A 57671-nucleotide genomic window follows, 5' to 3' on the forward strand; every position below is an offset into this window, starting at 1 on the left:
ATGGAAAATGGAATTACAAGAAATTTAAAGGCACCAAATGGCAAAATGTAAATAGTCCAATAATGATTGAGTATTTAATAAATGCCTATCGGGTTTTACTTACAAGGGCACGACAAGGAATGGTTTTATTTATACCTCATGGTGACCCAGAAGATGAAACTAGAAATCCAGATTTATACGATTCTACATTTGAACTATTAAAAGAGATAGGATTTGAAGAGCTAGAATAATTCCTTAATCAAATTCTATCAAGGGCATTTCGCTAGAACTAGATTAGTATTATACTTTTTATCTCAATGAAGATTTATAAGATTAAAAGATGACAGGTTAACCTCAATTCAATGAAAACAAACTTTATCCCATATTTATTAATTCTACTGTTTGTATTTGGTTGTAATTCCAAAGCTGAACACCAAAGTATTAAAAACCAGATCTTACTCAATGAAGACCGGAATAACCAATCATTAGCGCTCCTGAGAAGGACTGTACATGAATCTGGTAATCGTAAAAGAGACCCTCAAACACTATCTAAAGCTGAAAGTATATTTGAATTACGTAGTGAATTGAAGATTGATAAACTCAATTTGGATTTTCACAAAAAAAATAATTTCGAAAATGTATCAATCTATCTAGACACTATCTCTTCGAAATTAAATGCTAAAAAACCTCATAATTTAGAGCAAATTGAATTGGCGAATAATCTTTTGAGGTCTTCCAAAAAAGAAGAACATCAATTTTACCATTTGATGCTCCAGATATCATATTTAGAAACCCTAAGCATCAAACAATACTCCCTATTTTGTATAGGGGATTTGAAATATGATTAAATTGGCCAAAGCATTAATCGCCTTCCTCACATTAAATAAATGACACCAATATTAATCCTCATAGGCCTTATCATTGCTCTCAACTGCGTTCCGCTTCTGACAAAAAGGAGGTTTCCAAAAGCGGAGAAAGCGGTAATGCGGATATTGGTGGCTACGACTATTTTGTTTTTGATTTTTACAGTGTTCAGGTTTTTTGGTTATAACCTAAAGGGGAATTACACCTTTCAAGCAATCTCCTGGTCATTTTTAGTTTCGGCAATCTTGTTTTTCACTCTCCTCAAAAACACTAAAAAGAAATTATTGACAGTCCTCTTTCTCATTCCTTTAGTTGCCTGGGGTGTTATAACTTTTACAACCGACCGGGTGGTATATGAAGATAAATTTGACGATCAAAGAAATATAGTTGTTACTACCGGTGGATTTCTGGCCTGCGGGGAAAATATACATATCACACAGACTAAATTTGGCATATTTGACAAGGAAGTCCTTCATATCGACCACCTTTGCTTAACTGGAATAGATAAAATTGAAATCTCTTCTGACTCAAAACACCTTGATTTTTTAATCTATCACGATGGAGAACTAGATTCTGAAAACCCTTATAATTACACTCTTGATAGAGAGAAATATTAGAAATAAGATTTTCTAAACATATATGAATAACCTTAAACACATTTTACTTTTAACACTCCTTCTCATAGCAGGGTATAATGCCAAATCTCAGCATGATAATCAACAAACAAATCCGGATATACCAGAAATAAAGTCTTATGTTAATGATTATGCTGATATCTTAACCGAGAAAGAAGAAGGTCAGTTAACCGTACTTCTGAGGTCTTTGGAAGACTCTATTGGTTCTCAACTTGTTATTTTGTCTATAGATTCATTAAGTGGGCATACAATTAAAGAGTTTTCACTTCAAATAGCCTCCATAGCCAAAATTGGAAGAGCTAATTATGACGATGGTATTCTAATAACATTTGCCAGGTATGACAGACAGGTTCGCATCGAAGTAGGATATGGTCTTGAACAAATTATCCGGGATGAAATAGCCAAAAAGATAATTGATAGCACCATGATTCCTGAATTCCGAAATGGTGATTTCTATGCAGGATTAAGAAAAGGATCTGAAGAAATAATCCATTTGATTTGTAGCAATCCCGAATTAGTTGGGAAAAGGTAGGAGTCGGGTAAATAATTGTCTGAATCAGGATTTACAGGATTAAAGGATGATAGGATGGTGTATAATCCTGTTAATGTTTTTTAAATCCGGATCAATCGTGGTTCACCACCTGACATTAGTTCATTGTGTTTTACTTTCCACCATAGTTGTTAATAAACGGTTTAAAAAGGGCCTAGATTAGCGTTAATGTTTGATTTTGAGCTTTTATACCCCCCAACTCAAATTAGACTATATTGAAAAGCATATAAAAGAGTTTTAATGGATAATATTATATCTAATTGCATATAATTTCAATCATATAGACACTATTATATCTAATTACATATAATTTATGTATATTTACCTGAATTATATTTAATTACATATAATGCAGAATTTAGCAAAGTTTGTTAAAGAACGAAGAAAGGAAGTAAACCTGACTCAGGAAGAATTTGCTGAGCGGGCAGGAGTCGCACTCACTGTTATACGTAAAATCGAACAGGGTAAAACCAATCTGAATTTGGATAAGGTAAACCTGGTACTTCAGATGTTTGGACATGAACTAGCACCTGTAAATAGTAAAAATCTAAATGAATGAGACAGGGCAAAGTATTTTATAAAGATTATTTAGCTGGTATCATTACAGAAACGGATGATGGTGAATATGTATTTCAGTATGATGAAGAGTACGTAAAAGATCATCCAGATGAATTCATCACCTTTACAATGCCGGTAACAACAAAACCTTATACCGAAAAAAGACTTTTTCCATTTTTTGAAGGATTGATTCCAGAAGGATGGTTATTAGAAATTGCTTCAGAAAACTGGAAAATTAATAAAAATGACCGTATGGGATTACTACTTGCTTGTTGTCAAAATTGTATTGGTGCAGTGAGTGTCAAACCTATTGAAGAGGAAGATGGAAAATAGATGTTTATATTGTTACGAACCTATTAAAGACGAACATGACTTTCATGAGAAATGTTCCATGGTATTCTTTGGAACACCAACTCCTCCGGAAATTGAATATTCCATTAATCAAATGGATGAACTTGCTAAAAAAGTAGTTGAACGAAGTGTAGCTGTTCCTGGTGTTCAGGCAAAACTGTCAATGTCCATCGTCAAAGAAACCAAAGGAAAATCTGACACAAGGTTAACTGTGGTTGGGGCATTGGATGGACAATATATATTTAAACCCCCTTCTGACAAATTTCCCGAAATGCCAGAAAACGTACATGTAACCATGCGAATTGCAGAATCTTTTGGAATCCGGGTAGTCCTATCATCATTGTGTCGATTAGCATCAGGAGAACTTTCATATATAACGAAACGAGTTGATCGAACAGATACTGGTTCTAAGATTCACATGCTCGATATGTTTCAAATCACAGAGGCATTTGATAAATACAAAAGTTCTATGGAGAAAGTTGGAAAAGCACTAGGTCAATATTCAAGCAACACGTTACTTGACAAAACTTTTTACTTTGATCTGGCTATTTTTTCTTTTTTAACCGGGAATAACGATATGCACCTGAAAAACTTCTCAATGATCGAAGGTCCTTCAGGACGGGTGTTATCCCCTGCTTATGATTTGTTAAATGTCGGTATAATCTTCCCGGAAGACACAGAAGAACTTGCGCTGACACTGGTTAGAAAGAAAAAAAAGCTTAAGAAGGAACACTTTGAAAAATTGGGGAATGAACTTGGATTGACTCCTAAACAGGTCAAAGGAAGCTTTAATAGAATGATAAAAAATAAATCAAAAGCATTCGAATGGATCAACCGATCATTCCTTTCAAAGGAAATGAAAACAGCCTATAAAGAATTACTAGAAAAAAGGTATACCCAATTGGGACTACAAGAATAGCAACGGTCAAAATATAGTTCACAAATCAATCCTCATCCCTCGTTGTTTGAAGTTTTCCGCAGGACAACTTCAAATTTTTTCATGAAATGCAGAGTCTGAAAATCGGTCATTCTAAAACAAAATAATATCAATAATATTTGTTCCACCAGCGCAAGTTTAAACTTGTGCTTTTTTGTCTGAATCAGGATTTGTGGATTAATAGGTGATTCTCTTCAACCAGCAGCAAAATCCGCAGCCAGTTTACCAGCTATCACTGCTCCTTCCATGAAGCCTCCACTCTGAGGAGCGGTTTCTGTACAAGCAAACATCAGCCTATCATCGAAATAGCTTTTTTGATATAATCCGTGACCATATAAGTGTTTCGATGGCATGAGCTGATCTCCCTGCACAGCCGAATACGGATCAGAACTCCAGTTTTTCTCATAATACGCAGCATAGTCTCCGGCTTCCGGACCGAAAAGACCTTCCAACTGCCGTATGATCAATTTTTCTCTTTCAGATTTTGACAGGCTCACATATTGTTTATCGGGACTCACAAAGCCCTGAAGGGCATATCCATCATCATTTATATCTGTGTGATCGTGTAATTCAGTCATTGGTCCATCCTGACTAAATGCCATACCCGAGAATCCTTTTTCCTTCCAGAAAGGCTGATCATAGACAATGGCACTTTTGATATAACTGCTCATCCAGGTATAGGTAGAATGCATCAGCTTTTGAAGGTCACCAGGTAGTTCAGGATCAAAAGAAATATTTTCAACAATCAGCCGAGGCGGAAGGGTGACAATTACTTTCTTCCCATAATATTCATTTCCTTCCCGGTCTTTAATTAAAAGTGCCCCATCCTGATTGGTGATTGATCTAACATAGGTAGATAACCGGAACTGATCTTCATTAAGATGCTTACTCAACTGATCGGTAAGCTTTTCGGTACCTCCTCCAATTCGGTAACTGGGAGCCTGACCTTCGGGAGGAATAAAGGACTGCACCTGCCCATGCATCTCATACCTTGCAATGCCTTTATTGTATTGAGGGAAGACCGGGATTTCAATTTCTTTTAAAAGTGTTAACAATTCAGTGTGGTCTGCATGCACCCAGGTAGGCCCTAGTTCTATTGGAAGATTATTATGATTGAATGTATCAATTCTTCCTCCCCACCTGTTTTGTGCTTCGAGAACTAAAAAATTATTTATTCCTTTTTGTTTAAGCCTGTATGCAGCAATCAACCCTGTCAATCCACCCCCAACAATTATAATATCTTTCATAACTTATGATTTCTATTTACAGTACTGCAAATACAATGATTAAGTTTAATGTGATCAAAAAAATTTCACTTAATAACCGCCTCATTAAATTGAAAATAAAGCAATTATAGTTTGATCATAGATCTTTAATTGGCACAGGTTACAATTGCCTATTTAGCAGTATAAATATTCGATTACATTGAGATAAAAACGCTAATCAGATTTTTTTAACTATTGATTTTCCAGCATCCAGATCAACAAGTATCCAATTAAGTATATCCTGACTTCATTTTTTAGAATTCAAACTAATTACATTTTTTTATGAATACTTCTCCATCAATTCAACCCCATCAAAAAATTAAATACTTCACACAAACCAATGGTGATGAGTCAGAAGGTTCTGGCGGAATTCAGGTGGTTTTAATGATGATTGGTATTGGGGCACTTTTCTTTTTCTTTTCTATGGTTGATGGCATTGAAGACATTAAAGAATATGGCTGGCAGCTACTGATTATTTTTGGTATGCTATTCAGTATCCTATACCGCATGTTTAAAAAGAATACGCACTCAACAAATGCTACTATTTATCTAAAAGAAGAAGGCATCTCGATTGCAGACATCGGATTGATTCCTTTCAAGGATTTACGTCTTGACCTTTATTATGCTAAAGGAAGTTTTTGTCGATACCATTTATACGACACCAAAGGACAAATCGCATTTTACTCTATACTGGAAGATGATCTGTCGAAAACCTTAGAAGCTGAAGGAAAAATTAAGGTACAAGACAGAAAAGAACGCAGTGTGAAGCTGAAAAATTCTACTATTTACTATGGTTTCAATGAGGAAGCCACACTGATTTATGATCTTGATAACGGGGAATATACTTTTAAGGGAAAGGATGTGGATACTAAGTCTGTAAAGCCTTCACTATATGCCATAGATCCAAAATATAAACTAGAAGAAGCCAGTATTCCGCTAGACGCAATTCCTGCTTAAAAAAACGTATCCTGAATTTTTTAAACTAACACAAATGAATTCTTACTATCTACGGTTTGTATTCGGTATTATCGTCCTTATCGGCTGGACTTTGTATTGTTTTATTGTGGGACCTACACAAGGCGAAATTGATGAGAAATATGAAATTATCCGAGGTAAGGTTAGCGGTCCTTATCATCTTCTACGGATCAAAGGGAATTTAAGGGTGATAACTGAGGGTAGTAGTTTTAGAAGTTATGATTTCTTCTCTTCAATTTATGATGAAGAAGAAAAAGAAAATTTTTCTAAGCTTTGGAGGCATTACTATAATGGCATCTTTATCCAAGACACCGTTGCAACTTATGATTCAGCCTATTGGATCAGCGAAGTCGAAAAGATAAAAGCCGATACCGAAGTTGGAGATACATTATTCAGGGGAAAGCCCATAAGATTCATTATTAGTGATAAACCTGAAGTAGAGCAGTTTGTCACCTTCAAAATAGAAGGTCAGGATGGTTTGTTTGATCTAAGAGATTATCTATTCGATGTGGACTATAATCCATATTTCAAAACATTCAGGGAGAGTCAACCATCTTACAACCAGTATGTCAGCAAGGTGAAGGAATTGATAGAAGACAACCCTCAAATGGGTATTAAAGTATTGCGTTCTTCTTTAGCTGATAGCTCAGACTATCTTCCCCATCGGGTATACAGCGCATTCGACCATAAAGATGAACTTTTGCTGGAAGACGTCCGTGGATATGAATCCCGGGAAACCAGGCTGATCAAAGAAGATGGTATGTACACCGAAGAAGATAATAATGAGTTCATTGTCTGGTACGACCAGTTCAATTTTAAATTGTATACCGGATTAATCTTAATATGGATATTTATATCATTTATTAAAAGTCGCAATAAAAATAGCAGGAAACCAGTTTTTGGACTTGATTTTCAATACCATCCTGATGGAAGGTTTAGCTGGGAAATAACAGACAGAAACGAAGCGAATGCGTATGAACTGCCAATTAATCAATTGCAGGTGCACGTTTACATGAATGAGGATAATAAAGCCGATATCCTGGGGCTTGCTATCGAAGATACTTCGAGTGAAAACTTCTGGCATTTTTACGGAAAAGATTATCTAATCAATGAGTCTTTATTACAAAAACTGAAGGGATTACCTGGTGAGACTATAAAAGTCCATACTGTAGAAAGAGTTTTTGAATCGATAATAGAGGAGCGAAGCTGGAAGCAGGTATATACCCTTGAAAGTGGGGAGGAACACTCCTACACCTCGCAATATGAGCGGTAATAATAAATTATTTCATTAAATTCGGAGCCTCTTTCGGCTTTTATCTGAATTAGAATGGGTGATAGAATAATTAATATCCTGATATCTTTTTAATCCATTTCAATCCTAATTCACCTCATATTGTTAGTTCTTTAAACATTCACGTCCATTTCTAATGGTTTGCGAACATTTTGTGATGGATTAATTAAATAAACAGTTTGAAAATTCTCTGGATACAACTATTTTCAGTATTCAGGCTAGGACATCTGTGACTATGACATCTTAGTTCCTGACAACCGTTGCTTTATAGTCGACATTTTGCTCTGTATTTGGTTCAAATACTTAATGATGTTGAAGATAAAATTATTGAGTAACTGTTATTTAATCGATATGCTCACCCAAAAAACATTGCTATGAGAGAAGATTTGAAAAATAGACTTCTACAAAAGGCTAAAACAAAAGCAAGTATACTTGGAGTTGAAATAACATCAGAACTTGAATCGGATTTGGTTTCATTTATCAGCCAGGGTGTTGATCGAATGTCTTCATCCGAATATGATTCGACAGATGACAGATTAACTGCTGAAAAAATATAGAAACTCTGGTTGAAAACATGTCTTTTAACGCCAGCTCAAGAAATTTAAATGAAAGTCTGGATTCAAGAAGTTTTTCAACTGCTAAATCCAATATTTGTCCACTTTGGCCATTTTGCTAATGAAACCGAACGAACAAAAAGCATTTGATTTTGCTGCTGATACTTCAAAACAGTTGATTACTTTATCAACTGCGATTATCACTCTGACAATTACATTTTCTAAAGACATTATCGGAGTCGCAAATATTTCAAACTCTTCATCAATTTTCTGGGCCTGGGGAATTTTTATCTTATCGGTAATATTTGGGATTTGGACTCTTATGGCATTAACTGGTAGTTTACAACCCATGAAAAATGTTAAGACCATTGAAGAATCGAATTCTTCAACTAATGATTCCAGCAATGAAGAGTCGATAACCATAAATGGGCTAAATGTAAAAATTCCAGCCGGACTTCAAATTTTAAGCTTTATTGCAGGTTTAATTTTAACTGTTAATTATGGAATAACATCTATAAACTCGCAAAAAGAAGAATCACAAATGGAAGCTTTCAGTAAAAAAAAATGTGTAGGAATAATTAAAAAATTAGAATGGTAAGCAACAAAGCCAATTTCTATAGATATAGATCCAAATAAGGCAGAAAAACAATAAGCACCTCACAATAACCAATTTAAATAATAGTGATTTTAAATAAAAAATTTATTTTCCCATTACTTGTCAGGGGCAATATTCTACCTTTTTATTTACTTTAATTATAGATGATTGGATAATATAAACCCCATCATCCTTTTCAATTCCAGTCAATCCTGGTTCACTGGCTTTATAAGAATTTACTTTTTCGTTCTATCCGTTAGTAAACGTTTACTTTCGACTAACTGAATACTATGCTGTGAAAAATTCATAAATCTGAATTAATTTAATAGTATGGAAATACTAATTATTGGCTCAGCAATTTTATTTAAAGTAACCATAGTCGCTTCCATTATTTACCTGATATGGAAACATGGCTTTAAAAAAGGAAAGCATTCAACGAATTATTAACAAATTACTTTTAACGTGAGACTTATCATTTTTCACGCCTAAAAACTTATTAATACTCATATTTAATGCTAAACAGCAATTAGCAATGCTTTATTGTACCTTCACTTCACCTCACTAATGAATTCCTATTAATCCCTCCTACCTTACTCACCCCGGTTTGCTGCATCACCAGTTTGAATTCTTCTTTTAGTATTTTGAGTACCATTTCTACTCCCGGCTGACCAAAAGCTGCCAGCCCCCATAAGTAAGGCCTGCCAATGCCCACAGCTGTGGTGCCTAGTGCAGAAGCCTTTTAAATATCTCCTCCTCTTCGAATACCCCGTCTAAAATAACAGGGGTCGTGTTTTTGGCCACTGCATTGACTTCGGGTAAGCATTCAATGGTTGCGCTGCCAACGCTGTCCGGATTTTAACTTCAAAATAACTCCGGGCTTTTAATGAAAAGCAGAGATTATATTACAGTCATTCAATAAAGTGATTGTATCTTATTTATAATTTAATATAAGTCTGAACTACGATTCACAAGATTAAAGGATGATAGAATGAATTAATAAATCCTGTTAATCATTGTTTTAATCCGTATCAATCATAGTTCATTAATTGACATTCTCAGCATACGCGTATTGCTTCGCTACGCGCGACAGTGGCGGGCGCCGTTAGCAAGATATATTCACTTATCACCCCATAATATTTACTTCTGCATAACCTTATAAAAAACTAATTCTTTTACTTTATTATGAAAAATGGTATCCTTCTCCTGGTTGTAAAAATCATAATATAGTTCCAGCTTGTGTTTGCCTTTTTTCAAATGTGAGATATCAACAATAGATAATAATCCATCCTGTCCTGTTTGAGACCTCCTTTGATATACAAAATCGTCTTCCAGCAGTTTACCATCTAATGCCACTCCGTAAAATTTTTCCAGGCAGTTCATTTTTAAAGAATCAGGATTGATATCAGGATTCTCTTTGAATTTTTCATAATCACACGCCGGGAAGATCCAGTTTTGCTCATATCTTGAAGTGTGGACTATAAATAGTTCAAGGTAATCTTCCTCGACGACATAATCTCCTATATGCATATACTTCGAATATACTCCATCATCCACTTCACTTCGATACTGATTTTCATCTAATCGGTACTTTTCATCAGTCGGAACCAGAGCAATAGCCCGACCCAATACAAAGCCTTTGGAATTCAATGATTGAACTGAAAAAAAGGCAGCTAGACTAAAGATTATTAAGATCAGGCTAATAACCCATTTTTTATGATTTGTAATTAATCCATAATATATATTTCTATAAAGAAAGGATAAGGTTAACCAACTGGCTACTAAATGGATCGGATAGTAAACTTTATTGGTATAAGGGATTTTTCTCAGGCCACCTAAACTAATAAAATCAATAAATACAATAATGAAAAAAGTGATTAATGTATAATTTAAGACGGAATAGTCATAATTACCCGGAAAGATGGTTTGAAAAATACCGATTCCCGATGCTATAATTAAGAAAAAGACACTCAGCCCAACCAGCCACATAAATACAAGAAAGCTGAAGGCGAAAATCACACTGCAAACCTTCTCCAGTGCAATTATTTGACGACGATAATCACCTGACTTCTCAACCAGACGCAGGTATTTATCCGGATAATTTAACTTTTGATATTTAATGCCAGACTTGTACACATAACTTAACCCCACAAATGCCGCCCATACAGACCGAAGTAAAATATGACTTAAAAAGCCGATTATTAGAATGATATTGGCAAATTTTAAAATAGAAGTGAACACCTCATTAACTGTCCCATTAGAGAACATTTTCGAAGAATTCATTTCAAGGAAGTAATTCAGATCACCTATAAGGGGGTAAATTTTAAATAGTCCAAAAAGTACAATCCCTGAAATCAATATTTCCGGCTCCCAACTGGCTTCCTGTATCCTTTTTAACCATGCCGGAACTTTAAACTCCTCTTCTTTCTGCATTATAAAAAAATTGGTTGATAAGATTTTAATAATAACTGTTTATCTATCGAAGTTCAAGCTAATCAACTATTTAATACCCGTTTTTCTCAGAAAACCTGGTCAGCATTTTAATTAAAACTGCCATTATCCATTCGGTGTATATCCCCTTAAAAGCCATTGAAAACAATATTTAAAGCTAATTAAATTAATCGAATTTTAGGTTTTTGGCATGGCTTTTGAAATATCCGGCAAAAACACTTAAATAAAATCTATCATGAAAAAACTAATAATCTTATCAATCATTACCTTATTAGGTTTATCATCAAAAATTAATGCCCAGGATGTCAGCTATGGACTGAAAACGGGTCTTAATATTGCTAACGTTATCGGTGGAGATGCTGATAGGAATAACTTATTTACTTTTCATGCAGGTGGATTTGTTGAATTTGGAGTAAATGAAAAGTTTTCCATTCAGCAAGAGATATTATTTTCCAGACAAGGCTCTGAAATAGACAATTCCCAGGAAGTAAGATTAGATTACCTGGCTTTTCCCATATTGGCAAAATATTATTTAACAGACTATATAAGTATTGAAGCAGGACCACAAATATCATTTCTAGTTGAAGATAAAGTGGTTTACAATGAAAATGGATATCCCCCATCCGAATTAGATGCAAACAGCTTTGATTTAGGGCTAAATATCGGATTTGGCTACAATATAAGCTCCAGGCTACTTGCGCAAATGCGATATAATTATGGCATCACAACGATAAGCGAAAACCCGGATTCTAACAATAGTGTATTTCAGATTTCGGTAGGATATAAATTCAAATAGCACCAAACTACTTCTACAACAAAAGCCCTTAGATATAGGGGCTTTTGTTTTTTACAGATAATTTATAAAAAGAAACTTTCTATTACCCTGTAGGAAGTTTAAACTTTTACGTTTATAAAAATCCTAAATGTATATTTGACTAAGAATACATTCTAAAGAAATAAAAAAGTATTTAATATTTAATTCAAGGATATACTAACTCTTCAACCATACGGATAGTAAAAAAACAACCATGAAATACCCTTTGATTCTATTTTTCCTTATTATTCATTTTCCAGTGGTTTCCCAAACCCAACTTCAATGGAAAGGCCGGATACTTGCTAAAAAAGATTCTACTCCTGTTTTTAATGCCCACATTTATATAAAAAATTCGAACATCAGCACCTCCACCAACGAGCAGGGATATTTTCAATTGAACTATTCTGAAACGAATTCCAATTCTCCGATATTGATATCCTGCATAGGATATAAGCCGGTTATCATTCAGAAAACAAAAAATACCAGAACGATTTACCTGGAGGAAAATACCTACACTCTTATGGAAATAGTGGTCAGAGCGATTGATCCTAAGAAAATATTAAAGACAGCCCAGGAGAATTTTACCAGAAATTATTATAAAGGCGACATCACGAAAAACATCTACTATTACGAAAATATTGTGTCGAATGATGAGCCATTGCGCAGACTGGAAATAATGACTAAAGTGGGCTCTAAGGGATTTCAAAACCACCATAAAAAACCTGATTTTTATGTCTATCAGAAAAGACCAGTTTTCAATAATGACCAAAGCTTTTATGGAGCAAATGGTATTGACGTTCTTTACTCCCTCGCCTGGACCCAAACATATCTGGATAAAAGTGTATTTAAAAAATTCAGGTTTTCGTTAAAAAGAAAATCAAATTTCCTCGGATTTGAGGCTTATCACCTCCTTTTAGAATCAAAACAAAGACCTGATCATAAGACGTCTATCTATATTACTGTCAAAGATAATGCTATAATTGCTATAAATGAGTCATTTCAAAATGATATAAAAAAGGAAGCAGAACCTGAACACTTTTACTTTCTGGAATCCATTCAATATGTGGATTTCATCAAATCAAAAAGTGGTAAATGGCATGTGAATTCTATCGATGATTACAGGGTTTCCATACGTAATCAACTAGTAAATAAAACCCGAAGATATATTAAGGTGCTTTCTACAAAAGAAGCTAAGATCGAAACTGATCTACCGAAAGTAAAAAGAGAAACAGATCTTTACGATTATGATGTCACTTACGATGAGGGATTCTGGAAAGATTTTAATGCACCTCCTTTAATAAAAGTTGAGTCTATGGAAGGGGTTAATTGAAAGTTAAAAGATTTTAAAAAATTAAATACAGTTTCCTGGTTTCTAAATACCTTCAAATTTCAAACATATTAGTTCTGCGAACCATTCAACAAACCAAAATACAATAACGTATCAATGAAAACCCTGATCAAAATTCTCAAAATCGTATTTATAAGCATTATTCTTATCAGTGCTTTTGTTGCCTTAATTTTCGGTCATTCCAGCATTCCTCTGGACGAACTAAAAGCGGAATACGCAAACGAAGAATCTGAATTTATGTCTATTGATGGTGCCAATGTCCACTATCGCGACGTAGGAAATCCCGGTGATTCGCTACCCATTATTCTAATTCACGGCACCGGCGCGAGTCTTCACACTTTTAATGACTGGACAAAAGAATTAAAGACAAACCACCGTGTTATAAGAATGGATCTTCCGGGCTACGGTCTTACCGGTCCTTTTGAAAACCGGGATTATTCAATCCATCACTACGTAAACTTCCTCAATACTTTCCTCGATTCGCTAAGTATAGATCAATGCGTAATGGGTGGAAATTCACTTGGAGGACACATCGCCTGGAGGTTTACCCTTAAGCATCCTGAAAAGGTAAACAAACTAATCCTCATCGATGCTTCTGGTTATCCTTTCAAATCAAAAAGTAGTCCGATAGCGTTTAAAATGGCTAAAGTACCAGTGGTGAAAAATGCTTTTACCTATATCACACCCCGATTTGTTGTCGAATCGAGTGTCGAAAATGTTTATGCTGATGATTCTAAAGTAACCGAAGAAGTGGTTGACCGATATTTCGAACTTACCTTAAGGAAAGGAAACAGACAGGCCTTTGTTGATCGCTTCTCAACGTCGAATAATCTTAAAGCCTACAAAAAATTGAATACCATCAAAACAGAAACGCTGATTCTTTGGGGAGAGCAAGACGATTTAATTCCCGTTGAAATTGCCTATCAATTTCATGAGGCACTTCCTAATGATACATTGGTTATTTTACCAAATGCAGGTCATATTCCCATGGAAGAAATACCTGAAAAAAGCCTGGATGTAGTATTTGATTTTTTAAATGACAAATAACCTGATAGACTTTATAAAAGTCTTTTCTTAAAACATTTTAATTCAAAAAAAAAGGTAGCCAGAAGAATCTACCAGCTACCTCTTTTCCGACTCTTTAATTCTTATTTCTTAACCCCTTCAAGTCCTTTTTCATCGGCAGGACTATCACAATATCCCCAGAACATGGTGAATGTAGAATAGTCCTTACTGAACTTAAGCTTTAAACTACCCCAGTGATTACGATCGTAAACATATGAGTCACATTCTTTTCGGGATCCATTTTCAACCCACTTACCCTCTATAGTGTAAGGGTCGGTTAGCTCTCCAACGATTTCTCCTCCATCGCTTTCATACCATCCTGCAATTTTATCACCATAGCGATAAATATGAAGATCCCCCCATTTACCGGCATCCCAGGTACCAACAACGCCTTTTCTCTCTTCATTTTCATTTGGGAATACGATAATCTCTACCCGGCGGTTTTTGCTTCTGCCTTCTTCAGTAGTATTATCAGCGACCGGATTTTTCTCACCAAAAGCATATACCTTTATTTTTCCCTCATCGATATTATGATTATTGATCAGATAGCTTCTTATTTCTTCTGCTCGTCTTTTAGACAGGTCGATATTACTTTCCTGGCTTCCTACATTATCTGTATATCCTTCTATAACAGTCAATCCATTTATTTCAGATACTTTTTCACCTATAGACTTTAATTCTGTCTTATCTTCTCCAAGGGTAGCCTTTCCAAAATCAAATAAAACTGAGCTGCTCAATTGAAAATTTATACTTGATCCGATCGCACCTATAGCATCGACATCTGCACCCGGCCAGCGGCCACTTTTGCCATCTTTAACATCGACGATCTTGACATATCTGAAAATATCCGATTCATTAACATACTCCGAAATATCAACTTCAGACAATCCTCCACCGGTTTTTCCCACATTGATCCAATCATTTCCGTTTTTAGAGATATGAACTTCGACAGGTTCTACATCAGGACCTATTTCGAAGATGTATAAATCAGGCCCCGGAATATCATAGAGAATATTATCAGTAAACTTTATGGTAAGCGAACCCCCATATCCAAGGGTTGTATATTTTTTCTCAAAATCCCCTGTGTAATCCGGAATCCCCAAGATGGGCTCAGGTATGCCATATCCTTCAATCGGTCCCGGATCGCCTACCTGGAACTCAACTACTTCATCAGCAAAAGAGATATCACCAAAAGGAAAAAATACCCTTCCTCCATGACCATCCGGATAGGTTCGCCCTATTTGAGCTGATAGTGAAAAAGAAATAAGCAATAGCTGAATTGTAATAAAAATTGGTTTCATAAAAATTGGTTAATAGATTTAAGTTATGAGGCACATAAACTATATAATAGATTTAGAAATCAAAAAAAATATTAATTCATCTAAAGCACTTTCGTCAAAACAGGTATAAAACTTATTTTTTCGGTTAACATGAATAAAAACTTAGTATTTGCATCAGGTATCTTAGGAGCAGCGTTTTTTATATTTTCAGCTTTTATCGGGGGATTCTCAATTGAAGATTACAGCCACATTTCCCAATATATAAGTGAGTCGTATGCATATGGTACTCCTTATGGTAAGTATCTACGATATTTTGGATATATACCGAGTGGATTTTTTCTGACTATCTTTGCTTTTTCAGCGCCCGCCTATTTCAAAAAGTCAGGTTTAGCTCGAATTGGATTCTGGGGAATAGGAATATTTTATGGCATTGCTACAATTATTACCAGCATCTTCCCCTGTGATGAAGGGTGTAACAAAGAAATGATAGATCCCTCCATTTCACAGATAATTCATAATGCAACTGGAGCATTTACCTATATCTTCGTTCCAATAAGTTTGCTTTTAATTGGCTTTGGACTGCGAAATGATCGAAGAACTTTATTTTTGTCGTATCTGAGCATTGGGGCAGGGTTATTTTCAATACTTTTTGTGCTGATTTTAATGTCAGACCCGGCATCAAACCATATTGGACTACTGCAAAGAATTATTGAAGCATCAATTCTTTTCTGGATAGTCATGTGTTCAATTTATATAAAAATTAAGTAGCTCTTATCAAGCAATAAATAATCAGTTGCTTTTAGATTTTATAACCATAATCGTACTTTGATAAGGAAAAAATAATTAATAGTTATGAAAGAATTAGTAGAAACATGGTTTACCAAATGGGAAAAAGGTGATTATCAAAATCTGCCCATTACAGAAAACTTTAAGCACTCCAGTCCATTTGGAACGATTGATGGTAAAAAAGCTTACCTGAATCTGGTTAAAGAAAATGAAGATAAGTTCCTCGGGCAAACCTTCGTAATCCACGATGTTATTTATGAAAAAGATAAAGCCTGTGTCCGATATACTGCCAGACAGGGAAAGGATTTTTCTTTAGATGTGAGTGAGTGGTATTATGTGAAAAACAACTTAATCGAAAAAATAGTCGCTTATTATCACATTGGAGAAATAAGGGAGGAACGAAGGCTTGATAAACCAGATTTAAATTGAACTCAGCCTACGCTACATTTCAATCATAGGTTATTTGATTTTAATAAGCTATTTTCGGATTTCAACCAGGATGGATTTTTGCAATTTTTTAATTGCAATTAAGCATAAACCTGGTATACCATTATATTTACAAATCAGAGTAAATGAACAAGTCAAGCAGAAGGAAATTTATAAAAGGAGGAATATTTGCTGCTATCGGCTTGACTTTTTTAGATTCATTATGGTTTGAAAAATATATAATCGATTGGAACTACTTTGACATATCCAAATCAGCAAAAAATAAAATCAAATTCATTCAAATTTCAGATTTGCATATTAATGAGTTAAAGTCCTTTCATGAATCCATTGCTGAAAAGATCAACTCAAAAAAACCAGATATAATTTTTATTACAGGAGACTCTGTTGATTCAACTGATAAGATCGAGTCTCTAAATAAATTCCTGGAATTAATTGATACGTCAATCCGAAAATATGCAATAACCGGAAACTGGGAATACTGGGGCAATGTTAACCTGGATAAACTAAAGGCTGTTTATTCTAACAACAATTGTGAATTATTGATCAATGAAAACAGGTCAGTTAAAATAAAGGATCGTGAAATATCGATAATCGGAATAGATGATCTGGTAGGTGGTGAGGCTGACTTTCCGAAAGCAGTTGAGAATCTTAAAAAGACAGATACAACGATAGTTTTATCGCATTGTCCGGTGCACCGGGACATAATCACAAAACAAAAAGGTGATTTAAAGATTGATCTGGTTCTCTCCGGTCATACCCATGGAGGACAAATTACTTTATTAGGAATGGTACCGTTCAAACCAAGGGGTAGTGGAAAATATTTAAAAGGATGGTATAAAAATTCTGATCTCAAAATGTATATCTCAAAAGGAATTGGCACAAGCATTTTACCAATTCGATTTGGTGCACGGGCAGAAATGGTCGAAATGGAGGTCTGATCGAAAATTGTGTGATAAGTTTTTATAGTTGCTTTATAGATGGTCAAATGAGGTGGATCCTTCCTTGTAATCAAAAAAATATCGCTCCATCTGAATGGAGCGATCATAAAGGCAGGTAAACTAAAACCTATTCAATCAAAATGATTCTTTTTCTGAGTCCGGTTGATAAGTATAATTAAATGTATAATGCTGACTGTCACTAGAAGTATCACTATCCTTGTAATAACTCAAAATCTCTACTTTTGCATAATTGTTGTCTGCAGTCCTGAATACCAGTACTCTTCCTGGTATCGCAGATACAATATTATTAGCCGGATTATAATTATACCAACCGTTACCCGACCCAGTAGGAATAGCGAGTCCGTTTTCTCCATCCTGCGAAAACTTTAATTCATCAATATTATTAACCTCACTGAAGGTTCCTTCCATTATGTATGCAGCAGCATTTCCAATTCTCTCTGGCTCTGAAGACAAACCAGTTGATGACCCTCCATTAACCAGAATAGTTGTTCCTCTAAAAGCAATATCCCAATCAGTTTGGTGGGTGGTAACAGCTCCAGATGAAAAATCAAACTTCACAAAATCGCCTGAAATAGTTGGAGGATTAGTAGTGTAATCTGAAGTCTGAGGAGCATGCAGATTTGCAATGGTTTCAGATTGCACAGCCTCAGTTTCAGGTGCCTGATCGTCTGTACATGAAAAAATTAGTAATTGAACTACTACAGCAAATGAAAATAATCTAAAGTTTATCATTTTTATATATTTAAAAGTTAACATTAATTGTTGAATACAAAATTCTTCCGGGGACATTGGTGATATTTTGAGGATCTGTAAAATTGAAAATATTGTCTGCTCCTAATCCAATTTTATATCGCTTCTTGATTTTTTTATTGATGGCAATATCTATTATGGAATAACCATTGACAAAATCATCGTAACGATCCAGGTAGGAATTGCCATTAGAATCCACAATACCATATTTACTTCGGTAGGTAGTTCTCAGGTTCACATCCACTTTCCACTCAGGTATTGTGTAAAACACCTTAAAATTGAACATGTGCCTGGAGCGATTTAATAATCCAAAATAATCGGAAACCTCTAATCGAAAAGTAGGAGAATCGGGCGATGTCCTTGCAAAAACCAACCCTTCATCAAACACATCGAGAGCATTCCTGTCAACAGCATATAAGAGCTGATATCCTCCCGTTAATTTAAGATCTTCACTATAATTGTATGAAAAATTAAACTCAACTCCCTGGGTAGTAACACGGTTGATATTGTAATAGCTAAAGACATTTTGTCCATTAGTTTTTCTGGCTACGACCCTCGTATCAATCAGATTATTTATATCATTCCTGAAAAGATTCAGACTCAAATCTATATTTGAAACCGGGTTAAACTCGAAGCCTAAATTATAACCTATAGAGCTCTCAGGCTTTAAATCGTTTTCAAAATCAGACAATGGTACTTCGATACTTACCAGCTGGCCTTCCGATTCAAGCTGGGGAATGCGGGTAGTTACTGCATTATAGCCCAAAACCGTATAACCGATGGTCGCATTAGAAAAATCGAAATATAGTTGCCTGAAATCCGGGGTTTTGAATCCGTAACCAACAGAGGCCTTAACTGCAAATTTATGGTTTAAAGAATAACGAATCGCCCCTTTGGGACTAAACTGGGACTTGTAAACACTGTGGCTATCAAACCTGGCACCTAATATCAGGTTTAAGTTTCTATTTATGGTCCCGTCATACTGTATATAAAAATAGGGTGAACTGAATTGGGGCGTTCCAAAAAAATCATCCCGTTCCAGTCGCTCATGGGTAAGCCCTGCACCGCCATAAAATGAATTATTTTTATTTACCTGGTAGTTTAACCGAATTTCGGGTCTTAAAAACAACTGATCAAACTCGCTGTGAGTAAACCTTTCTCCGCTAGCTTGATTTAAATATTCTTCAGACTGATAGTTAGTTGCATATAATTCCAAATATGCGTCAAGCTTATTATTAAATATATGATCTACCTTCAATAAGGTATTCCAATCCCTGGTCTGACTTTCGCCTCTTAAACTATCTGAAGCAACATTATCCTGGTTTTGATAGTAAAGCCTGCCTGATAATAAAAATTTGGTACGTTTATTAAAATCATAGGTTAGCTTGTTAGAAAGGGTATAATTATAAAACTCTTCTACCGTATTTACCAGGTCCCCCTCCTGAAGGTCATATCCATTGCTGCTGAATCGGTTAAAAAATGTACTTAGTCCAATTTTCTCTTTTTTAAAATTTAAATTGGTACTTAAATCATGACTATTAAATGTTGAATACCTATAGTTAACATCCCCATTAAAACCTTCTTGCGGACGTTCAGTGATGATATTAATTACTCCGCCTAAAGCCTCATTACCATATAAACTAGATGAAGCTCCTTTTATAATTTCAATTTGTTTAATATTTCCGACACTTATCCTGCTTAAATCCAGCGTCCCTGCCCTTCTTCCAATTAATGGAACCCCATCAATTAAAATCAGGGTATACTGACTGTCTAACCCTTGTAATTGAATTCCTTCCCCATTGCCAAAATCAGGGATTGTTATCAGCCCGGTTTGCTCATTTAAAATATCGGATAACCTTACAGAGTTAATCTTAGAAATTTCCTCTTTTGTTACAATGTCAACCGGCATAGGTAAAGATGTCAATTGCCTTTCTGTTCGAGTGGCAGTAATCACAATTTCGGGCAACTCCTTTATAGAAATAGAATCAATTACACCCTGATCTGCAGACTGAGAAAAAGCTGTCTGAATAGAAAAAAACCATATAAAAATTAACGCTCTATTATTTGTAATCATTCTAAATAACAATATATTTGTGTCAAATATATGTACTATTTATATTTAATCTAAATTAAAATAAAGAATTTTTAAAAAAATCTACACAGATGAAAAAACTAACTTTATTCTTATTATTAGGCGCTTTTTCACTTAGTATTTTGGCTCAGAGCAAAAAGCAAAAAGACCTGGAAGCCATTAAAAACATGTGCGGCTGCTACGAGGTCAGCTTCAATTTTGCCGAGACATTTAATTATTCAGAAGATTCAACATATAAAGGCTCTGAGGTCAAGCATTCTGGTGCAATCGAGTGGGTTCAGCTGGTAGAAGATTCTGATAATAAACTAGTATTACAACATTTATTAGTCGTTGGTAGTCCCGAATCTCAAAAGGTAATTAAACACTGGCGTCAGGACTGGTTGTATGAAAATCCTGATTTGTATATGTATCAGGCTTCAAATAAATGGAAATATGTAAAAAAAGCAGACGATGAAGTCAAAGGGCAATGGACTCAAAAAGTATATCAGGTAGACGACAGTCCTCGATACGAAGGTTCAGCTACCTGGGTCCACGTTGACGGTAAAAGTTATTGGGAAAATACCACAGACGCACCATTACCAAGGAGAGAATACACCAAGCGAGATGATTATAACTTAACCGTAAGAACCAACAGGCATCAGATTACGGAAACAGGTTGGATTCACGAACAGGATAATGATAAAGTAATTAGAACCGATGAAAAGGATTTCGTTCTGGCACAGGAAAAAGGATATAATTTTTATACCAGAGTCGACGATGAAAAATGCAAAAAAGCTAAAGACTGGTGGAAGAACAATCAGAATACCTGGAAATTAATTCGCAGTAATTGGGACGAAATTTTCGCAATGAAACAAGATGTGGAATTAAAAAATAAGGTAGAAGGGAAAAGGCTTTTTGAATATATTTTCGCATTAGATAAATCAGCAACTAATGAAGATATTAAAAATATACTCGAAAGCTTTATTAATTAATTCTATCATTTCTATATCAAATTTCCTTTCTTTTAAAGAATCTAATTATTGATGGTCCTGGGATTAACCAGGACCTTTTTTTATACCCATTTACCAAAAATCCTGGTAATTGTAACATAGGCTAAAATCTTTTAGTTACAATATGATCTTTACCTCTAATGATGTAATTATTAACACAGGTGTGATTCTTGCCGGTTTATTAGTTCACTGGTTAGATTCCAATAAACCTGACCTGATTATCGGTACCATCGTCTTTATAGTAGTTATACGTGGAGCGATAAGAATTTTAAAACTTGGTAAATAAAAAACTCTATCAGCCTCAGTTTACCCTTTAATTCTTAAATTTGGACCGCATTTTTTGATTGCTATTAAAACAGACATTTAAAACCTGACACTTTTTATGAATAAGATAAATTCATTAATCATATTTATTACCCTTTTTATTCTTCCAGGAGTAGTTAACGCGCAAATCGAAGATGATAAGCTGGGAGCCTGGTATATGTATTTTTTCAACACGACTTTCAAAGATGGACCGTGGGGATTTCAGGGTGATATCCAATACAGAAACTGGAACCTGGGGGAGATCTTGAACAACTACTTCTTCGCGGTGGAGTGACATATAAACCAAAAAAGACCAACGTAAAATTCACTCTCGGATACGGTAATATCACTACAGGCCAATACGGGAAAGAATTGACTGAAACCGTCAATGAAAGCAGAATTTACCAGGAAATATTATATCCTGTAGTTTTTGGTGAGAGAGTTTATACTAACCACCGCTTCAGATATGAGCAAAGATTTGTAGAGGATCAGGATTTCAGAACCCGTTATCGATACAACCTGTTTATAAATATTCCTTTAAATCAAAAAACGATCGATCCGGGTGGACTGTATCTGGCTTTATACAATGAAATTTTTATCAATGGTCAGCGAGATATCGGTGATGGTAATACCGTAGAGATTTTTGACAGAAACCGTTTTTATTCAGCTCTTGGATACGTGATTAAAAAAGGAATTAAAGTTCAGTGTGGAGTTATGAGACAGTCGACCAACAACTGGAACAAAAATCAGCTTCAATTTAGCCTGCATCATAAATTTTAATCTGATCTATTCACAGAATATTTTTTAATTCACCTTATAAATGAATCAAAAATTAATCGCATTAATTGCCTTGGTTTTAATCTTTCAAGGTTGTAATAAACAGGAAAAAGAAACTTCAAAAACAGTTGAAACACAGTTTAACTAGGAACTGGCTGACGAATTAGAAAGACTAGTAGAAATTGATCAAACAGCTGCAAATGTTCCAAAGGGTAAATTCAAAGAATATAGCATTGAAGAATTTAATAACTACAAAGACAGTGTTTTTACTTCCAATAAAAAAAGAGCTGAGGAAATTTTAGACCAATATGGATACCCCGGAATTAACCTTGTCGGTAAAGAAGGCTCCTCAAATTACTGGTTAATCGTTCAACATTGTGATTTCGATCCCGACTTTCAAAAAAGAGTTTTGAAAATGATGAAGAAAGAAATTGAAAAGGATAATGCTGATGGAAGAAATTACGCCTATTTAACTGATAGAGTTAGAAAAAATACCGGTAAAAAATTGCTGTATGGCACACAGGTGGTGTACAACAGCAAGGGACAGGCAGTTTCCAGGCCATTGGAAGATAGCGCAAATGTTAATATACGCAGATCTGAAGTTGGTCTCCAACCTCTGGAAGCCTATTTAAATCAAATGACTAAGTTACATTTTGAAGTAAACAAGGAATTGATGCTTAAAAAGGGCATTACTGAACCGATCCTATACGAAGTACCTAAGTAATAATTAAGGAAAGGCCACAACATTGGAATTCAAAACCCCTGAGCAACTAAAAAACATCGGGCATTTCGATAAAAATCAAAAATAGACCGTTGATATAAAAAATATTGCCTTTTCATTATTTATGAGCAATAATTAAGACATAAATAACCAGACAGCCATTTAATATTTATCAATATGAAAATTAAATCTTTGAATCTTCAAGTTGGTGAAACAGAAGATAAAAAATTTTTGAAAGCCAAATCTCAGCTTGAATTATTGATTGAAGATCTAAAAGGCCGTGAGTTACCGGATAAAGTTATTGAAGAAATAAATAATGAAATTGACGATTTGAATTCTATTTCCGGTTCACATAAAGAAATCCGCCGAAGTATTAAAAAGAAACAATCGAATATTCTAAAAATATTAGAAACAGAATTGAAGCTCGTTCCTAAAAACCATTATAGAAATACCTGGATGGCCATCGGAATGGCAGCTTTCGGACTACCTTTTGGAGTGATTTTCAGCTTTTTGATCGGAAATATGGCTTTTTTAGGTATTGGCTTGCCAATCGGTTTAGCTGTTGGCATGGGTATAGGTGCTGAAAAAGATAAAGAATCTCAAAACAACAATAAGCAATTGAATTTTGAAATAACTTATTGATCTAAATAAGTAATTAGAAGATTTTTCCTTGTCGAATATTTAAGTCCCCGCAATAGGAGTCCCGAAAATTCCTACTGCCAGTTCAACCCATACTAGAAAAAATAGCCCCAGAATAGCTAAACAAAGTATCAAACGGTACTTAAAACCTTTTACTTTTCGTAGGATTAGCTCGATCACCAATCCTGTTCCGGTTAGTAAAATCCCCATAACAATAAAATCAAAAAGCGACCAGCTAACTTCAGTGGTAAACTGCATGGCCGTAAATGGTATTAATAATAATACAGCAACGAGACTTAAGATGAATATCAACCTGGAATTTTTCATAATCTAAAATTTATATCTATATATTTTCTGTCGGTAACTTTTAATATATTAAAGATAATAAAAAGTACTTTGCATTTCAAAGTATGTAGCAACAATTTTATGTATACAACTTATAAACAGCTATTTATTGCATAAAATGAAATAATAACCTCAATAATTCTATGTCTTAAAAAGATTTTGTTTTAGCTTGACAACCTGAATTTACATTAACTCTTATTATTGACATAAATGTTTAATTATTTAATTGAAAGCTTCAAAAGAAAAAGAGCCAGAAGGGTAACTCAGGAATATCCACACAGGATCGATGAATTTAATCTTTCGGAAGAAGGACCAGTGAAATTTGCTAATTGGGAAAATCCTTTGGTTCCACAAATTGAACTTACTCAATCTGAAATTAATTTTTTTAAAAAGTTTATTAGAAAAGGAGACGTAGCTATCGACATTGGAACTAATATAGGAGACACAACTGTTCCGATGGCATTAGCTGCAGGTAAGGAAGGAGTAGTTTTTGGTTTTGACCCCAACCCTTATGTCTACAAAATTTTGGAGGCGAATTCTGAATTAAATAAGGATAAAACCAATATTGTACCGATGCTTAATGCTATATCATCTGATGAAGGAGAATATTATTATTCATCTTCGGAAGCATCATTTGCAAATGGAGGTATTTCACCCACAAAAGAAAACAGCCACGGAAAATTTGTTTATCCTGAAAAGATAAAAGGAATAGATTTAACAAAATATCTCAAAGAAAAGCACAGTGAACTTCTGGATAAATTGACTTTCATAAAAATTGATACAGAAGGTTATGATAAAGAAATCATCAAATCAATAGCTCCTTTAATTAAAGAATACAAACCGTATCTTGTTGCTGAGAGCTTTGGCAAAAGTTCCGATGAAGCTAAAAAAGAGTTGTTTGAAGTTATTAAAAAGCTTGATTACGATATTTTTTATTTCGAAGATTTTATCGAAAACGCTAAAACCAGTGAGATAAAAACTCCTGAAGAAATGGCAGAGTGGAAGCAAACAATAAATGTTTACGCGATGCCTAAGAATTAATAATCTGACAAAAAAATATAACCGCTGACGTAATTTATCCTATAATATATAATGCTAATTCATAATTTATGCTTACTGAAAAATCCAGAAGCATAAATTATGAGAGCATCTTTTTTCCCATCATTCTCTTTCCTCCTTTTCATTTTGATATGTGGTTGCAATAAACAGCAGACCATTGATTCCTATATTAAATCCAAATATGAAGAAGGTGAGTTTAATGGTAACATATTAGTCTTAAAAAATGATTCTATCATATACAGTAATAGTCTTGGAGTTGTAGACCAGAATCAAACACCATTAACACAAAATCATTTTTTTGGAATAGGTTCTATATATAAAGAGTTTCCTGCTGTGGCAATCATGCAGCTAGAAGAAAATGGGATCTTATCTTTGAAAGACCCAATTTCTAATTTTTTAGATGATTTACCTTCCTGGAGTTCTCAAGTCACAATTACACATCTCTTGCAATATTCCAGCGGACTACCAAAAGTTGATTGGGAATCTCATTTTAAAAATAATTCTGCAAACCTACATGCTATTTTAAATCATATAAAAACAATAGAAAATTTGTCATTTACTCCTGGGACAGATTACCTCTATTCAAACTACAATCCTTTCTTACTGATCAGAATAATCGAAAAGGTCAGCAATAAAAGCTTTAATGAATATGTAGAACAAAACATTTTGAAGCCACACAAAATTGAAGGAATTGTCATTAAAAGTATATATCCATACAAGGATAATCGGTTGATGGCTTTACCTGTCAATAGTAATTTACAACCTGATGAAATAAAATATGAACTTCCTACATTTTGTTCTACTACTACAGGAATGTACCATTGGTTTAAATTATTGGATAACTATGAAATTGTATCAAAAGAATCAGTAAAAAAATTATCTGAAGAAGTCATTGAGGGAGATAATATCCAGGCTCCACTTGGAAGATGTGACTGGGAAAATGGTGATATTGCTTTACACCTGCATCATGGCAGTACTGGTAATTATGAAGTGCTGGTTAGAAACCATAAAAAGGAAGATATCATGATTATTTTATTAACTAACCAGAAACACGAAAACCTCAACGATATTGCTGATCGCATTATTGAACTTACTAATAATTAAAAAGTGAGTTTACAAATCACGGAAAAAATAGAACAGGTTAAAACCTTTAAAGGGGTTACATATAAACTTTAAATGGTATCTAAATTTGGATTTACCTACTATAAATTTTTTGGAGCTTTATGAAAAAAATTGAATTTGCAATCAGTGCAATCACCGTCATCGTCATTATACTTAATTTGTTCTTGGTGCCTGGCACAAGCGTAATTATGATAATATCATTATCGTCTTTGTCTTTTATTTATATGTATATGTCATTTATTATTTTAAATGATATCCCTTTAAAAAAGTATTCAAAAGTGCTTCTTATAATGATATATCTACTCTCAGAATTCTCGGATCAATTGCAACCGGATTACCATTATCGATCATTACAGTAGGAATACTATTCTGGCTACTTTATTTCCAGGGCATTAACATAATGTTGAAAGTTGGATTGGTGATTCTGGCAATTATTTTAATTGTTGCTTTAATAAAATACTTTATGACCAAATCTGAATTTTACTCCCGGGTCTTAAAGCGGGCTCTCATTTGGGGAGCTCTTGGATTGACTACATTACTAATTCAACCTGAAAAATGGCTGGAAATTAAATATTCAGATCACCCGGACTATGTTAGTGCCGTTAAAAATCTTAGAGAACATCCTGATGATCCCGAAGCTTTAGAGAAGCTGAAGGAAGAACAAAGAAAATTAAATTGAAAAAAAGCCATTCAGATTTGAATGGCTTTTTCTTTGGAAACTTTTGTCTCGTCCTGAAATAGCGTTACACAAAAAGTAATGTTATGAAGCAAAAAGATGAGAACCAGTACGTTAAGCGAACACAAAAAGACTACAGTTACACTTTTAAATTATCAGTGGTCGAAGAGATAGAAAGAGGAGAGCTTGGCATAAGAGCCGCATCCAGGAAGTATGGAATACAATCTCACTCTACCATTACAAATTGGTTAAGAAAATATGGTACCTTTGATTGGTACAACAAAACCCATTTAAACTTGTCAAAGAGCCCAGAACAGAAATTATTGGAGCTTGAACAAAAAGTCAAGCTCTTGGAGAAACAGAAAGCTTCATTGGAAAAGAAACTAGAGTTTACTGATAAAAAGGCTATTTTCTTTGATATGATGATCGATATTGCAGAAGAAGAGCTAAAGATTCCTATTAGAAAAAAGTACTCACCCGAACAATCGAACGATTCAAAGAACAGTACAAAGAAAGCTTAACAGCTACCTGTAGATTGTTTGGGAAGAGTAGGCAGGTTTATTATCGAGCAAAGAAATCTGAGGCTAAAAGAAGAGAAACAGCTTCTGTAGTAGTGAAAAAGGTTCAACAAGTACGGATGAGAATGTCTGAATTAGGCACAAGAAAGCTCTACGAAAAGCTTTATGATGAGCTTCGGGAACTTGGGGTTGGTAGAGACCGGTTGTTTGCCATTATGAAAGCTAATCACATGCAAATACTCCCAAAACGGCAATACCACATCACGACCGACTCCCATCATAGATTCAGAAAACATCGCAACTTGGTTGAGAACTTAACCCTTAATAGGCCCGAGCAGTTGTGGGTTAGTGATATTACCTATATAGGGAACCGACAAAATCCAATGTATCTATCTCTGGTGACAGATGCTTATTCAAAGAAAATAATGGGGTTTAATGTATCTAACAGCCTCCATGCGCAAGGGGCAATCAAGGCATTAAAACAAGCGATTAAAAATAGAAAGTATTATGATCGAGAACTAATTCATCATTCAGACCGAGGTTTGCAATACTGTTGTGATGATTACCAAAAGGAACTTGATAAAGGTAATCTGTTGTGTAGTATGACAGAAAAGTATGATCCCTACCAAAATGCTATTGCAGAACGAGTGAATGGTATTTTAAAGCAAGAATTTATTAAGGGCATACTGGTAAATGATATAGTTCTAATGAATAAATTGATCAAACAATCTATTGATATTTATAACAGAGAACGTCCTCATTACAGCTGCTATATGAAGACTCCAGAATTTATGCATGGACAAGAAAAAATTAAAATAAGAACCTATAAAAAAATAGCACCGCAAAATTGTGCGATGCTACTTAATTATTATTTATCCTTGTAAAAACTGTAACGTTTATTCAGGACTAGTCATTTTTTAATTAAAGAGTTGGCAATATCACCCTGTCGATAACATGAACAACACCGTTAGTTGCCTGTAAATTAAGTTGTGGTAAAACTAGATTTGATTCTCTACCATTAACATCTGTTAAAGTTAAATTATCTAAATCTACAGTAAAGGAATCCCCATTTAGTGTTGGCACCATTTGTTCATCAGTAAGTTCATTACTACAAATTTTTCCGCCTACCACATGATATAATAATACAGCAGTGAGGGTTTCATCATCAATCTCATCCAGGGAACCATATCCTAATTCTCCTAATAAGTCTAAAAAGGCAGCATTAGTCGGAGCAAATACAGTAAGATTATCCTCTCCACTTAAAGCACCATCTAAACCAACCCGGGTTACTGCATCAACAAGAATTGAGAAGTCAGGATTACTCATTGCCAGTTCGACAATATTTTTATCAGGCGGGAAAATCACATTATCAATTATATGAAATACACCATTAAAAGCTTTTACATCCGCTTTTATCACCTGGGCATCGTTAATGAAAACTCCTTCGGTGAGGTCAACTCGTACCTCTTCTCCGCTTAAAGTAGGAAAACATCCATAAGTCAGATCAGATGAATAGACCTTTCCTCCAATCACGTGGTAAAGTAAAATATCCTTAAGATTTGGAACATCACCAATGTTGGTAGGATTAAGACCCAGTTTAGCAAAAGCCTCGTCAGTAGGAGCAAATACTGTAATATTGGCTCTAACTACAGTTGAGATCAATTTAGTTTTAGCAAGGGCTACGGTTAAGGTTTTAAATGTTGGACGTTTAGACATCCACATGCCTTTACCTCTTCCTCTTCTCTCATTTTCTCCGGGATTCTCAAATTCCGGATATCCAAAATACTTTATCTCTTCATCAAAAGAAGAAAGTGCTTCATAAATGTTATCCTCCTGTGCAGGAGCTACATTATCAACTTCCTGATTACAGCCAACAAGGAATAAACCTGTGAAGGCAATCATCATAAACAAATGCTTATTCAAACGTTTCATAGTGGTTAGTTTTTTATTTTTATAACCACCGTAAAAAGTAAATTGTTTTATTGCTTTATAACAATTTTAAAAAAATACAAACATCAGAAGCTACTGAAAATAAGGTAATTATAAACTTTTAACCATATTTAAATCGGCTAAATATATTTAAAATAGCAATGATTGATTAGAATAATACAATAATTAGTTGATTAAATATAAAAACAAACTTCTTGAAAAAACTATATCCCAAAAAGCATCAAATAATTAAAATCAATTCTTTTTTAATTGTCAAACATAAGTAATAATGGGGTTCTTAAGATTGCCTCCGCATACGAGTATATGATCACATAATTATTAAGGTCTTTATTAAATCATTAAGTAATAATTCTTCTTTTATTAATCGTTTATTCTATTAATTCTTTCAACATAATTATTATTTTTGAGTAACCAGCAATTTATTTTTTGATGAGTAAGTATCTATTTTTTTTATGTATCCTGATTGGATCGATAAAGTCATTTGCACAAACCAAACCGGCAGGAACTCCCGTTCAGATTCTGGCAAATTGGATGCTGCACGACAATAAAACCTACACTATCACCGAAAATAAATTTAAGGTAATTGAGAAGGATACCGTTGTAAATGAATCGATAACTTATGAAGTCTCTATTGAGGTATCAGATTCTACGACAACCTCATATACAGTTGAATGGACTTATGATAATTTCCAGGTAAATTCAAATGACATTTCTTTAAATCAGTTAAGTTATATATTAAAAGGTCTTTCAATCGAATTTAAAACTGACGAACTAGGCATTTTTGAACGACTTAGTAACTATGAGGAAATTCAGGAATTCTTAAATGACAATCTTTACACTATCCGAGATCAATTCGATGATCAGGAAAGTTACGTCAAATTTAAAACCCGGATTGAGAAGGAATATTTAGTACAAAATAACTTTGAAACGAAAGTAATCAGGGACATTCTTCAGTTTCATCAATTTCATGGTACAGAGTTTTATGATGATGAAACTTACTTTGGTGAAATTCAGGTTCCAAACATGTATGGTGGTGAGCCTTTTGACTCGGATGTGACGTTTTGGTTAGAGGATAATGACTATTCAAAAGGGGTTTTCGAGGTTAAAATGCAAGAAATAATAAACTCTCAGCAATTAACCAGGGCTACGTACGACTTTTTGAAAAATAATTACTCTGGAATTGAGGAGATCACTCCGGAAAACGCTGATAATTTCCCTACCCTGACTAAGGCAATATTTACCACAGCCAGTGTAAATGCATCCGGATGGGTAATCCAATCGGTTCAGACCTCTGAAACACGGGCAAACAAGACTAGCAGAATAGAAGTTCGTAAGATCGAACTAAATAATTAATTTACTGAAATATTATATATAAAATTTATATCACATCCGATCGTTGAGAATATACTTATTATCAAATAATATCGAAATTAATAGTATCTACAGAAAATACTAATCTATGAGAATAACATTATTCATATTACTAATACTAATCACAAGTATAGAATCTTATTCTCAACAGGATAAATTTTCTGATCCTGATTACGAAAGCATAAAACAGGAAATAAAAAAACAAGAATCTCCATTTAACTACCAGCGTTTATTAAAACGATATGATCAGGGCGATTCCACAATGACTCTTCAGGAAAAGCGCCATTTATACTATGGACACTCTTTTCGACCAGAATATAGTCCTTATAGCAAGTCCATATATATGGATAGTATAAATACTATTTTAGCAAGCTCTGACTCTGTGATTATTAACAATAAAAAGTTTTTGAGTTATTCCGATTCTGTTCTTTTAGACTTCCCTTTCAATTTGTTCATTCTTGATAAGCTTTATTATTATCACCTGGCTGATAATAATTCTGAAAAGGCCGATATAATTCTGGCTAAAATCAATATTATTCTCGATGCAATGCTTAGTACCGGCGACGGTATAACAAGGGAAACTGCTATCCATGTGACCTACACTTCTCATGAATACTTCGTGATCAATGTTTTAGGGCTTGAGTATGGTGGTAAACAAAAAAATATCGACCACTATGATTTTCTTTCAGTCCAGCCAAATGAATTTCAACTAAAAGGGTTAATCTTTGATATTACTCCCCTTTATCGTTCAGCAATAGAAGGCCAAAATTGATTTTTAAACTCATTACCCATTTTACTACTTATAGTTAATCTATATCTTTTCTTATCAAAAGACGATTTCATCGAAATATATCTGTAATTACCTAAAATGGATGAAAAATCAGGTTTAAATTATTTTAACGCACAAAGCAAGAGAGCTTTAATTATTACAATTAAAACTTAATATAATTAAATACGTTAAAAGTACCACGACATAATCTAAACCGACCTTTAATAGGTAAAAAAGCAAAATTTAGCCCCCCTAAATTTGCCATTGGCTGTTAAATAAATCCCGTACATTAAGGCTATTTATAGCTAATGAGTTTGATCGCATAAATATTGCCAAAAAAGATTTGTTCATAAGCAACCCTTAAAAGCAAACTTGAATCTTTTTTATATAAAATATATTTAACTCACTATGAATTTTGATCTAAACCTGATTCGATTTTCGTTAGTAATCCTGATTACCTTATCTGGTTGTGAACAAAAAAGTGATTCCCTGGAAAATTTACCAATTGGAACATGGAAGTCAATCGGATACGGTAGAATTTTAGAAATTGATTCGTCAGAATATAAACTATACGATCTCACCAAAATCTCATGTATTCCGGTTAAAACAGGAAACTTCACCGACATAAGGAAAGCTATTCAAATAAAAAGTGACACACTCTATTATAAAATAGGGTTTGATATATACTCATTTAATAAGATGAACCAGACTCCATATTCCTGCCTGGAAAATCAAAAAGGCTCGACTGATCCAAAAGAAAACTTTGAAATATTTGCTCAGACAGTAAAAGAAAATTATGCATATTTTGAATTAAACAGCATTGACTGGGAATTTATTTATCCTGTTTATGAAGAACAAATAACATCAAATACAACAGAAGAAGAACTCTATTTACTTTTTGAGGATTTGCTGGATACTTTAAAAGATAACCATGGATACATTGAACCTTCTGAAGAAGTACTTAATCAAATGGATTCTATAAATGAAATGCCAGAAGAAATAGGTGATTTTGTAGTTGCCGGGGTAATTGCAGAAGAATATTTAAAAAAAGATCTAACCCATGATTCAAAGGTAGCCAGATGGGGATTAATGGATGATAATATTGGCTATATTCAAATCAATGCGATGTGGCTCCATGGCAACCTCCACATACCCGATAGTGTAAAAAACAATTTAGGTTATGTTGAAGCATATGTTAACGAAATGGAATCACTTTCAGAACCAGAAATTTTGCAAATAGAAGTTGATGGAATCAGGCAAACGATGAATAAAGCGATGAAAGATCTATACAACACCAAATGCATTATCCTGGATGTTCGCTTCAATGGTGGTGGGCATGATGATGTAAGCCTTGAAATTTTACGTTGGTTTAATAGTGAAAAGAAAAAAATCGCAAGTAAACAAGCCCGAATTAATAATTCCTTTACCGAGGAACTCCCAATCTATCTCGACGGAATAAACACTCCTTATTCTAATCCGCTAATCTTGCTTACTTCACAGCAATCTGCAAGCGCAACAGATTTTCTTGCTCTTGCTTCTTTATCTATGGAAAATACCATTAGGATCGGATCAAATACTCAGGGTGCTATTTCAGATGCATTAGAAAAAAAACTGCCTAATGGTTGGTATTTCACAATCTCAAACGAGAAATATTTCGACCTGGAAGGCAACTGCTATGAAAACACAGGAATACCCGTGGACTTTGAACTTAACTACCCAGAAGAGAGGCAAAAGTTCTTTAGTTCTTTAATTGAAGCCCCGTGCAAAGACAAACAAAAAACCTTATTTGCAGTTGAAAATGTGTTAATATATAACCTGATCAATGTGGGAATGCCCCAAATGTAATAGGAAATTTAAGAATAACAATCAGTTTCATATGTGCTCCACCAAAGGAATCGGAGAATTATTTCTTGGAAAATCTGATGAAATGGTTATTGCATATGATGATCTAACAAATAAAATATCTCAATGGAAGCCTTATAGTGCAGGAGCCTCTACACACAGCATAGTTGTGACTAGCAAAAAAGCCTGGCTTATTATTAAGCCGATGAAAAATGAGCTTGATCTGAAGTTTTATTATGATGAAAAGCTGGTTTCTCCAAGGATTAAAAAATCACCAATTACTCAAATAAATATGCCCATCATCTGCGCATAAAAGATACCTATAGCCTCAACACAGAGGTTTTTGAACTGTTGAAAAAGGATTTGAATTTTCATTGAAATAATCTACTAATCAATTACTTCCAGAAGCTTTTTTTCCGATGGTGATAAGCTATACTTACCTTTCCTATGTTTTTGGTATTTTAATTCGTCTTCTTTATCTGATTCAATCAGTTCGATGATGTTTGGATGAATATAATAATCTCTGCAAATAGATACTGTGTTCCCCAATTCTTTGGCAACCAGCTTAATTAAAGTGGTGCTCAATTTCAATCGTTTATTTTCTTTAGTCATTTGAATAGCTTCAGGTAATTTTTCTATCGCCAAAGTTGACCCACCCCAGGTTCTGAAATCTTTCGCGGTAAAATCATGTCCGGAAATTTCTCTCAAATAATCGTTTACGTCATTAGAAGTTACCTGTCGAAATCCTTTACCTGATTTGTATCGAAACAATTCATAACCCGGCAGTTCAGAACATTTTCTAATTAGGTTTACTAATTGATTATTATCAACCCTGACTTTTCGATACTTATTCCTTTTTCCCTTATAGCTAAATAAAATCTCACCTTTTTTAAACTCTAGGTGTTTTCTTCTTAATGTGGTAAGTCCATAGGTTTGATTTTCATTTTGATAACTGACATTCCCGATCCGAACATACGTTTCGTCCAAAGTTAAAATCACCACTCCCACCACCTTAGATTTACTCCATTCTTTAAGCGAAGCATCTTTGTGAGCCCTTTTTCTAATTTCCGGAAGGAAGCGACCGAATTCGGCCATCTTCTTAAACTTTTCCCGGTTTTGCTGCTCCATCCACTTCTCATGATAGATGTATTGCTTCCTGCCTTTGTCATCATACCCTATAGCACGGATGTGTTTACAATCATCAGAACAAATCAATACATCCTTCCAGTTGGGAGGAATTACCAGTGCATTAATCTCTTCAATTAAGGTTTTATTATCAATTTTACGCCCATCGGAAAATTCATACTTGAATCCGGAAGAATGCTGTACGCGGACTATATCAAAATCCTCCTCATTGGTATGTTGAATAATTGTTTTTTGCATCCGGGATTAGACTTTGCTATAGTAATAGAATTGAAAAGTTGATCTTTAGTTTATAAATTAATCATTTCAAGTCAAATCATAGATATAACAAGTGGGTATAGTGATATTAATATCTAAATAATCCTGAAAGTAGACAAAGCCTATTTTCGGACTCATTATCTTGAATTCTAATTATGAGTTATCCGGAAGAAATAATTTAACTATATTGTCTATGTCTAAAATCAATACCAAAAAATCAATTATGGCGCTTTTCGAATCAAACATCAGTAAAATCAGACGACTCTCAGGGTTAATCCTATCTATTTTACCGAGCCTGGTGTTATTCTTTAGCGGAATAATGAAACTTGGAGGTGCTGAACAACTGGCCGGAAGTTTAGAATCGATCAACCTGTTGCAATACATGGAAATTATCGGGGTGATCGAATTACTGGTGGTAATCGCTTATTGGGTTCCCAAATTTTCTAATATTGGCTTCCTGTTGATCTGCTGCTATTGTGGTGGCATTATAGTGGCCGAGCTATCCATGGGTAACTTTCCGCTTCCCGGGTTCATGGTGACTACTCTATTTTTTATCGGTACTTATTTAAGAAAACCGGGAATGTTTGGGATCTCATGAAATGGTTTGATTTATCCTGATACCCTGATTAATTCAACTAATATCAGAGGTAAGTAGCATAATAGTATATTTACCAAGGCTATTTTATAACTAAATTTCTGAACCCTGGATACCCCAATGACCAGGAGAATGAATGACCATAATCTTAGTAAATAATCTAACACACTATTCACCTGATCTAAGGATGGTTCCTTTCCAAAAGCTAATAATGCTAATTGATAAAATATTATAAAAGTGTAAGGAATGAAAGCAATGGAACAAATGTTGATTAGTTGACGAAAAGTCGCTGGTCCATTCCAGAAATTACCTACCAATTTTATTAATCCGGGTAAAACCAAACCCAGCCAAAAAAAAGTAAAAATTAATCCAAATGCTAAACTCATTATCCAGCTCAATAATTTATTCTCTCCTCCAAAAATATTGGATAATGCAGGAGTGAAATCCAATCCATAAACCAACCCAAGAATTATAAAAGGAACAATAAATATGGACTTCAGATAACTCCTACCTTTCAGTTCTTCAAAAGTTTGCCCTGGACTCAGCCAGATGTTTTTGTATATTAATTTAATCCGTTTTTTTCTATCGCTTGAGTACATCTTTAGCTCATTTGGTTAAATAATATAGTTCTCTCTCCAGGTCATACTTTAGTTTTTTAGTTGACCTTCTCATCATTAAGTAAGGAATACCCATCATGAAAACAGCATGGATTAATACAAAGGGTACAAAAGCCCCAATCGTAAGTGATGGATTATCATTAATAAGAAAGATGTTAATTATAAAAAAAATATATATAGACGGTCCGATAATGTAAAAAGGCATCATAATCCTTTTAAAACCATTAATTTCAATATTAATAAGGAGATGATTCTCTTTTTGATTGAAAGTTCCTTTAGCAACGGCAAAATTGTTGTAGGTATCAAAGAACCTTCTTCTTCTTTTTATTTTGAATCCGGCCTCGTCTACTTCCCCTTTAAATTCATTTTTGCTCGACGAGAAAATATCGAAGAAATCAGAAAAGGCTCCGGAGCTTCCTTCATCAATATTACTTCTCATCCTGCTAATAAACTCATTCTTTTCTATATTGAGCTCAGTGCGTAAATGATCAATTAGTTTTATCTTTTTTAAAAATCTCTTCATTCAATTAAAAAATTGAGGTATCAAAACACTTTCTATATTCCAATTACTGTTCAGAAAGGATAACACATTTTAAAAAGTGAAAAAATCAATCAACTGAAGTTTGATAATTAACTTTACTTGTAACCCTGATATCATCTTTTGTATCGAAAACTCCGTCAAGCCCGGCTGAAATCAAAATGAAACCATCTTCATTGACCTTATATCTGTAAGGATTGTCCCAACTATCATAAGCCCAGGATTTCCAAATTGGCTTCCTGTTTACAAAGTTCATGAAATCAGAAGGGTATTCGTTATTTCTATGAATATATTTCACTAAAGCTTTTTCTATTTTCATCATTTCATCTTTAGTATGATCATTGTTCAGGTATTTATTGGTAACATATTGGCTACCGTTATAAGCCGTTAAAAAGAACAAATAGAAAATTACCGGAATAATAATCAAAACAATTACTAATGAGAACAATAAAGAAACAAGAGCTTTCTTTGTTCCTGAGACCTTTTCAACCCGAAAGTACAGATCTGTCAGAGACATAATCACAGCAAACAAATATATATATTGATTAGGGATTGGTAGTATAAAAGCACAAAGCAGCGGGATAAAAAAAAATGCACATCCGATTGCATATTTTTTTAAATACACATGGCCCAATCCCGGCACCACAGCTGAAAAAATAAATGAGAAGATTGATTTCATTTTACAAATGAACTAAAAATCGGTTATTCACTAGCCCTTTTCATAGTTTTGAAAACCAAAGATAATAGAAGTATAAACAAAATCAATTCTGATTTTATTTAAATGGCATAGTAAGAACGCCTACTTTTAATTAAAAAGAATCAGCACTAAAAAGCTATTTCCTCAGGATACTCTCCATTTTCTTTCCTCTGGCCAGTTCATCAATTAGTTTATCCAGGTAACGGATTTGCCTCATTAAATCTTCTTCGATTTCCTCCACGCGATAACCACAGATCACACCGGTTATCTTTGACACATTGGGATTTATTTGGGGAGCCTGGGCAAAAAATGTTTCAAAATCGACTTTTTGATCGATCTGCTCTTGAAGTGAATTTTGGTCATAACCAGTTAACCATTTAATGATAGTATCCACCTCCTCTTTAGTATGACCCTTTTTTTCGGCTTTATTAACATAGTGTGGATATACGCTGGCAAAGTTCATTTTATAAACCCGTGAATTGTCCATAAAAAAAGCTTAGTTAAAATGAATAGACATTAATTATTTTCTAAGTTTATTATTCCATGCGATTAAGTGTCATTTCAAAAAACTGAAACCATCCATTATCCCTTCTTATTTCTCCTACCTCAAACCACTGATCCTGTTCATTTAATTCGATTATATACCGCATATTTTCATTAGGATACCAGTAAAATTTCCCATCTATTAATTCCCCCTTAAACTCACCTTTTCGACCATTGTGTAAATAAGATTGAAAATTATAAGATCCCTCTTCTTTGTCATAAGAAACTATGGCCATGGCATTATGAATTACCGTACCATTATTTACTCCGAGCCCTTCTATCAATACAGTGGTACTATCTAATTTAAACTGGATATTCTCTGTTTGTTCAAACTCAGCTTTTTGCCTGTCCGGCCCCATCATCCATCCTTTCCCCTGCCACTTTCCAGTCATGAAATTGAGCCTGGAAATTTCCTTTTTTGAAATCGAATCGGTTTCAAATGATTGGCTATAAGACACGCTAACAAATAATACAGAAAATAGTAAAATAAGAATCGCTGGTTTCATAATTGTGGTCATTTGGTGAAATAGATTTTCTCGCGCTGATTTTAATTGAAAATAGCTTTTATCAGACCAAAATAAAATACTTTTAGCGAATTAAATTAAAAATCAATTATTAAAATTATATCAAAAAACCAGATTTGAATAGGTGGCTGTAGTATATTTTTTTGAATTCAACCTTTCGGTTTTCTTATCATATCCATAGCTCTATAATAAAATCATCTTTTGCAATTCTATATCCTGACCTGTCATTCCTGTATTTTTCTGCCAGCTCAATTTTTAATTGCTCATACGCTTTCGCCCCTTCTAAATTGGCAATTCAATGTATAATAAACTGATTAATACATCAATAGATCTTTTGGTTGTCAAACAATTTCAAATCCCCATTAATAAAGCCCATAAATTTATTATTTGATCAATAATCCTTAAATTATAATAACACTAGCCCAATTATTAATCAAAAAACCGATCAATATGAAACGAACAATTTTATTAAGCTTATTAATTATATATAGTACCTTTTCAGTCGTGGCTCAAAACACCATGACTCCGGAAGATGTCGCCAATACACGATACGTTAGCGGCGTTGAAATGTCTCCGGACGGAAAGTTTCTGGCTTACAGAATCATTTCCTACCCGGATCCTACAATCGAGAACAGGCCTGCCCACTCTCATTTATACCTTTATGACATTGATAATCAAAAACACATTCCATTTGTCACTCAATACGATGTTTCGAATGTGACATACAGACCTAACCATTCATCGATTACTTTTATCGCCAAAAGAGAAGAAGATAAAAACAGCTCGATTTACGAAATATCTTTATCAGGAGGCGAAGCATTGAAACTCTTTGAACACGAAGAAGCGATTTCTTCATATGACTGGCATCCGGATGGTAACTCCATTGCTTTCATAGCAAAAACACCTCAGGAAAGTGAGGATTCGGAATTACCCTATACTCCTGAGATATACGAAGAGAATCTTAATTCTAATTCTGCATATGTAGTAAATCTTGGGACTATGGCCGTTGAACGAGCTGACTTACCTGGTCATGTTACCCATATTGAATGGGGACCAGGCGGGACCCACCTGGCTATATCTTCCGCTCCAACTTCCCTTATCGATAATTACTATACCAGTCAGAAAGTCAATATCGTGGATGCATCTACGATGACTGTTAATTCTTTAATTGACCATACAGCCAAATTAGGTGATTTTACATGGAGTCCGGAAGGAGATCAAATTGCTTTTATAGCAGGTGGTAATAAGCATGACCCGATTGCCGGTAGAATGGTCTTGTCTGATACCGAAGGTGGAACACCGACAGTGATGCTTAAGGAATTTGGCGGAGCATTTGAATCATTAAAATGGACAGATGATAACACGATAACTTTTCTAGCAAGCGAAGGTGTGGCCAGTACTATCGGTACGCTGACCACTAAAGAAAAAATGAAAAAATTATTTTCAACAGCTGAAATGAGCATCAGCGCCTTTGATGTTGGTCACGATAAAGTAGCAATGGTGGCAAGTACACCCTCCCACCCATCCGAACTTTACATTATGGATATCGGTGATGATGATCCTTTGAGACTAACCATCTCTAACCCGTGGATTGACGACCTCACACTTGGAAAGCAGGAGGTTGTTACTTATAAAGCAGATGACGGCATGGAAATACAGGGTATCCTGATTCACCCGGTCGGTGGAATCGAAAACGCACCAATGATCACAGTGGTACATGGTGGTCCTGAAGCTCACTATGACAATGGCTGGCTTACAGCTTACAGCATACCGGGGCAGGTAGCCGCAGGAAAAGGTTTTGCTGTATTTTATCCGAACTATCGCGGAAGTACGGGAAGAGGAATGGAGTATGCCATGTCTAGCCAGGGAGATCCGGCAGGAAAAGAATTTGATGATATCATTGATGGACTGGATTACCTGATCGACAATTATGGTATTGACGAAGACCGCATAGGTGTCACAGGTGGATCTTATGGTGGTTATGCCACTGCCTGGATGTCAACAAGACATACCGAAAGATTTGCTGCCGGGGTGATGTTTGTCGGAATTAGTAATAATCTATCAAAATGGGGCACAAGCGATATTCCGGAAGAAATGTTCCTTGTTCATTCAAGAAAAAGAATTTGGGATGATTATGAATTTTTCCTGGAGCGCAGTCCGATATACTATGCAGGGCAAGCAGAAACTCCTCTGCTAATTATGGCTGGTAAGGAAGACACCCGTGTTGATCCCGGGCAGTCTTATGAATTATATCGCCATATAAAAACCAGAACCGACACACCTGTAAGGTTGGTTCTCTATCCGGGAGAAGGACATGGAAATCGAAATTCCACAGCAAGGTATGATTACAATCTCAGAATGCTAAGGTGGTTTGACACTTATCTAAGAGGATCTGATAATAAAATGCCAGAAGTGACATTAGAAACAAAATAATTCTGGAAAGGCTGCGCTTAATTGGGCAGCCTTTTTTCATTAATGCATCTATACGCTAAAACTTAAAATAACGTTTAATTGTATAATCTAAAACATGCCCCAAAATGAAAACTTTCTTCCTCAAATTGAAGCATTGGCAACTATTCATGATTATATATGGTGTGCCATTCATTTTCCAGATATTATTTGCCGGGTTCATTATAATTCTTGCCGCAAATGATGTAGAGCCCGATTTCCAAAATCTCTTTTTATGGTTCGTGCTGTTGCCCATATTTTCCTTGATACCACTTTTAGGTTCCTTAGGATGGTATTGGTCTGTTGGAACCGGATTGCAAGATAAAATCCCAGAAAAAGATCAAATGAGTACCGGATTTTTTAAGATAACGGTGATTTTTCCTTTAATCTACTTTACACTGGTATTAATCGGTATATCGGTATTGGCTTCTCTGAATTTTCTTTCCGGAATAGAACCAGGGCCTGAAATACTATTTTTTATCATACCGCTTCACTTATTTATGGCCTTTTGCTTATTCTACAATATGTATTTCGTTGCCAAAACTTATAAAAGCATTGAATTACAAAGGAGGGCTACAGCATCGGAGTATCTTGGTGAATTTTTCCTGATCTGGTTTTTCTTTCTCGGTGTCTGGTTTATCCAGCCAAAGATTAATGACCTTGAAAAAGGAGAAAATCCATTTATGCCGCTGGCAAAGATTATAAGAGATTATACAAAATAAATCATGAAAAGGCTTCATTTATTTGAATTTGAAGATCAGTCATGGTTTCCGGGATGGTTAAGGGAATGTCTTACCCGGTTGATCAACGTTTTGCATAAGCTGGTAAATACTGAAGAACTACTCACTAAGGAGATTCAGAAGCTACTGGATCAAACTAATTATAAAAATATTGTCGACTTGTGTTCCGGAAGTGGTGGCCCAATGCCAGAAGTATATAAAAAGCTTAACAAAGATGATAAAATCAGTATTACATTAACTGACCTGTATCCTGATAAAATAACTGCTGGAAAAATAAACTCATTGGGTTCAGGCTTATATTATCATAAAGAACCTATTGATGCGACACAAGCTATTGAACTTAAAGGAGTAAAAACAATGATCAGTTCCTTCCATCATATGAAACCCATGAAGGCTTTAGAAATACTAAAAATATCACAAGATAAAAAACAACCCATTTTAATCTATGAAATAAGTGATAATAGCTTTCCTTCATTTTTATGGTGGATAGTGATACCCATAAATATAATTACCTGTTTAATCATAACACCAATGGCGAGACCCATGACCTGGCAACAATTGGTATTTACATACCTGATTCCGATCATTCCGATATGTTTCGCCTGGGATGGTGCTGTTTCAAACGCCAGAACATATACCGATAGCGACTTGAAATTATTGCTGAGCAATCTTCCAAAGAATAATTATCGATGGAACATCTTTAAACTGGGAGAAAAACAGAAGAAAATAATTCTAACAGGAATTCCTTTGAATTGAAAGTTGAGATAAATTTCCCTTTGAATTTGTATACAAATTGTGTTACTTCTATATCAAATCAATTAAATAAATTTTGAGAAAAACCAGAGTTTTAGCAGCTGCAAATATGCTCGTCTTGTTAGGTACGATTTATTGGAATTATTTTTCCAACACCGGCATGATCAATGGTAACACGGTCGGGTCAGTAAGCCAGAAATATTACAGTTTATTCACTCCTGCAGGATACGCATTCGCGATATGGGGTATTATCTATTTTGCTTTATTTGTTCAGGCTTGCTATCTGATTTATAAAAGTGTAACAAAGGATGAAGATGCTTTTATAAAAAAGCTTGTACCCTATATGGTCGCTGCTAACATAGCTAATTGCTTCTGGATATATTTCTGGTTAAAAGAAATGACCGGAATATCTATTCTTGTCATGATCGTGATACTGATTGCACTGCTCGCTGCTGTTATTAAATTAAATATGGAACGTTGGGATGCTCCTGTTCCCTATATGGCCGCTGTCTGGTGGCCTACTGATCTTTACGCCGGTTGGATCAGTGTAGCATTGATAGCCAATGTGGCCGCTCACCTAAAAGGTATAGGCTGGGAAGCTGTCTTTTCAGAAATAACCTGGACTATTATAATGATTGGTATCGCTACTGCCATATATCTTTTTATGATTTTCAAAAGAAATATGAGGGAATTTGCAGCTGTAGGCATCTGGGCATTTATTGCAATCGCTGTAAGGCATTGGGATACTTACATATCAATTAAGTGGGCTGCGTTAGCAGGGGCTTTTATTATTTTATTTGCAGCATCGTATCATGCCTATAAAAACAGACATACCTTGCCATTCGTTAATTAACTTTTCTATAAATCTCAATAATTCAATTATACCTATTTCAAGCGTAGAAAAAGGAAAAAATAACATTTATCACAGGATAAATATGATTTTTTAATTGCTATTTAGCTGTGAAGCTTGAAATTTTTCAATAAAATCTTTCTTTTAATCAAAAATATTTATAGTTTCAAAATATTGAGCCAGAAAACTAATAAACGAAATAAATAAAGATCCAATTAGGTTGGATCTATTGTAAAAAAATAATTGAGCTAAAATTAAAAAGTAAAATTCGGGAGCTAGCAATTACCCGCTGAAGGAAATGACTTTCAGTGGGTAATTCTAATTAAACTTCAAATAAAAATTGTACTAAATAAAGCTGGGTACAATGTAAGCTTTAAATTCCAATTATAACTTTTAATTATTCTATGATCACACGGGTCATAATTTGTTATGAATAAAAAAGTCATTAAACTAATATTGGTTTGCGTTTTATGCTTTTTGATTATTTATACATTGGTAATAATTATTCAAACATTAATTATTTAATTCATCATAATTGAAATAAAAATAATGAAATTTGAATTAAGTAATTTCAAGAGGGATTAAACATTTTTTTAAAACCTGTCAAATTATTATCGAATTAATAAAGATTAACAGATTATCGCCGGTGCACTTTTAAATCAAAGTAACCACAAGTAGTTTTACGTAATATTTTTGAGCTATGAATTTTTTATCCAAACAAATCACTTTAATCTTTTTGATCTCAGGATTGGTTCTCTCGTGTGGCAACAAGGATAACGATCCTTCGCCGGCAGAACAATTAGAAAGAAAAATCACATCAGAGAACTGGAAAATTACTTCATTTATCGATTCCGGAGATGAAAAAACCAGCAATTACACCGGTTATTTCTTCGTTTTTGGAAATGACGGAGCTCTGTCTGCCAGCAACGGTATAAATTCATTTTCCGGAACCTGGAGTATCATTACAAATCCGAGTGATGGAGATGATGACAGGCTTGAAGAGCTGGATATTGAAATAAGCTTTTCAGTTGAAAATGAATTTGATGATTTAACGGATGTGTGGGACATTTTTTATGAAAGCACTACAAGAATTGACCTGGGTGATGAAAGCAACAGCAATGAATCATTAAGATTTGAAAATTTGTAAATAACATAAATACACGTAATTAACGGTTAGCAGTATAATAATTGCTAACCGTTTTTTATTGCAATCTATTTACATTTGTTAAATTAAGCCTAGAACCTAAACCAATACCAATTGTGGCTGATAATTATTCATTCAAAAACATCTCATTACAAAAAGGAAAAATTGCCATCGTCACCGGGGCTAATGTAGGTCTTGGTAAAGAAACCTGCTCTTTCTTTCTCGAAAAGAAAATAAAAGTAATAATGGCTTGCCGCAACCCGGAAAAAGCAGAAAAAGCCAAAGAAGAATTACAAAAGCGACATTCGGATGGTGAAATCGAAATCATGGAAATAGATCTTGCTGATCTCGATTCTGTCAGCTCCTTTACACGGAGTTTTCATTTAAAATATGATCGCCTGGATTTTCTGATCAATAATGCCGGGGTGATGTTTCCACCTTATCAAACAACAGTCCAGGGGTTTGAACTTCAATTTGGAGTAAATTACCTGGCACATTTTAAATTAACCTCACTTCTTTACGATCTTTTATCTAAAACGGAAGGTTCAAGAGTGGTAACATTGAGTAGTTTAGCTCACGCATGGGGTGACATTTACTTTGACGATCTAAATTTCCTCAGAGGATATGATAAAAGAAAGGCTTACAGTCAAAGCAAGCTTGCATGCCTAATGTTCGCATACGAATTACAACGCAGAATTGATAAAAAGGGAAATTTATCACCTTCATCGCTTGCAGCTCATCCAGGCATTTCATCGACCAATCTGGGAAGACATTTGCCCGGTTTTGTGCAATCCGTTTTTAATACAATTGGTCCGGTGGTATTTAACTCATCCAGGCAGGGAGCTGAACCTATAGTTAGGGCAGCATTAGATCCTAATGGAAAAGGCGGGGAATATTATGGTCCTTCAGGTTTAAAAGAATATAGTGGCAAACCGGTAAAAGTGGACTCCAACGACATTTCTAAAGATAAATTTAAAGCAAACCGACTGTGGGATGTATCAGAGCAACTCACGAACACTTCCTTTAAACCCTAAAACAAAGAAATCTAATGTTTTCAAAACCCCTATAATTATGTCTGATAATAAACAGTTTGATCACAGTAAATTTACTGTCAAATCTATCGTTGATACTAAGATACCTGATGTATATGAACTTTGGACAACACCTGCAGGACTGGAAAAATGGTTTTTAAGAAAAGCAGAATTTGTCAAACCCGACGGAACTTTTCGAAAATCTAATGAACATATTGAGGAAGGTGACACTTATCGATGGCTGTGGCATGGTTATCCTGATAAAGTTGTTGAACATGGCAAGATCCTCAAATTGAACGGGAAAAATGAATTGAAGTTTACCTTTGGAAAGGCAGGTACTGTAACGGTGAAGATAGGCATTGAAGAAAATACAACTATTATTACTTTGACCCAGGAGGATATCCCTCCCGTTGAAGAATCAGTTATTAATTATCATGTGGAATGTAAAACAGGATGGACCTTTTACCTGGCCAATTTGAATTCCTTCGTTCAGGGTGGCGTTGATCTCCGGAATAAAAATCAGAAACTCAATCTTGAATAATCTTTTTTAAACAAATATGCAGGATTAGCGTATATTTGTTTAAACAAAAATAATATGAAGAAAAAAGTAAAAGCGATACACACCGGAATATACGATCCTATTGCAGACCTTAAAACATGGAGAGCAATGCCTACACAGGATATTAATAACCTGGATCCGTTTTTATTTTTAAATCATCACGGTCCACAAAAATATGGCCCTGACAATAATGGCTTACCATTTGGTCCTCATCCCCATCGAGGCTTCGAAACACTGACATTTGTATTGCAAGGAGATATTACCCATAAAGATTCTGTAAGTGGTGAAAGTGTGATCAATGCAGGTGGAATTCAATGGATGACAGCGGGAAGTGGGTTGATCCATGCTGAAGTTTCTTCTGATGAATTTAAAAAAGAAGGTGGGATGGAAGAAGTGATTCAGCTTTGGCTAAACCTGCCTTCAAAACTAAAAATGACTGAACCAAACTATCTTGGATTACAAAAAGATAAAATTCCGGCTGTAAAAACCGAAGACGGACTAGGTACTGTCCATCTGGTATCGGGTCATTATAATGGTGAAAAAGGTCCGGTTGAATCATTAACAGGCTTGTTTACTTCTACTATCAATTTATCCGAAAAGGGAGAATTTCAAATCGAACTTCCAGACGACAACCAGGTGTTATTATATGTTATTAATGGAAATATCGATATCGATGGCCATCAGGGTCAAACCCATCAATTAATAGAATTGTCTCTAGAAGGTAACGAATTGTCTTTTTTTGCTAATGAGGACAGTCAGTTAATATTTTGCTTTGGCAAACCATTTAATGAGCCTATATTCGCCCACGGTCCGTTTGTAATGAATACAGCGGAAGAAATAAATCAGGCAATTGATGATTTTCAATCCGGTAAGCTCGGAACAATGAATATATAAAATACTAAGATTTCTGCATGTAAATACGGCGACTTCCTTTGATAGGGGTCGCTATTTTTTTCCCCTTTATTTTAATAGGAAATTACGATTCAGGATATTAATTTATGATCACCGGAGTGCTAAAGTAGCATTATCGATAATGTATAAGTAAAACCAATCACCACACATGAAAAGATTATCTATTGAAATAAAATGGGCTCTAATCTTTGTTATCGCAGGACTAATCTGGATTTTTCTTGAAAAACTTGTGGGCCTACATAGTGTATATATTGACAAACATCCTTATTACACCAATTTATTCGCAATTATTGCAGTGGTAATTTATACAATTGCATTGCTTGACAAAAGAAAAAATTATTATGGTGGCAAAATGACCTATAAACAAGGTTTCGTTTCAGGTCTATGGATCACCCTGTTTGTCACTATACTCACACCACTGTCCCAATGGATCAACCATGAGATCATAACACCTCAATATTTTGAGAATGCTATTGAATATTCGGTGAAAAGTGAGCTAATGACCCAGGAAGAAGCTGAAGGGTATTTTAACATGAAAAACTATATTATCCAAAGCTTAATCTTTGCACCCATTGTAGGCTTCGTCACATCTGGTATTATCGCCTTTTTCACTAAAAATACAAACGTTGCAGAACCTCCTACAGACAAATACGCCAATCCGTGATCTTTAGATATAACTGGTTATATCAGGGGCTGGCAGTGCTTTTAGGCTTAGTGATTTATACGAAAGCTCATGGACAATCTGCCTACAATCCTAATATTTTACCCATGGGCGATAAAGAACCCCTGATGGCAAATACCGGAACAGGTGGTCTTGCTTCTACTGGTGCCGTATATTATAATCCTGCAGCTCTGACCATGCTGGAAGGAACCTCCTTTTCCCTTTCTGGTACTGCTTATCTTCACTATAAATTTACTGCTAATCCGATAGGAACTATTAACGGGCAAGATCTTAAATATGAGGCCAGTGGCTTTCAAACAGTTCCGACAAGTATTGTGATGGTCAAATCATACAAGGATTGGAAAGTGGCGTTTTCGGTATTAACTCCAATGGACTTCCGCTATGAAGGCCTCTCCTCATGGACGATTAACGGACCCGATCAAGCTTTAGACGTTACCTTCCTTCAAAATTATAAGGAAAACATGCTGCTTGTCGGTTTGTCTGCCGCAAAAAAAATTAATGAGCAATGGTCATGGGGAGCAAGTTTATACTACCAGGGATTTAGTTTTAGCACTTTCATAGAAGCAAATACAATTGTAAACAACAACCCTGAAAGATTGATTCAACAGTCATCAAGAACAACTATCAGACCTAAAAACATAATGATTATTGCAGGAATTCAACACGAAGGTGAAAAAATGAATTTTGGAATAAAACTAACTACCCCATCAATTTATCTTTTTGGAAAAGGAGATTATTACAATTACAATTTTTCAAATATAAACCCGGATAACATAACAGCTGATGAAATTAATTTGACCGGAATAAAAACCAAATTTAAGACTCCCGGCGAGATCAGGGCAGGTATAACTTACAAACCAGGAGTAAACTGGACGATAGCATCTGATATTGGATACTCTTTTAAATTAAACTATGACATTTATCCAGACAATGAAATTGAAGAAAGAGAATCATTGAGAGGGAATTTCAGAGTTAGCAGTGGTGCTGAATATCTGCTTTCTGACAGAATTTCACTTTATTCGGGTGGTTCTTATACTCCTTCCCTTGAAAAACCTGGGGAAGGAGAAAAAGGAGTAGCCTTTTGGGCATTTTTCACTGGTTTTAAATTAAAATCAAAATATTTCCATACTGACCTCGGATTATTTTATTCTATCGGGAATGGAGAGCAACCAAAAGCTGTTGGAACTGGCATAACAAAACTCAGATACCGTTACCTGGGAGCTTTTCTTGGCACTAATTATACTTTCTAAAAAAATATTATATTGGCGAGTCAAATAATTTCAATAGTGATTATTGGATTTTTAATATGACTACAGGTACTAATTTATCCCAACTCAGAGGGGGAAAAGGGCTTAACTCAGGAAGAACTTGCTAAAAGGTCTGGTGTTTCTCTTCGTACGATTCAAAGAATTGAAAAAGGCCAGACACATCCAAACCAATTTACTCATAAACAACTCTCTGAAGCTCTAAACGCGAATATAAATAACCTCAAAGTTAAGCCAACGCAAAAGTCTGATATAGAATTACTAAAATTGATGAACATCTCAGCTCTTTCCTTAATTCTTGTACCATACGGAAATATCATTTTTCAATCAATTTTATTATATAAAAACCGAAATAAAATCAGATTCTATTCAATTGGAAAAAGAATTTTTAGTTTTCAGATTTTATGGACGTTGACAACGTCGTTTATCTTGCTTGTTTCGGCATTCTGGCAAGTTGAAATCACCCGGATTTTGGGCTCCAAATCTTTTCCTGTTTTATTGATGATTTATGGAATAGCTACTCTTGTTAATTGCGTGGTAATTGTTTCCCAGCAGAGAAAATTATTCAAAAATAAAATTCTAATCTATACTTTTACCCCATCCATATTTTGATTGGAGAGATTTTAAAAAAATTTTGACAGACTCTGTTTTGAGAATTCAATTGTAAACATGCTTTTTCCTTAAAACTTTCAACAATAAGCATATAAAGCTGTTATATTAACATGCAAAATTTAAATGAACGAGAAAAAAACAGGGTGATCGAAATGGCCTGGGAAGACAGGACCCCATTTGAAGCGATTGAATTTCAATTTGGACTACCTGAAAAGGAAGTGATTAAAATAATGAGAAAGGAATTAAAAGAAAGCAGCTTTAAGATGTGGCGGAAGAGAGTCAATTCAGGAGTTAGCTCAAAACACAGAAAAAAGAGACCCCAATCGATGAAAACATTTAAAAGTAGCAGACAGAAAACGATCAGTTTGAATAAAATATCTAAAAGATGAACGAGTAATAAACTCTAAATAAAATGGTGATTTTTTGATTTTTTATTTAATTTAATAAAGGTCAATTATTCACCTTTTTTCAATTTAATAAGTGAATTATTGTCCTTAGAAAATCAATATCTACCGCTATACACTCAAAAATATGAAGAACTATTTAATAGCTCTGGGGCTTTTTTTATCGTCTGTTTCATCAATTTATTCGCAAGATTCACTGGTTTTTAAAAATGGAAACATTATAGTCGGGGAAATTCAATCCCTGGGTAATGGTGTGGTAACCATTGAGACTGATTACAGTGATGATGACTTTACAATTTTATGGACAGAAATAGAAGAAGCATATACGGAATCGTTACTAACTATGGTAACTGTTGACGGAGATAGATATTACGGGACACTGCGAACAGATAATGGTAAATTGGTAATAATGGATGAGGATGAGGGAGAAATTATTGTCAGTAGAAATGAAATCGTAAGTCTTAAACCGTTAGATAAAAAATTTCTGGACAGATTGTACGCTGGTATAGACCTTGGACTTACATTTACAAAAGCACGAGATCAAAGGCAATTTACTTTGAGAAGCCGGGCAGGGTACCTAACCGAAAAATGGTCTATTGACATGAATTACAACGTTTTAAATTCTTCTCAAAATGATACTGAGGATATACACCGAACAGATGGAAATATTGCTATCAAATATATTTTACCTCGTGAATGGTATATCACAGCTCAAGTAGACTTTCTTTCTAGTACAGATCAGCTATTAGATCTTCGAACAAACTCAAGAATTGGTGTTGGTAAATATCTTATACGAACTAACAAATTGTATTGGGGAATACAGGGAGGAGTTTCATACAATGTTGAAGACTATGAAGGATTTAACAATGACAGAGAAAGTACTGAGGCCTGGTTTGGTACAGGATTTAATGTTTATGATATTGGTGATTTTAGTTTACTTACAAATATAGTAGTATACCCCAGTCTTACCGAATCTGACAGAATCAGGATCGATTACAATCTTGATTTACAATATGATCTTCCACTCGATTTCTATGTTAAAACCGGATTGACATTGAACTATGATAGTGAACCAATTGAAGGAGGAGTAGAAACAGATTACGTATGGCAAACTTCCTTCGGTTGGAGTTGGTAATCCTTTTCCTTTCTATATGAATAAAAAAATAGCCACTCAAGAGAGAAGCTATTAAATTTATATGTCAAAAATTACTAAAATCTAAGTCCGGCAGTCAGGAAGAAAGATCTTCGCTTTCCAATATCCAATTCATCTAAATCTGATACATCAGAAACTGACCACTCCCAGGAAAGGTCCAAATAAAATATCGCAATATCAACACCTGCTCCCAGATGAACTCCGCCTGTAGGATTAGTAAAATCATCTTTGTCAAAACCAACTAAATCTACATCTGTCAAAATAAACAAAGAACCTCCACCAAAACCTCTTAAGGAAGCTAATGTCTCTTCACTACCCAGTAGATGATACCCAATTCTTACCGGTATATAAACTCCGCTAAAAGTTCCATCGATGTCGTCCTGACCTACACTACTTTCAAAAGTAAACTCTGTGGTTTTTTGAGTATAAAAAGCCCCCGCTTCCCAGTAAAACTTATCTCCTGATAATACAGTAGCTCCTATTTGCCAGCCAACCTTTCCTGAAGATTCTCCTGATTCGGGATCTTTGGAAACATCAGTAATATTTATGCCGGCACCTGGCTTTACTTCCAGCTGAGCAAATGAAGTTTGAGCCAGAAATAATAACAATCCCAAAAGTAAAATGATCTTTTTCATAATTTCAAATAGTTTATAAGATTGATAGAAAGCATATAAAACATTAAAATACAATAAAATGTTTATTTATTACCATTGAAAATAATTAATAAAAGCACTTAGGCTAAATATTAATTTGATCCTAACATATCATTTTTATTATATTGCTGCGCATTTAGATATTTTTATAATCTTTATTCATTACTAATGAGGTTTAAACAATATATATACGTGTTATTTTTTATAGTTATTGCAGCTTGCAGCTCTGAAAACGAAGAAAATGATACTTCCGAAACGGTTGATACTGTTTCTGTTATTGAAGAAAAAATTGCCGAAATAGATAAGACCAAGCCTTCTGATTCAATTGCTGGACTTTTTTCCGGGAATTGGATTAGTAGTTATTACCTAAAGAAAATAAAAGATAGTGCTTCTATTTACCTAAATAGAAATTACGAATCCTCCTTGCTAGGCTTTAAACTTGATGAAAAGGGAGTTGCCTCCGGTGATGCCTGGATTATAACCAATAGCACAAATAATCAAACTTCAGATCGCCCTATTAGATGGAATTATGATGATAGTTCATTTATTTCTCTTGACTCCCCTGCAATAAAAATTTATCTAAACAGACCGGGCAGTATGATTTATGAATATGCAAATGGCAATAAAGCATATTTCAGAAAAGTAAGAGATAGGGAAAGTGCTCTACGCAATACCTTATTTTCTGGTACATACGTAAACGATAATGGTAAAGAATATGTCTTTAATGCTGATGGAACGGTAAAAGGATTTAATGGAAAAGAGCATTATTCTTTATTAAATAACTTTAGTGAAGAACTTGAATTTGATGCCGTATTCATAAGTAGCAATAAAGACCGGGATAATGAACTTATCTACCATTACGAAATATCCGGAGATACTTTAAGATTATATGATCTGGCGGGCATGTACCCGGAAATGGGTATCGGAGCTATCGCACATGAACTAATCAAACAATAACCGGATGTATCCCCTGTTATTTTAAACATTCACAGTAAAAATACTTTTATCTTATGGAATTTCACATTGGATAAAACCATTTATTTATTTCTATTTATATAAATAATAACTTAAATTAATATAAGCAAAGTCACGAGGAATAACACCATCTAAATACCTCGTTATATGCAAGATCGATCAAAAATATCATCGGCATTGCAGGGACTGGCGTATTTATTATTTTCCTTATCGCTTCTATTAGTTATTGGAGTATTATGGGTCATCCTCGCCCCTCCCAAAGCTAAATTAAATGAAGCGCGCTCACCTCAGGAATGGACTCCTCGATCTGTCGAACTAAACTTACCTAAGGGTAAGTGGGGGCAAATGGTTAAATACGGTCATGACATAATTACTAACACCTCGAGATTTATTGGTCCATCAGCTGCAAAGAACAAATCATTTGCGGGAAATAACCTGTCCTGCAATAATTGTCATTTGAATGCTGGTAAAAAAATCGCCTCCGGTTCATTTATCGGTGTCTATAATCGATTTCCTCAATTTCGTGGACGAGAAAATAAGATAGGTACACTGGAAGAAAGAATTAACGGATGCCTCGAAAGAAGTATGAATGGAAAAAAAATGCCTGAAAATACTTATGAAATGAAAGCGATCATTTCCTACATACAATGGTTGAGTGAGGATCTGCCTCCGGAATTGGAAAAAAATATAAAGGGTATAAAAAAATAGTCATTCCCAACAGGAAAGCAGACACCTTGATGGGAAAACTGGTATATGAAACCCATTGCAAAGTCTGCCATGGTGAAAATGCCGAAGGCACATTAGACACACTAGCTGATTTCCCAAAATATGTCTACCCTCCACTTGCAGGTGATGACTCATTTAATGATGGCGCCGGATTACACAGGATAATCACCGCGGCAGAATTTATAAAATACAATATGCCTTTTGGAGTCGATTACAAAAACCCGATACTTACTGATGAGGAAGCATATGATGTTGCTGCATATATAAACAGCCTTCCAAGGCCTGAAAAAAAACATAAAGAAAGAGACTTCCCAGATAAAAAGTTAAAACCAGTTTCTACGCCATATGGTCCGTGGACTGATACTTTCCCTGCATTACAGCACAAATATGGGCCATTCCAACCCATCATAGCCTATTATGAACAAAATCATAAAATAAAGAAGACAAAATAACCATCATAAAAATTAAACTATACCACCATGAAAAATTATTCGAATTACACGAGAAGAAACTTCCTGGGGAATATCGCCGCAGGAACGGCTGTTGGATTGTCAATGATCACCAATCCAATCGAAGCAAAAATCAATGATACTTTTGGGGTCAACACAAATAACAGTTACGGAGATCTTGATGCAGGCCTTAAAAAGTTAGGTAAAAAGAAGCACCCGGTAGCCCTGGATATTTCACAACCAAATTGGTGGGGATTCATTTGGTCAAATGTCTATTACATGACTAACGAGGAAACCGGAACACCTAATCCGGAACTTGGAGTACTTAATGTATTACGACATCATGGAATAATCTTTTCATTTAAAGATGAAATCATCGAAAAGTATAAACTTGGAGAGAGGTTTGGCTATAATGATCCGACAACAGGAAAACCAGCGATCAAAAACCCATATGTAAAACCACAGGAAGGAGCTTTCCCTCTTCCGGGATTAGCAGGAATTGATGGCTTACAGGAAAAAGGAGCAATGTTTTGCGTATGCAATATGGCTTATAAAGTTTATAGTGGTATTATTTCTAAAGATATGGGCATGACCCAGGAAGAGGTTTACAATGACTTTAAAAACGGGAAATTACCTGACATTCATATAGCTCCTTCAGGAGTCTGGGTACTTGGCCGCCTGCCTGAAAATAATATTGCATATATAGACAGCAGTGTGGGGTAATCCACTTATTCTAACTAATTAAAAGATGAAAAAAATGATCTTAGTGATAGCAGGGTTGTTCATTTGCACCCTGCTATTTGCCCAAAGCGAACCGGTCAATATTGTATTTGATGTGACCGGGAAAGACAAGCAACTGCATGAAAAAACTATCCGGCATGTTAAAGGAATGTCAAAAGCCTATCCTGATGCTAAATTTCAGGTTGTCGTTTACAGTGGTGCTCTTGACATGTATTTAAAAGATAAGTCCACAGTGAAATCTGATATTGAATCATTAGTAAAAAACCCAAATGTGAGTTTTAAAGTTTGTGAACAAACGATGAAGAGACATAATAAATCAAAATCAGATTTGATTTCGGGAATAGAACCGGTACCGGATGGAATACTCGAAATAGTAAATAAACAAAAACAAGGTTGGGGCTATATAAAAGAAAGTTATTAAAATCTCTAAAACCACCATAAATTAGATGGTGGTTTTTTATGCCCTCGTCAATCCTTCAATATATTAAACTACATTTAATTACTTCAAAGATCCTTGTAGAATGTAAATCAGTTATCAGAAGATATTTTGAAAACCAGCATATTACAATTTAATCGGTTATCAATTCTTAATATAACTAGGAATTAGAGGGAGGATTCTTTTGGATTATATATTAAAAATTAATCGAATTTAAGTATCTCAAAAAACGATCTTTAATACTGTTTTAGGTAATAAGAAATATTTATTATAATTTAAATTTAATAGACCAATTCTGCTTAAAAGAGAATTGTATTTTTGCTACTGCTAAAAACAGTCACAAATGAAAGTGAAAATCCGCCCCGAAACTCAAAATGACTATGAATGCGTATCGCAGGTAATCTCTGCGGCTTTCAAAAACGAACCTGAAAGTAATCATGATGAAGAATACCTCGTTGAAAGGTTACGAATGACTAGTAACTATGTACCCGATCTTGCATTAGTTGCTGAAGTTAAAGATAAAATCATCGGATTTATTCTATTGATAAAAATCAATATCGTAACTGATGATCAAATTATAGGAGCCTTGGCTATGGCACCCGTTTGTGTGCTTCCTAAATTTCAAAATAAAGGTATCGGAGAAAAACTAATTAACGAAGCTCATTCCAGAGCAGAAAAAAACAATTACCCGGCCATAGTACTTGTCGGTCATGAAGATTATTATCCCCGGTTTGGTTACAAGCCAATGAGTGATTTTAATTTAAAAACAACATTTAACATACCTGCTAAAAACTGCATGGCAATAGAACTTACCCCAGGATCGTTGTCAAATATCAGAGGCACAGTGGTTTACCCCAAAGCTTTTTTTGATTAGAATAATTATTGGCATTCTTAAAATAATTCAAAATTTAATTTTAGCAACTATTGATATAACAATTTAAAAAGTTGATAGTATTGTTAATATTATATTTTATAACAAAAAATTACTATTTAAAAAGGTAACCCCATCAGTAAGAAAATAGATAAGTTTTATATATAATTTTTTCGATAAAACGGAAAAAACTGGCTATGAAGCCAAATAAATCCAAGATTGTATTTGAAAATTCATAATCTAACCTTTATATTTGAAGTGATGTTAATTGAATTATTTTACATTATTCAAATTCATTACATTCTTTTTTAAAAATTACTGCTAAACCACAATATGAAAATTTTATCGATCGCATTTTTCTCTGTTTTGTTATATTTTTCTTCTTTTAGCCAAACACGAACAGAGATTTCCGGAAAATGGATAGTTGAAAAAGCTGAGCTCCCTGTTAAACCTAACATGACCGAAGATCAAAAAGAAATGATGGATCTGATTCTTACAGAATTCAGCAGATCATCATTTGAATTTGACTCTAAGCAACAGGCTAATTTTAATATCAGGCTTTCTGATTACTATATTTATAATGCCTTTTGGGTATACAATAAAGAATCAAGAACGATTGCCATCAGAGATAAGAAAACGAAATCTGTTTTAATGCAGTTATTTGTGAGACCGGTTTTTGGTAATACAATGAAATTTTATGTACAAGATACTCCATTCGTATTAACTGTTAAGAAGGTCAGTGATCTGGACGAAATAAAATATTCATATAAATCAAAAGATAACAGAAAATTTGCTGTGAACCCCTAATTATTTTTTATCAAGTGGTTTAGATAAAATTTAACTCTTCTCAATAACATAAAAAAGGCAAGTAGGTACTTGTCTTTTTTATGCTTTAATAATTAAAAGTTTGTAAATTATTATAACTGTTTTTTTAATTGGGGAAACCCTAATTGTTATATAGACCGATAGCTAATCATATGAGATATAATATAATCACCCTCTTAATATTTTGTCTCTCTTGTTCCTCTCCAGATACATCCTCTGATAATTCTGATATTAAAAATGAATCAATAATAGATTCTGATCCTTTACCATCATGGCATGATAATAAGATTAAAAAAGATATAATTTCTTTTGTGAAAAACTCAGTAGAAGAAGACTCATCAGGCTTTATAAAAGAAGAAAACAGAATTGCCACTTTTGATAATGATGGCACTCTATGGTCAGAAAAACCGTTTTATTTTCAATTATTTTTTGCTCTGGATAGAATAAAATCCTTAACAAAAGAAGAGCCTGAACTATCTAATGATACTTTAGTTCAGAAATTACTAAGTGAAAACCCTAAAATATTATCTTCATTAACTCATGAAGATCTTATAGAGATAATAATGAAGACGCATTCAGGCATGACAACGGAAGAATTTGAAAAGATTGTATCTGAATGGATCAGAGCAAGTAAACACCCCAGGTTTAATAAACCATTTAATGAAATAATTTTTCAACCGATGCTCGAACTGATTGATTATTTAAATGACAATAACTTTAAAGTCTATATAGTTTCCGGAGGTGGTGTTGAATTTATGAGACCTTGGGTAGAAGAGACCTATGGAATTCCCAAAGAACAGGTAATAGGTAGCTCTATAAAAACTCGTTTTGGAATTATCGATCAAAAACCAGTCTTAGAAAGATTACCGGAAATTGATTTTATAAATGATAAGGAGGGAAAAC

The 57671-nt window shown here is 34.4% G+C and carries 68 protein-coding genes and 2 pseudogenes (2 of these 70 running past the window's edge); 54 read left to right on the top strand and 16 right to left on the bottom strand.

Going from position 1 to position 57671, the window contains the following annotated elements; translation table 11 throughout:
* The 7 genes from DCC35_RS18050 to DCC35_RS18080 form a co-directional block, all read left to right on the top strand.
* On the top strand, nt 1–230 hold the final stretch of the coding sequence (locus tag DCC35_RS18050) for a DUF2075 domain-containing protein (protein WP_137092119.1). It extends 1744 nt beyond the left edge of the window; 230 of the gene's 1974 nt are visible here — the last part of the coding sequence; its start codon lies off the left edge, out of view; it ends in the stop codon at nt 228–230.
* A 111-nt stretch (nt 231–341) separates the two neighbouring features.
* Nucleotides 342–827 (top strand): hypothetical protein, encoded by a 486-nt coding sequence (locus tag DCC35_RS18055; RefSeq protein ID WP_137092120.1) that lies wholly within the window; start codon nt 342–344, stop codon nt 825–827.
* A 39-nt stretch (nt 828–866) separates the two neighbouring features.
* Nucleotides 867–1460 carry a hypothetical protein gene (locus DCC35_RS18060; protein WP_137092121.1) on the top strand — a complete coding sequence of 198 codons (594 nt, stop codon included), beginning with the start codon at nt 867–869 and terminating at the stop codon, nt 1458–1460.
* Between the two features lie 22 nt (nt 1461–1482).
* A complete protein-coding gene (locus DCC35_RS18065) occupies nt 1483–2010 on the top strand; it encodes a TPM domain-containing protein (protein ID WP_137092122.1) in 528 nt (175 codons plus the stop codon).
* A 367-nt stretch (nt 2011–2377) separates the two neighbouring features.
* Nucleotides 2378–2587: a type II toxin-antitoxin system Y4mF family antitoxin gene (locus DCC35_RS18070; protein ID WP_137092123.1), complete on the top strand. Its 210-nt coding sequence runs from the start codon at nt 2378–2380 to the stop codon at nt 2585–2587.
* The gene (locus tag DCC35_RS18075; protein ID WP_137092124.1) at nt 2584–2919 is read left to right on the top strand and encodes a HipA N-terminal domain-containing protein; all 336 of its coding nucleotides are present in this window, start codon (nt 2584–2586) and stop codon (nt 2917–2919) included. Before DCC35_RS18070 ends, DCC35_RS18075 begins: the two co-directional genes overlap by 4 nt.
* A complete protein-coding gene (locus DCC35_RS18080; protein ID WP_137092125.1) occupies nt 2909–3856 on the top strand; it encodes a HipA domain-containing protein in 948 nt (315 codons plus the stop codon). Before DCC35_RS18075 ends, DCC35_RS18080 begins: the two co-directional genes overlap by 11 nt.
* 212 nt (nt 3857–4068) lie before the next feature.
* Here DCC35_RS18080 and DCC35_RS18085 read toward each other — a convergent pair whose 3' ends face one another.
* Nucleotides 4069–5121, bottom strand: coding sequence for a flavin monoamine oxidase family protein (locus tag DCC35_RS18085; RefSeq protein ID WP_137092126.1), 1053 nt, complete (start codon nt 5119–5121; stop codon nt 4069–4071).
* A 300-nt stretch (nt 5122–5421) separates the two neighbouring features.
* On the opposite strand from DCC35_RS18085, the gene DCC35_RS18090 reads away from it, so the two are divergent.
* The 4 genes from DCC35_RS18090 (at nt 5422) to DCC35_RS18105 (ending at nt 8557) form a co-directional block, all read left to right on the top strand.
* The gene (locus DCC35_RS18090; RefSeq protein ID WP_137092127.1) at nt 5422–6096 is read left to right on the top strand and encodes a hypothetical protein; all 675 of its coding nucleotides are present in this window, start codon (nt 5422–5424) and stop codon (nt 6094–6096) included.
* Between the two features lie 34 nt (nt 6097–6130).
* Nucleotides 6131–7387 (top strand): hypothetical protein, encoded by a 1257-nt coding sequence (locus DCC35_RS18095; protein WP_137092128.1) that lies wholly within the window; start codon nt 6131–6133, stop codon nt 7385–7387.
* Nucleotides 7388–7779: 392 nt separating this feature from the next.
* The gene (locus tag DCC35_RS18100) at nt 7780–7962 is read left to right on the top strand and encodes a hypothetical protein (RefSeq protein ID WP_137092129.1); all 183 of its coding nucleotides are present in this window, start codon (nt 7780–7782) and stop codon (nt 7960–7962) included.
* A gap of 118 nt (nt 7963–8080) precedes the next feature.
* The gene (locus tag DCC35_RS18105) at nt 8081–8557 is read left to right on the top strand and encodes a hypothetical protein (protein WP_137092130.1); all 477 of its coding nucleotides are present in this window, start codon (nt 8081–8083) and stop codon (nt 8555–8557) included.
* A 550-nt stretch (nt 8558–9107) separates the two neighbouring features.
* Here DCC35_RS18105 and DCC35_RS21060 read toward each other — a convergent pair.
* A pseudogene (locus tag DCC35_RS21060) lies at nt 9108–9281 on the bottom strand (alpha-hydroxy-acid oxidizing protein); the annotation flags it as partial.
* A 410-nt stretch (nt 9282–9691) separates the two neighbouring features.
* The gene (locus DCC35_RS18115) at nt 9692–10984 is read right to left on the bottom strand and encodes a hypothetical protein (RefSeq protein ID WP_137092131.1); all 1293 of its coding nucleotides are present in this window, start codon (nt 10982–10984) and stop codon (nt 9692–9694) included.
* Nucleotides 10985–11237: 253 nt separating this feature from the next.
* Here DCC35_RS18115 and DCC35_RS18120 point away from each other — a divergent pair, with 253 nt between their 5' ends.
* The 3 genes from DCC35_RS18120 to DCC35_RS18130 all read left to right on the top strand — a co-directional run bounded on the left by DCC35_RS18120 (nt 11238) and on the right by DCC35_RS18130 (nt 14211).
* On the top strand, nt 11238–11798 hold the full coding sequence (locus DCC35_RS18120) for a porin family protein (protein WP_137092132.1): 561 nt from the start codon (nt 11238–11240) through the stop codon (nt 11796–11798).
* 232 nt (nt 11799–12030) lie between these two features.
* Nucleotides 12031–13146, top strand: coding sequence for a carboxypeptidase-like regulatory domain-containing protein (locus DCC35_RS18125; protein WP_137092133.1), 1116 nt, complete (start codon nt 12031–12033; stop codon nt 13144–13146).
* A 114-nt stretch (nt 13147–13260) separates the two neighbouring features.
* Entirely contained in the window at nt 13261–14211 is a 951-nt protein-coding gene (locus DCC35_RS18130; RefSeq protein ID WP_137092134.1) for an alpha/beta fold hydrolase, read from the top strand.
* 101 nt (nt 14212–14312) lie between these two features.
* On the opposite strand, the gene DCC35_RS18135 is transcribed toward DCC35_RS18130, so the two are convergent.
* Nucleotides 14313–15530: an OmpA family protein gene (locus tag DCC35_RS18135; RefSeq protein ID WP_137092135.1), complete on the bottom strand. Its 1218-nt coding sequence runs from the start codon at nt 15528–15530 to the stop codon at nt 14313–14315.
* Between the two features lie 129 nt (nt 15531–15659).
* On the opposite strand from DCC35_RS18135, the gene DCC35_RS18140 reads away from it, so the two are divergent.
* The 3 genes from DCC35_RS18140 to DCC35_RS18150 all read left to right on the top strand — a co-directional run bounded on the left by DCC35_RS18140 (nt 15660) and on the right by DCC35_RS18150 (nt 17680).
* A complete protein-coding gene (locus DCC35_RS18140) occupies nt 15660–16277 on the top strand; it encodes a DUF998 domain-containing protein (RefSeq protein WP_137092136.1) in 618 nt (205 codons plus the stop codon).
* 84 nt (nt 16278–16361) lie between these two features.
* Nucleotides 16362–16724: a nuclear transport factor 2 family protein gene (locus DCC35_RS18145; RefSeq protein ID WP_137092137.1), complete on the top strand. Its 363-nt coding sequence runs from the start codon at nt 16362–16364 to the stop codon at nt 16722–16724.
* 143 nt (nt 16725–16867) lie between these two features.
* Nucleotides 16868–17680, top strand: coding sequence for a metallophosphoesterase (locus DCC35_RS18150; protein WP_137092138.1), 813 nt, complete (start codon nt 16868–16870; stop codon nt 17678–17680).
* A gap of 135 nt (nt 17681–17815) precedes the next feature.
* Here the strand turns inward: DCC35_RS18150 and DCC35_RS18155 are convergent, their stop codons facing one another.
* Both DCC35_RS18155 and DCC35_RS18160 read right to left on the bottom strand, forming a co-directional pair.
* Nucleotides 17816–18433 carry an HmuY family protein gene (locus DCC35_RS18155; RefSeq protein ID WP_137092139.1) on the bottom strand — a complete coding sequence of 206 codons (618 nt, stop codon included), beginning with the start codon at nt 18431–18433 and terminating at the stop codon, nt 17816–17818.
* A 10-nt stretch (nt 18434–18443) separates the two neighbouring features.
* Nucleotides 18444–20525, bottom strand: coding sequence for a TonB-dependent receptor plug domain-containing protein (locus tag DCC35_RS18160; RefSeq protein WP_137092140.1), 2082 nt, complete (start codon nt 20523–20525; stop codon nt 18444–18446).
* A gap of 89 nt (nt 20526–20614) precedes the next feature.
* Here DCC35_RS18160 and DCC35_RS18165 point away from each other — a divergent pair, with 89 nt between their 5' ends.
* The 6 genes and pseudogenes from DCC35_RS18165 (at nt 20615) to DCC35_RS18185 (ending at nt 23975) form a co-directional block, all read left to right on the top strand.
* Entirely contained in the window at nt 20615–21514 is a 900-nt protein-coding gene (locus DCC35_RS18165; protein WP_137092141.1) for a DUF6607 family protein, read from the top strand.
* A gap of 139 nt (nt 21515–21653) precedes the next feature.
* Nucleotides 21654–21818: pseudogene (locus DCC35_RS18170) on the top strand (cation transporter); the annotation flags it as partial.
* 96 nt (nt 21819–21914) lie between these two features.
* On the top strand, nt 21915–22130 hold the full coding sequence (locus tag DCC35_RS21370; protein ID WP_246070078.1) for a hypothetical protein: 216 nt from the start codon (nt 21915–21917) through the stop codon (nt 22128–22130).
* Complete coding sequence (locus DCC35_RS18175) at nt 22127–22615, top strand: DUF2490 domain-containing protein (RefSeq protein WP_246070080.1); 489 nt, start codon at nt 22127–22129, stop codon at nt 22613–22615. Before DCC35_RS21370 ends, DCC35_RS18175 begins: the two co-directional genes overlap by 4 nt.
* A gap of 229 nt (nt 22616–22844) precedes the next feature.
* The gene (locus DCC35_RS18180) at nt 22845–23336 is read left to right on the top strand and encodes a DUF6624 domain-containing protein (RefSeq protein WP_394347745.1); all 492 of its coding nucleotides are present in this window, start codon (nt 22845–22847) and stop codon (nt 23334–23336) included.
* Nucleotides 23337–23510: 174 nt separating this feature from the next.
* A complete protein-coding gene (locus DCC35_RS18185; RefSeq protein WP_217495884.1) occupies nt 23511–23975 on the top strand; it encodes a hypothetical protein in 465 nt (154 codons plus the stop codon).
* Between the two features lie 39 nt (nt 23976–24014).
* Here DCC35_RS18185 and DCC35_RS18190 read toward each other — a convergent pair whose 3' ends face one another.
* Complete coding sequence (locus DCC35_RS18190) at nt 24015–24299, bottom strand: hypothetical protein (RefSeq protein ID WP_137092143.1); 285 nt, start codon at nt 24297–24299, stop codon at nt 24015–24017.
* 228 nt (nt 24300–24527) lie between these two features.
* On the opposite strand from DCC35_RS18190, the gene DCC35_RS18195 reads away from it, so the two are divergent.
* The 5 genes from DCC35_RS18195 (at nt 24528) to DCC35_RS18210 (ending at nt 28576) form a co-directional block, all read left to right on the top strand.
* Nucleotides 24528–25358, top strand: coding sequence for an FkbM family methyltransferase (locus tag DCC35_RS18195; protein WP_137092144.1), 831 nt, complete (start codon nt 24528–24530; stop codon nt 25356–25358).
* Nucleotides 25359–25457: 99 nt separating this feature from the next.
* The gene (locus DCC35_RS18200) at nt 25458–26480 is read left to right on the top strand and encodes a serine hydrolase domain-containing protein (protein ID WP_137092145.1); all 1023 of its coding nucleotides are present in this window, start codon (nt 25458–25460) and stop codon (nt 26478–26480) included.
* A 418-nt stretch (nt 26481–26898) separates the two neighbouring features.
* Nucleotides 26899–27177 carry a hypothetical protein gene (locus tag DCC35_RS18205; protein WP_137092146.1) on the top strand — a complete coding sequence of 93 codons (279 nt, stop codon included), beginning with the start codon at nt 26899–26901 and terminating at the stop codon, nt 27175–27177.
* Between the two features lie 83 nt (nt 27178–27260).
* Nucleotides 27261–27695, top strand: a complete 435-nt coding sequence (locus tag DCC35_RS21065; protein ID WP_217495885.1) for a helix-turn-helix domain-containing protein — start codon at nt 27261–27263, stop codon at nt 27693–27695.
* 14 nt (nt 27696–27709) lie between these two features.
* On the top strand, nt 27710–28576 hold the full coding sequence (locus tag DCC35_RS18210; RefSeq protein ID WP_246070082.1) for an IS3 family transposase: 867 nt from the start codon (nt 27710–27712) through the stop codon (nt 28574–28576).
* A gap of 37 nt (nt 28577–28613) precedes the next feature.
* Here DCC35_RS18210 and DCC35_RS18215 read toward each other — a convergent pair whose 3' ends face one another.
* Nucleotides 28614–29624 (bottom strand): fasciclin domain-containing protein, encoded by a 1011-nt coding sequence (locus DCC35_RS18215; protein ID WP_137092147.1) that lies wholly within the window; start codon nt 29622–29624, stop codon nt 28614–28616.
* 447 nt (nt 29625–30071) lie between these two features.
* Here DCC35_RS18215 and DCC35_RS18220 point away from each other — a divergent pair, with 447 nt between their 5' ends.
* The 4 genes from DCC35_RS18220 (at nt 30072) to DCC35_RS18235 (ending at nt 33937) form a co-directional block, all read left to right on the top strand.
* Nucleotides 30072–30995 carry a hypothetical protein gene (locus DCC35_RS18220; protein WP_137092148.1) on the top strand — a complete coding sequence of 308 codons (924 nt, stop codon included), beginning with the start codon at nt 30072–30074 and terminating at the stop codon, nt 30993–30995.
* Nucleotides 30996–31101: 106 nt separating this feature from the next.
* Nucleotides 31102–31785 (top strand): DUF4919 domain-containing protein, encoded by a 684-nt coding sequence (locus DCC35_RS18225; protein ID WP_137092149.1) that lies wholly within the window; start codon nt 31102–31104, stop codon nt 31783–31785.
* Between the two features lie 405 nt (nt 31786–32190).
* A complete protein-coding gene (locus DCC35_RS18230) occupies nt 32191–33627 on the top strand; it encodes a S41 family peptidase (protein WP_137092150.1) in 1437 nt (478 codons plus the stop codon).
* Nucleotides 33628–33658: 31 nt separating this feature from the next.
* Nucleotides 33659–33937 carry a DUF5655 domain-containing protein gene (locus DCC35_RS18235; RefSeq protein WP_137092151.1) on the top strand — a complete coding sequence of 93 codons (279 nt, stop codon included), beginning with the start codon at nt 33659–33661 and terminating at the stop codon, nt 33935–33937.
* A gap of 74 nt (nt 33938–34011) precedes the next feature.
* On the opposite strand, the gene DCC35_RS18240 is transcribed toward DCC35_RS18235, so the two are convergent.
* Nucleotides 34012–35007: a DNA topoisomerase IB gene (locus DCC35_RS18240; protein WP_137092152.1), complete on the bottom strand. Its 996-nt coding sequence runs from the start codon at nt 35005–35007 to the stop codon at nt 34012–34014.
* Nucleotides 35008–35218: 211 nt separating this feature from the next.
* On the opposite strand from DCC35_RS18240, the gene DCC35_RS18245 reads away from it, so the two are divergent.
* On the top strand, nt 35219–35623 hold the full coding sequence (locus DCC35_RS18245) for a DoxX family protein (protein WP_137092153.1): 405 nt from the start codon (nt 35219–35221) through the stop codon (nt 35621–35623).
* Between the two features lie 11 nt (nt 35624–35634).
* Here the strand turns inward: DCC35_RS18245 and DCC35_RS18250 are convergent, their stop codons facing one another.
* The 6 genes from DCC35_RS18250 to DCC35_RS22165 form a co-directional block, all read right to left on the bottom strand.
* Nucleotides 35635–36219, bottom strand: a complete 585-nt coding sequence (locus tag DCC35_RS18250) for a Yip1 family protein (RefSeq protein ID WP_137092154.1) — start codon at nt 36217–36219, stop codon at nt 35635–35637.
* Between the two features lie 7 nt (nt 36220–36226).
* The gene (locus tag DCC35_RS18255) at nt 36227–36760 is read right to left on the bottom strand and encodes a hypothetical protein (protein WP_137092155.1); all 534 of its coding nucleotides are present in this window, start codon (nt 36758–36760) and stop codon (nt 36227–36229) included.
* A gap of 85 nt (nt 36761–36845) precedes the next feature.
* Nucleotides 36846–37454, bottom strand: coding sequence for a hypothetical protein (locus DCC35_RS18260; protein WP_137092156.1), 609 nt, complete (start codon nt 37452–37454; stop codon nt 36846–36848).
* A gap of 154 nt (nt 37455–37608) precedes the next feature.
* Nucleotides 37609–37959 (bottom strand): DUF2200 domain-containing protein, encoded by a 351-nt coding sequence (locus tag DCC35_RS18265; protein WP_137092157.1) that lies wholly within the window; start codon nt 37957–37959, stop codon nt 37609–37611.
* A gap of 49 nt (nt 37960–38008) precedes the next feature.
* Nucleotides 38009–38521: a hypothetical protein gene (locus tag DCC35_RS22245; RefSeq protein ID WP_137092158.1), complete on the bottom strand. Its 513-nt coding sequence runs from the start codon at nt 38519–38521 to the stop codon at nt 38009–38011.
* A gap of 187 nt (nt 38522–38708) precedes the next feature.
* Complete coding sequence (locus DCC35_RS22165) at nt 38709–38834, bottom strand: GrpB family protein (RefSeq protein WP_137092698.1); 126 nt, start codon at nt 38832–38834, stop codon at nt 38709–38711.
* Nucleotides 38835–38989: 155 nt separating this feature from the next.
* Between DCC35_RS22165 and DCC35_RS18280 the strand changes: the two genes are divergently transcribed.
* The 13 genes from DCC35_RS18280 (at nt 38990) to DCC35_RS18340 (ending at nt 51074) form a co-directional block, all read left to right on the top strand.
* The gene (locus DCC35_RS18280; protein WP_137092159.1) at nt 38990–40972 is read left to right on the top strand and encodes a S9 family peptidase; all 1983 of its coding nucleotides are present in this window, start codon (nt 38990–38992) and stop codon (nt 40970–40972) included.
* A 104-nt stretch (nt 40973–41076) separates the two neighbouring features.
* On the top strand, nt 41077–41709 hold the full coding sequence (locus tag DCC35_RS18285; protein ID WP_137092160.1) for a hypothetical protein: 633 nt from the start codon (nt 41077–41079) through the stop codon (nt 41707–41709).
* 3 nt (nt 41710–41712) lie between these two features.
* Entirely contained in the window at nt 41713–42483 is a 771-nt protein-coding gene (locus tag DCC35_RS18290; RefSeq protein ID WP_137092161.1) for a hypothetical protein, read from the top strand.
* 73 nt (nt 42484–42556) lie between these two features.
* Nucleotides 42557–43333, top strand: a complete 777-nt coding sequence (locus DCC35_RS18295; RefSeq protein WP_217495886.1) for a hypothetical protein — start codon at nt 42557–42559, stop codon at nt 43331–43333.
* 697 nt (nt 43334–44030) lie between these two features.
* A complete protein-coding gene (locus DCC35_RS18300; protein ID WP_137092162.1) occupies nt 44031–44477 on the top strand; it encodes an META domain-containing protein in 447 nt (148 codons plus the stop codon).
* A 113-nt stretch (nt 44478–44590) separates the two neighbouring features.
* A complete protein-coding gene (locus tag DCC35_RS18305) occupies nt 44591–45508 on the top strand; it encodes an oxidoreductase (protein ID WP_137092163.1) in 918 nt (305 codons plus the stop codon).
* A 37-nt stretch (nt 45509–45545) separates the two neighbouring features.
* Nucleotides 45546–46046: an SRPBCC family protein gene (locus DCC35_RS18310; protein WP_175402867.1), complete on the top strand. Its 501-nt coding sequence runs from the start codon at nt 45546–45548 to the stop codon at nt 46044–46046.
* Between the two features lie 54 nt (nt 46047–46100).
* Entirely contained in the window at nt 46101–46958 is an 858-nt protein-coding gene (locus tag DCC35_RS18315; RefSeq protein WP_137092165.1) for a pirin family protein, read from the top strand.
* A 166-nt stretch (nt 46959–47124) separates the two neighbouring features.
* Nucleotides 47125–47640: a DUF4199 domain-containing protein gene (locus DCC35_RS18320; RefSeq protein WP_137092166.1), complete on the top strand. Its 516-nt coding sequence runs from the start codon at nt 47125–47127 to the stop codon at nt 47638–47640.
* Complete coding sequence (locus DCC35_RS18325; protein WP_137092167.1) at nt 47637–48908, top strand: OmpP1/FadL family transporter; 1272 nt, start codon at nt 47637–47639, stop codon at nt 48906–48908. Before DCC35_RS18320 ends, DCC35_RS18325 begins: the two co-directional genes overlap by 4 nt.
* A gap of 150 nt (nt 48909–49058) precedes the next feature.
* Nucleotides 49059–49535 carry a hypothetical protein gene (locus DCC35_RS22170; RefSeq protein ID WP_394347746.1) on the top strand — a complete coding sequence of 159 codons (477 nt, stop codon included), beginning with the start codon at nt 49059–49061 and terminating at the stop codon, nt 49533–49535.
* Nucleotides 49536–49645: 110 nt separating this feature from the next.
* The gene (locus tag DCC35_RS18335) at nt 49646–49924 is read left to right on the top strand and encodes a TIGR03643 family protein (RefSeq protein WP_137092168.1); all 279 of its coding nucleotides are present in this window, start codon (nt 49646–49648) and stop codon (nt 49922–49924) included.
* Nucleotides 49925–50066: 142 nt separating this feature from the next.
* A complete protein-coding gene (locus tag DCC35_RS18340) occupies nt 50067–51074 on the top strand; it encodes a DUF481 domain-containing protein (protein ID WP_137092169.1) in 1008 nt (335 codons plus the stop codon).
* 74 nt (nt 51075–51148) lie between these two features.
* On the opposite strand, the gene DCC35_RS18345 is transcribed toward DCC35_RS18340, so the two are convergent.
* Nucleotides 51149–51727, bottom strand: a complete 579-nt coding sequence (locus DCC35_RS18345; protein ID WP_137092170.1) for an outer membrane beta-barrel protein — start codon at nt 51725–51727, stop codon at nt 51149–51151.
* 210 nt (nt 51728–51937) lie between these two features.
* Here DCC35_RS18345 and DCC35_RS18350 point away from each other — a divergent pair, with 210 nt between their 5' ends.
* The 8 genes from DCC35_RS18350 to DCC35_RS18385 all read left to right on the top strand — a co-directional run.
* Nucleotides 51938–52702 (top strand): hypothetical protein, encoded by a 765-nt coding sequence (locus tag DCC35_RS18350; protein ID WP_137092171.1) that lies wholly within the window; start codon nt 51938–51940, stop codon nt 52700–52702.
* Between the two features lie 165 nt (nt 52703–52867).
* A complete protein-coding gene (locus DCC35_RS18355; protein WP_137092172.1) occupies nt 52868–53428 on the top strand; it encodes a c-type cytochrome in 561 nt (186 codons plus the stop codon).
* A 29-nt stretch (nt 53429–53457) separates the two neighbouring features.
* The gene (locus DCC35_RS18360; protein ID WP_137092173.1) at nt 53458–53898 is read left to right on the top strand and encodes a c-type cytochrome; all 441 of its coding nucleotides are present in this window, start codon (nt 53458–53460) and stop codon (nt 53896–53898) included.
* 27 nt (nt 53899–53925) lie between these two features.
* Nucleotides 53926–54618: a Tat (twin-arginine translocation) pathway signal sequence containing protein gene (locus DCC35_RS18365; RefSeq protein WP_137092174.1), complete on the top strand. Its 693-nt coding sequence runs from the start codon at nt 53926–53928 to the stop codon at nt 54616–54618.
* A gap of 34 nt (nt 54619–54652) precedes the next feature.
* Nucleotides 54653–55057, top strand: coding sequence for a DsrE family protein (locus DCC35_RS18370; protein WP_217495887.1), 405 nt, complete (start codon nt 54653–54655; stop codon nt 55055–55057).
* A gap of 358 nt (nt 55058–55415) precedes the next feature.
* Nucleotides 55416–55946 (top strand): GNAT family N-acetyltransferase, encoded by a 531-nt coding sequence (locus DCC35_RS18375; RefSeq protein ID WP_137092176.1) that lies wholly within the window; start codon nt 55416–55418, stop codon nt 55944–55946.
* A 330-nt stretch (nt 55947–56276) separates the two neighbouring features.
* Complete coding sequence (locus tag DCC35_RS18380; protein ID WP_137092177.1) at nt 56277–56750, top strand: hypothetical protein; 474 nt, start codon at nt 56277–56279, stop codon at nt 56748–56750.
* A 170-nt stretch (nt 56751–56920) separates the two neighbouring features.
* Nucleotides 56921–57671 carry the 5' portion of an HAD family hydrolase gene (locus DCC35_RS18385; RefSeq protein ID WP_137092178.1) on the top strand. It continues 269 nt past the right edge of the window, so the window shows 751 of its 1020 coding nt (coding positions 1–751); it begins with the start codon at nt 56921–56923; its stop codon lies beyond the right edge, outside the window.

The sequence above is a fragment of the Mangrovivirga cuniculi genome, from assembly GCF_005166025.1.
GTDB lineage: Bacteria > Bacteroidota > Bacteroidia > Cytophagales > Cyclobacteriaceae > Mangrovivirga > Mangrovivirga cuniculi.

Excerpts from the sequence above, each read along its gene's own strand:
- DCC35_RS18095 (WP_137092128.1), top strand. The coding sequence starts at position 6,131 with ATGAATTCTTACTATCTACGGTTTGTATTCGGTATTATCGTCCTTATC.
- DCC35_RS18185 (WP_217495884.1), top strand. The coding sequence starts at position 23,511 with ATGAAAATTAAATCTTTGAATCTTCAAGTTGGTGAAACAGAAGATAAA.
- DCC35_RS22245 (WP_137092158.1), bottom strand. The coding sequence starts at position 38,521 with ATGAAACCAGCGATTCTTATTTTACTATTTTCTGTATTATTTGTTAGC.
- DCC35_RS18355 (WP_137092172.1), top strand. The coding sequence starts at position 52,868 with ATGCAAGATCGATCAAAAATATCATCGGCATTGCAGGGACTGGCGTAT.
- DCC35_RS18375 (WP_137092176.1), top strand. The coding sequence starts at position 55,416 with ATGAAAGTGAAAATCCGCCCCGAAACTCAAAATGACTATGAATGCGTA.
- DCC35_RS18155 (WP_137092139.1), bottom strand. The coding sequence starts at position 18,433 with ATGATAAACTTTAGATTATTTTCATTTGCTGTAGTAGTTCAATTACTA.
- DCC35_RS18085 (WP_137092126.1), bottom strand. The coding sequence starts at position 5,121 with ATGAAAGATATTATAATTGTTGGGGGTGGATTGACAGGGTTGATTGCT.
- DCC35_RS18090 (WP_137092127.1), top strand. The coding sequence starts at position 5,422 with ATGAATACTTCTCCATCAATTCAACCCCATCAAAAAATTAAATACTTC.
- DCC35_RS18215 (WP_137092147.1), bottom strand. The coding sequence starts at position 29,624 with ATGAAACGTTTGAATAAGCATTTGTTTATGATGATTGCCTTCACAGGT.
- DCC35_RS18260 (WP_137092156.1), bottom strand. The coding sequence starts at position 37,454 with ATGAAATCAATCTTCTCATTTATTTTTTCAGCTGTGGTGCCGGGATTG.
- DCC35_RS18280 (WP_137092159.1), top strand. The coding sequence starts at position 38,990 with ATGAAACGAACAATTTTATTAAGCTTATTAATTATATATAGTACCTTT.
- DCC35_RS18140 (WP_137092136.1), top strand. The coding sequence starts at position 15,660 with ATGAATAAAAACTTAGTATTTGCATCAGGTATCTTAGGAGCAGCGTTT.
- DCC35_RS18080 (WP_137092125.1), top strand. The coding sequence starts at position 2,909 with ATGGAAAATAGATGTTTATATTGTTACGAACCTATTAAAGACGAACAT.
- DCC35_RS18225 (WP_137092149.1), top strand. The coding sequence starts at position 31,102 with ATGAGAATAACATTATTCATATTACTAATACTAATCACAAGTATAGAA.
- DCC35_RS21370 (WP_246070078.1), top strand. The coding sequence starts at position 21,915 with ATGAATAAGATAAATTCATTAATCATATTTATTACCCTTTTTATTCTT.
- DCC35_RS18160 (WP_137092140.1), bottom strand. The coding sequence starts at position 20,525 with ATGATTACAAATAATAGAGCGTTAATTTTTATATGGTTTTTTTCTATT.
- DCC35_RS18310 (WP_175402867.1), top strand. The coding sequence starts at position 45,546 with ATGTCTGATAATAAACAGTTTGATCACAGTAAATTTACTGTCAAATCT.
- DCC35_RS18120 (WP_137092132.1), top strand. The coding sequence starts at position 11,238 with ATGAAAAAACTAATAATCTTATCAATCATTACCTTATTAGGTTTATCA.
- DCC35_RS18165 (WP_137092141.1), top strand. The coding sequence starts at position 20,615 with ATGAAAAAACTAACTTTATTCTTATTATTAGGCGCTTTTTCACTTAGT.
- DCC35_RS18245 (WP_137092153.1), top strand. The coding sequence starts at position 35,219 with ATGTCTAAAATCAATACCAAAAAATCAATTATGGCGCTTTTCGAATCA.
- DCC35_RS18135 (WP_137092135.1), bottom strand. The coding sequence starts at position 15,530 with ATGAAACCAATTTTTATTACAATTCAGCTATTGCTTATTTCTTTTTCA.
- DCC35_RS18370 (WP_217495887.1), top strand. The coding sequence starts at position 54,653 with ATGATCTTAGTGATAGCAGGGTTGTTCATTTGCACCCTGCTATTTGCC.
- DCC35_RS18145 (WP_137092137.1), top strand. The coding sequence starts at position 16,362 with ATGAAAGAATTAGTAGAAACATGGTTTACCAAATGGGAAAAAGGTGAT.
- DCC35_RS18070 (WP_137092123.1), top strand. The coding sequence starts at position 2,378 with ATGCAGAATTTAGCAAAGTTTGTTAAAGAACGAAGAAAGGAAGTAAAC.
- DCC35_RS18220 (WP_137092148.1), top strand. The coding sequence starts at position 30,072 with ATGAGTAAGTATCTATTTTTTTTATGTATCCTGATTGGATCGATAAAG.
- DCC35_RS18065 (WP_137092122.1), top strand. The coding sequence starts at position 1,483 with ATGAATAACCTTAAACACATTTTACTTTTAACACTCCTTCTCATAGCA.
- DCC35_RS18240 (WP_137092152.1), bottom strand. The coding sequence starts at position 35,007 with ATGCAAAAAACAATTATTCAACATACCAATGAGGAGGATTTTGATATA.
- DCC35_RS18365 (WP_137092174.1), top strand. The coding sequence starts at position 53,926 with ATGAAAAATTATTCGAATTACACGAGAAGAAACTTCCTGGGGAATATC.
- DCC35_RS18250 (WP_137092154.1), bottom strand. The coding sequence starts at position 36,219 with ATGTACTCAAGCGATAGAAAAAAACGGATTAAATTAATATACAAAAAC.
- DCC35_RS18055 (WP_137092120.1), top strand. The coding sequence starts at position 342 with ATGAAAACAAACTTTATCCCATATTTATTAATTCTACTGTTTGTATTT.
- DCC35_RS18290 (WP_137092161.1), top strand. The coding sequence starts at position 41,713 with ATGAAAAGGCTTCATTTATTTGAATTTGAAGATCAGTCATGGTTTCCG.
- DCC35_RS18230 (WP_137092150.1), top strand. The coding sequence starts at position 32,191 with ATGAATTTTGATCTAAACCTGATTCGATTTTCGTTAGTAATCCTGATT.
- DCC35_RS18100 (WP_137092129.1), top strand. The coding sequence starts at position 7,780 with ATGAGAGAAGATTTGAAAAATAGACTTCTACAAAAGGCTAAAACAAAA.
- DCC35_RS18315 (WP_137092165.1), top strand. The coding sequence starts at position 46,101 with ATGAAGAAAAAAGTAAAAGCGATACACACCGGAATATACGATCCTATT.
- DCC35_RS18340 (WP_137092169.1), top strand. The coding sequence starts at position 50,067 with ATGAAGAACTATTTAATAGCTCTGGGGCTTTTTTTATCGTCTGTTTCA.
- DCC35_RS18130 (WP_137092134.1), top strand. The coding sequence starts at position 13,261 with ATGAAAACCCTGATCAAAATTCTCAAAATCGTATTTATAAGCATTATT.
- DCC35_RS18205 (WP_137092146.1), top strand. The coding sequence starts at position 26,899 with ATGTTGAAAGTTGGATTGGTGATTCTGGCAATTATTTTAATTGTTGCT.
- DCC35_RS18345 (WP_137092170.1), bottom strand. The coding sequence starts at position 51,727 with ATGAAAAAGATCATTTTACTTTTGGGATTGTTATTATTTCTGGCTCAA.
- DCC35_RS18300 (WP_137092162.1), top strand. The coding sequence starts at position 44,031 with ATGAATTTTTTATCCAAACAAATCACTTTAATCTTTTTGATCTCAGGA.
- DCC35_RS21065 (WP_217495885.1), top strand. The coding sequence starts at position 27,261 with ATGAAGCAAAAAGATGAGAACCAGTACGTTAAGCGAACACAAAAAGAC.
- DCC35_RS18060 (WP_137092121.1), top strand. The coding sequence starts at position 867 with ATGACACCAATATTAATCCTCATAGGCCTTATCATTGCTCTCAACTGC.
- DCC35_RS18105 (WP_137092130.1), top strand. The coding sequence starts at position 8,081 with ATGAAACCGAACGAACAAAAAGCATTTGATTTTGCTGCTGATACTTCA.
- DCC35_RS18320 (WP_137092166.1), top strand. The coding sequence starts at position 47,125 with ATGAAAAGATTATCTATTGAAATAAAATGGGCTCTAATCTTTGTTATC.
- DCC35_RS18115 (WP_137092131.1), bottom strand. The coding sequence starts at position 10,984 with ATGCAGAAAGAAGAGGAGTTTAAAGTTCCGGCATGGTTAAAAAGGATA.
- DCC35_RS18190 (WP_137092143.1), bottom strand. The coding sequence starts at position 24,299 with ATGAAAAATTCCAGGTTGATATTCATCTTAAGTCTCGTTGCTGTATTA.
- DCC35_RS18255 (WP_137092155.1), bottom strand. The coding sequence starts at position 36,760 with ATGAAGAGATTTTTAAAAAAGATAAAACTAATTGATCATTTACGCACT.
- DCC35_RS18235 (WP_137092151.1), top strand. The coding sequence starts at position 33,659 with ATGTGCTCCACCAAAGGAATCGGAGAATTATTTCTTGGAAAATCTGAT.
- DCC35_RS18075 (WP_137092124.1), top strand. The coding sequence starts at position 2,584 with ATGAGACAGGGCAAAGTATTTTATAAAGATTATTTAGCTGGTATCATT.
- DCC35_RS18380 (WP_137092177.1), top strand. The coding sequence starts at position 56,277 with ATGAAAATTTTATCGATCGCATTTTTCTCTGTTTTGTTATATTTTTCT.
- DCC35_RS18360 (WP_137092173.1), top strand. The coding sequence starts at position 53,458 with ATGGGAAAACTGGTATATGAAACCCATTGCAAAGTCTGCCATGGTGAA.
- DCC35_RS18335 (WP_137092168.1), top strand. The coding sequence starts at position 49,646 with ATGCAAAATTTAAATGAACGAGAAAAAAACAGGGTGATCGAAATGGCC.
- DCC35_RS18265 (WP_137092157.1), bottom strand. The coding sequence starts at position 37,959 with ATGGACAATTCACGGGTTTATAAAATGAACTTTGCCAGCGTATATCCA.
- DCC35_RS18200 (WP_137092145.1), top strand. The coding sequence starts at position 25,458 with ATGAGAGCATCTTTTTTCCCATCATTCTCTTTCCTCCTTTTCATTTTG.
- DCC35_RS18150 (WP_137092138.1), top strand. The coding sequence starts at position 16,868 with ATGAACAAGTCAAGCAGAAGGAAATTTATAAAAGGAGGAATATTTGCT.
- DCC35_RS18285 (WP_137092160.1), top strand. The coding sequence starts at position 41,077 with ATGAAAACTTTCTTCCTCAAATTGAAGCATTGGCAACTATTCATGATT.
- DCC35_RS18195 (WP_137092144.1), top strand. The coding sequence starts at position 24,528 with ATGTTTAATTATTTAATTGAAAGCTTCAAAAGAAAAAGAGCCAGAAGG.
- DCC35_RS18125 (WP_137092133.1), top strand. The coding sequence starts at position 12,031 with ATGAAATACCCTTTGATTCTATTTTTCCTTATTATTCATTTTCCAGTG.